Source organism: Burkholderia sp. ZZQ-2, from assembly GCF_050768715.1.
Taxonomy (GTDB): Bacteria; Pseudomonadota; Gammaproteobacteria; order Burkholderiales; family Burkholderiaceae; genus Burkholderia; species Burkholderia cepacia.
This window is the reverse complement of sequence record NZ_LDVA01000156.1, coordinates 1-48,138: the sequence shown is the minus strand read 5'-3', so window position 1 is coordinate 48,138 and position 48,138 is coordinate 1. Positions and strand designations below refer to the sequence as shown.

Genomic DNA, 48,138 nt, shown 5'->3' with positions numbered 1-48,138 from the left:
CCGGGCGGCGGCCCGGGCAAGGTGTGGGTCAACGACAGCACGAAGGTCTATCACTGCTCGACCGACAAGTATTACGGCAAGACGAAGCACGGCAGCTACATGTCGGAAGCCGATGCGAAGGCGAAGGGCTACCACGCGTCGCACGGCAAGGCCTGTTCGTAACGCAGGCCGACGCGCGAGCCTGATTCCTCGCGCGTCGTCCGCACGCTGCGGCCACTCACGCCCCGCCAACCTCGGCGGGGCGATTCGTTTTTAGCGCCGTCCGGTTTCAGCGGGCGTGATCCGACGCCGCGGCGGTCGTATCGGTCGCGCCGTCGTGCGCCGCTGCGCGCGCGTCGAGCAGCGCGCGCAGCGTCACGTAGTGCGTGCCGTCCGCGTCGCCTTCCGCGCCCGCGGTGCGATCGTACGGCTCGTTGTCATGGATCGTCGCGCGCACGATCGGATAGATCTGCGTTTCCCAGCGGCTGCCGTTGAACACGCCGTAGTGGCCCGCCCCGGTCTGCACGTGGTGCGTCTTCAGGTACGACGGCAATCCCGAACACAGCTCCTGCGCGGCGACCGTCTGGCCGACCGCGCAGATATCGTCCTTCTCGCCTTCGATCGTCAACAGCGCGGTGCGATGAATCGCCGCCGGCTCGACGAGCCGGTCGCCGACCGTCAGCTCGCCGCGCGCGAGTGCGTATTGCTGGAACACCTTCTCGACCGTTTCCAGATAGAACTCCGCGGTGAGGTCGGCGGTGGCGAAGTATTCGTCGTAGAAGTGCCGCAGGGTGTCGGCTTTCGCCGGGTCGCCTTTCGCGCGCTCGTAATACAGGTCGGCAAACGACGCCGCGTGGCGATCGGGATTCATCGACATGAACGCGCCGACCTGCACGAAACCCGGATACACGCATCGCTGCGCGCCGACGAAGCCCGCCGGCACGACGCTGATCAGGTTCCGCGCGAACCATTCGATCGGCTGGCTCGTCGCGAGCGCGTTGACCTTGGTCGGATTCACGCGGCAGTCGATCGGCCCCGCCATCAGCGTCAGGCTCGCGGGCTGCGCCGGATCGCCGCCGGCGGCCATCAGCGCGACCGCCGCGAGCGCGGCGACAGTCGGCTGGCAGACCGCGAGCACGTGCGCATCCGGGCCGATCTGGCGGATGAAGTCGATCACGTGCATGACGTATTCGTCGAAGCCGAACCGCCCGGCCGTCAGCGGGATGTCGCGCGGGTTGTGCCAGTCGGTGATGTACACGTCGTGGTCGGCCAGCATCGTATGCACGGTGCCGCGCAACAGCGTCGCGAAATGCCCGGACATCGGCGCGACGATCAGCACGCGCGGCTGGGGCGCGACCGGCAGCGCCTTGCGGAAATGCAGCAGCGTGCCGAACGGGCTGGCTGCGGCGGCTTCCTCGACGATCGGCACCGTTTTGCCGTCGACGACGATCGACGCGATGCCGAACGGCGGACGCCGGTGCGAGAACGCGCAGCATTCGAGCAGTTCGCACAGCGCGTCGAGCATGCGGCCGGTCGGCGTCGCGGTGGAGGGCGGCCACAGCGACATCGTCGCGCGGGCAGCCGCGGCCCATGCGCGCGCCGGGCGCACGCATTCGGCAGACCATTGATAGAACGGATAGGCAAGCAGATTCATGGCCTTTGCTCGTTGTGCCGCGTTGCATCGAACGAGGCAAGCCATGTGCCAGCCCGTGGCTGGCACGCGCGTTGCACGCGGTTCGGAAGCGCGGCGCCGCAGGCGGCACGCGAGAATCGGCAGGCGCGTGCGATGCGTTGCGGCGCCGGTCTGGCGCCGCGACAGCGTGCGTTGCCGCGCCGGTTCGGCGAATCCGCGGCACCGGCATGGTGCGGGTGAGCCGCGTGGCGTCCGTTTTCGGTGCAGGGGCACGAACGGTTTTGGACAGGGGAGCGACATGGAAGTCACCGGACAGACGACGCTGACCATCAGCAGCCGCAATTACTCGTCGTGGTCGATGCGCGGCTGGCTGCTCGCGAAGCTGAGCGGGCTCGTGTTCGAGACGGTCAGCGTGCCGATCGATGCCGCGTCGCGCGCGGAGTTGCTGCTGCTGTCGCCGTCGATTCTCGTGCCGTGCCTGACGCACGACGGCAACACGGTGTGGGACACGCTCGCGATCGCCGAATACCTGAACGAGATTCGGCCGCAGGCGCGGCTGCTGCCCGAAGACCGGCGAGCGCGCGCGCATTGCCGGTCGATCTGCGGCGAGATGCATTCCGGTTTCAGCGCGTTGCGGTCCGCGTTGCCGATGAACCTGCGCGCGCATTTCCCCGGCTTCCGGATCTGGTCGCGCGCGCAGCACGACATCGAGCGGATCGTGACGATCTGGCGCGAGTGCCTGGCCGCGTACGGCGGCCCCTGGCTGTTCGGCGCGGAGATCGGGATCGCCGACGCGATGTATGCGCCGGTCGTCACGCGCTTCCTGACCTACGACGTGAAGCTGGAGCCCGATATCGCCGAGTACTGCATGCAGGTGCTCGCGCATCCGTTCGTGACGGAGTGGATCGATGCGGCGAAGGCGGAGCACGAAGACATCGACGAACTCGACATGGAGTTCTGACGCGCGGGATCGCACGTCGCTTTCAATTGCACTACACGCACCGGCATCGAAACGGACGTTTCGATCCGGCGGCGTAACGCGCAAACGTTTTACCTTGATTTCGGTTCGACGCGAGGACGAATGCCCTAAAGGATGTTGAGCGCGATGACGTAAACGAGTCACGGGGACGACTCGCGATCGCATGCTTCCGACGTGCGACGCGCAGTCCGCAACAATCAGCGCAGCAGGGGAATCGACTTGAATCGTCAGCAATCGTGGACGCGTACGGCGGCGCCCGGGGAAATCATTTATTCCGAGGGTTTTGCGGGCGAGCCCGTCATCTTTCTGATCACCGACGGCAAGGTCGAACTGTCCACGCGATGCGACGACAAGCGTGTCGTCGTCGCGACGCTCGGTCGGGGCGAGTTCTTCGGTGAATCGGCGTTGCTCGCGGCCGAGCCGCGTGCCCATACCGCGAAGGCGCTTTCATTCTGTCAGCTGACGGTCGTGCCGGCCGGCATGCTCGACGAGGAAATCGAGCGTGTGTCGGCGCTGCTGCGTCATATCGTGCGCACGATGATCCGCCGCGTGAAGCGCAAGGACGACCAGCTCGCGACCTATACGCATGCCGACTTCATGCCGGGCGTGCTGTCGTATGCGCATGTGCTGGCGCTGATGGCGGGCGCCGATGCGCGCGAAACCGGCGACGCGTGGACGCGCCGGCCGATGCAGGCGCATGCGGCCGAAACGTCGGTGCCGCTCGCCGAAGTGATCCGCAAATGCCGTGCGATCGCCGGCCACTCGCGGCCGCACGTGCTCGCGATGCTGCGACGCATGGAGAAGCTCAATCTCGTCACGATCGAAGCAGCGCAGGCGGACCACGCCGGCGGGGCGGCCGATTACGCGGCGTCGTCGGATGCGCGCCAGGTCGTCACGTTCGACGCCGCGCGCGTGATCGATCGCGCGCAACAGGTGGCCGATCACGATCTCGACCTGTCGATCAACAGCGAACTCGAGCTCATCGAGCTCGCCGATCTCGAATCGCTGATCGGCGTCGAGAAGACGATGCTGCTCAACAAGCTGTCGAACGGCGAGATTGCCGACGAAGTGTTCGCGTTCCGCAAATCGAAGGTGCTCAGTTACGTCGAGCAGAAGGGCGTCGCGTACTTCTCGCGGCGCAACGCGCGTCGCGGCGGCGACGTGCGCGCGCTGGAGGATCTCGTGTGGATCGACCAGCGCACGCTGTTCGACGTCATCAGCGCGTTCGACACCTACGATCTCGCGAAGCTGATCGCGAATCTCGACGATCGCGCGGTGGCCGACAAGCTGTTCTCCGTGATGACCGAGGCGCGGCGCAACGAGGTGTCGTGGGTGATGCGTCGCGAGCTCAAGCTCGATCCGGTCGAGATCGAGGACATCGAGCGGCGCGTGCTGGATGCCGTGCGCGCGGCGAAGGCGCCGGCGGCGGGCACCACGCCCGTCGCATCGGCATCGGATGCATGACCAAGGGGGCGCGCATGGATCTGTTGACCCTGGCGGGTGTGGTGCTGGGCGGCGCGGCGATCGTGTTCGGCTTCGCGCTCGAAGGCGGGCATTTCCCGATGCTGTTCCAGTTCGAGGCGCTCGTCATCGTGCTCGGCGGCACGCTCGGCGCGGTGATGATCCAGAACACCTGGGCACGCTTCTTCGACGCGGTGAAACAGTTGCGGCTCGCGTTCGTGCGGGCGCGCGAGGTCGATCGCAAGAATCTGTCCGACCTGCTCGAATGGGGCGACCGCGCGAAGCTCGACGGGCTGCTCGCGTTCGAATCGATGGACGTGAGCGGCATCCATCCGTTCGCGCGCCGCGGGCTCGAACTGCTGGCGAACGGCGTGTCGACCGCCGTGCTCGAGGACGCGTTGCAGCGCGAACTCGATGCGTACGAACGCAGCCGCCTGGCGGCCGCGCGCGTGTGGCAGCAGGCGGGCGGATATGCGCCGACGTTCGGCATTCTCGGGTCGGTGCTCGGGCTCGTGCAGGTGACGAGCCACATGCTCGAACCGGCGCAGCTCGGGCCGGGCATCGCGGTCGCGTTCATCGCGACGCTGTACGGGCTGGCGTTCGCGAACCTCGTGTTCCTGCCGCTTTACGGCAAGCTGCGTGCGCAGATCGACAGCGAGCTGCGGTTTCGCAAGCTGTATCTCGACGGTTTCCTGGCGATATCGCGCAAGGAATCGCCGCATACGATCGAAACGCGCCTGACCGGCGACGTGCGCGGGCGCGCGGCGGAATCGCTTGCGTGACGAGCGTGTGTCGGACGACCAACCGGGATTTCCAATCGCATGACTGCTCGAACTGACGGTGCCTCCGCCGCCGATCGCGACGACCACGAAGTCGAAGGCGCGCAGTCCGGCCGCTGGCTGATTTCGTACGCGGATCTCATCACGACGCTGATGGTGCTGTTCCTCGCGTTGTACGTGCTCCAGCTCGCGAAATACAACGCGCTCGACGCGCGGTACCAGACGCTTGCGCGGCAGGCTGGTGGTGCCGCGAGTGCGGCCGATGCGGCTACGCCCGACCATGCGCCGCCGTGGCTCGCGTTGTTCGATTCGTTGAAGTCGAACGGCCGGATTTCGCTGGTGAAGGCGCCGCATGGTGTCGAGATCGGCATCGACGCGAAGATCCTGTTCAATGTCGGCGACGCGCGCTTGCTGCCTGATTCGTCGCCGGTGCTGAACCAGATTGCGCAGGCGCTGAGCGAGCACGCGACCGGAGACATCCTCGTCGAAGGGCATACCGACAGCCTGCCGATCGCAAACGCGAAATACGAATCGAACTGGGAGCTGTCGTCGGCGCGTGCGGGGAGCGTCGTGCGCTACCTGACCGAGCGCGGCGTGGCGCCGCATCGCCTGGCGGCGATCGGGCGGGCCGATACGCAGCCGCTCGTGGCCGGCGACGATGCGGCTTCGCGGGCGCGAAACCGGCGCGTCACGATCTTCGTCGCATACTGATTTGCGCTGATCGCGAGTCGACAGGCGGCCGGCCATGCCCGCCTGATAACAACATAACGAATCTCGCATGATGAACATCTGAAATCCGCGATGCGGTTCCGCGCGTGCGTGCCGATAACCCAAACTGGCTCAGACCGAGCGGTTACCGAGGGTTCCCCATGCACTTCTGGCGCAAGCTTTCCATTCAGAACAAGCTGATTCTCAGCATGACGAGTTGCCTGCTCGTGTTCGTCGCGATCTCGAGCGGACTCAGCATCCGTCTGATCGGCAACGCGGTGCGCGATCGCGTCGTCCGCGAGGAGCTGCCGACGGCCGTGAACGGCATCCGCGCCGACGTGCAGCGGCAGATGGCCGGGCCGATCGCCGCGTCGCGGATTCTCGCGCGCGACGCGTTCCTGCTGCAATGGGAAGCCGACGGCGAACCCGACGCCGGCACGCGCAACTGGATCCAGCTCGCGAAGAACGTGAAGGACGAGCAGAAGGCCGCGTCGGTGCAGTGGGTGTCCGTGAAGAGCGGCAACTACTACAACGAATCCGGCCTGCAACGGAAGGTGACCGACAAGGATCAGTGGCTGACCGGCTTCCTGTCGTCCGGCAAGGCGTTCGACGTGAACATGGACCGCGAGGTGACGGTCGGCGGCTACATGATGTTCATCAACAGCCGCGTCGAGCTCGACGGCGTGCCGATCGGCGCGGCCAGCATGAGCCTGTCCGTCGATGCGCTCGCGAAGGGGATCGCCGCCTACCGGATCGGCGAGACCGGGTTCGCGTATCTCGTGCGTCCCGACGGCGCGATCATGATGCATCGCGATTCGTCGCTGATCGACGGCAAGCATTTCATGAAGGACCAGCAGGGGTTGCCCGGCGATGCGTCGTCGACGCTGCTGGCCGGCAAGCCGTATGCGTACCTGAGCTACGACGGCGACGGCGGCGCGCGCTTCATCGCGACGTCGTTCATTCCGGAGCTGAACGCGTATGTCGTCGTCGAGGTGCCGCAGGCCGAACTGCTCGGGCCGGTGACGCGCGCGATCCGCAGCGCGGCGCTGGTCGCGGCGGTGGTGGGCCTCGCGGTCGCGCTGCTCGTGATCTGGCTGGTGGGCCGCGCGATTGCCGCGCCGATCCGCCGCGCGGCGACGCTGCTGTCGGAGATCGCCAGCGGCCAGGGCGACCTCACGCGCCGGATGACGGTCGAGAGCCAGGACGAAATCGGGCAGTTGTCGGACGCGTTCAACCGGTTCGTGTCGTCGCTGTCGACGCTGGTGCACAGCATTCGCGCGGCGTCCGCGTCGATTGCCACGGGTTCGGCGCAGATTGCGTCGGGGAATGCTGACCTGAGCGAACGTACCGAAGGGCAGTCGAGCAACCTGGAGCGGACGGCTTCGTCGATGGAAGAGATCACGGCCGTGGTGCGCAACAACACCGAGACGGCCACGACGGCCGCGAAGATGATCAACGGCGCGTCGGATACGGCGGCGCGCGGCGGCCAGGTGGTGGGTGAGGTCGTGACGACGATGGAGCAGATCAGCAACGCGTCGCAGCGGATCTCCGAGATCATCGTGATGATCGACAGCATTTCGTTCCAGACGAACATTCTCGCGCTGAATGCGGCCGTCGAGGCGGCGCGGGCCGGGGAGCAGGGGCGCGGGTTTGCTGTTGTCGCTTCGGAAGTGCGGAATCTGGCGCAGCGCAGCGCGCAGGCGGCCAAGGAGATCAAGGCGCTGATCGAGCATAGCGCGGGCACGGTGAATACCGGATCGCGGCTGGTCAGCGAGGCGGGGAAGGTGATGAGCGATGTCGTGTCGCAGGTGCAGGGCGTGAGCGCGATGATGAGCGAGATCGCCGAAGCCAGCCTGGAGCAGAGCGCCGGGATCGATCAGATCGGCGATGCGGTGCAGTCTTTGGATCAGATGACGCAGCAGAATGCGGCTTTGGTCGAGGAAAGCGCAGCGGCGGCGGAGAGTTTGAAGCAGCAGGCGGCGGAATTGACGAGGCTCGTGTCGGCTTTCAAGGTGGATGAATAAAGGCTGATTCGCGATTTAGAATGGAGCGTTTCTGAGGGACGGCTGCCGTGGGTTCACGGCAGCCGTTTTGCATGTCGGTGCGGGATTCGGTGACGTCCATAAAAAATGAAGCGTTTTTCCAGGTGGAAGATCGGGGTGGGGGCAGTGGTGCTCGTCGCGGTGATCGCCGGGGTGGGGGTGAAGGTGATTGCGTCGCCGACCGATTCCTACCTCGCGTATCGGAAGCAGGCTGTCGACGCGATCGGGGCGGCGAAACCGGACGACAAGGCGGAACTGGACAGGAAGTACACGCCGGAGGTGAATGCACGGCTGGCCAGGCTTGTCGGGAAGGTCAGGGCGAGAGGCTTTTCCGCGACGGCGGGGAGCACCGTCGACGGCCTCTCCATCGACGACGGGACGACGCCCGGGCCGGATGGACTGCTCCTGAAGTCGGGTGACGGCAAGGTGAACCTCGTCGTGACGACGGTTCCGCTTTTGACGGCCTGGGCCAGGACGGCGGATGCGGGGATCAGGTCGACGGATGATGTCGCGTCGATTTTCGATAACGCGACGTTTTACACCGATGTGTTCGGTCACGACGCCGCGGCATTCCGGTTTGCCGAATTGCCGGTGAAGCGGAAGCCGGCCGATGCGGCGGTGAAGGCGTTGCTGCTGGGTGAAAGCCAGGACGGGATGCCGGACGGGCCGAATACGCTGGCCGTGTCGATCAGGCAGGGCGCGCGGATTTATATCCTGTGGCGGGACGCGACATTGCCGAAGATCGTCGCCTGCAGTGCGGAGCGCGTGCCCGAGGAACAGCGGCCAGCCTGCTTCGCGCAGCAATTGCCCAAACAGCGGCGCTATTCGCGTTTTCTGTCCGAAGCACAGGCGATGGTCGATGCGGTTATTCAATAGGACGGAATGCGATTGCCTCGGAATCTCGAGGCGATCGGATTCGCCCGCTTTTTGACACGTTCGACAGCACCGGAAGCATCGCCGACAATCAGCGATTGAAGATCAGGCAGCCATCGATGTCGAATACAGCTTCGTCGCCGGGTACTTCAATTTCCCTTTTCTGCCCAGCTTCGTCAGCCATGACCATCGCCTTCGAGTCTCCCGATCAACCTGACGTGATCGCCCTCATCGCCGATCTCGATGCGTACCAGGACACCCTGTACCCGCCCGAGAGCCGGCACGCTCTGGATATCGCGTCGCTGAATCAATCCAATGTGCTGTTTGCCGTCGCGCGGGATAGCGACGGCAAAGCGATCGGTTGCGGCGCGGTTGTCCTCACTCCTGAATACGGCGAACTGAAGCGGATGTATGTCAGCCCGCAAGGTCGCGGGCAGGGTGTCGCGAGGAAACTCATGGCGCTGCTCGAGTCCCGGGCGATCGATCTCGGTTGCACGTTGCTCACGCTTGAAACCGGACCCTATCAACACGAGGCGCTGGCCTTATATGCATCCGCGGGGTATCAGCGCCGCGGGCCGTTCGGCGGTTACGCGAATGACCCGTTGAGCATATTCATGCAAAAACCCATCGCGGCTTGAGGGGCTGGTGTCAGTTGCGGATTCAACCGGTCAATGCCGTCTTGTGGTATGGCCATATTGAAGTGGTAAACGTATTTTGAAGTAGTCCGGGAGAAGATAGTGGTGGAGAAAAGTCGCAAAAGGCTTACTGAAATACACATAGAGCGGGCGCGATCGCATGCTCTGCGTTTAGTCGCATTCGCGGGATCGGTGTTCCCCGGAGAGTGGAGCGACTCCTGGAGCGAAGTAGTTGTTTCTGATCTGCTTGAATTCGGGTTTCATGCAAGGAAGGTGAATGAATTCTGTGGAATTATGGAAAATAATTTCCCTTCTATAAATATTGGTGTTGTGAAAATAATTGACGACGATTTCGAGGATTGGGAGAACAGCTATCGCCATGCGCTGAATGCGCTAATGCACATGAAATCTTTTGTGTTGGGGTATGCGCATGCAGATCACCGCAAGATATTTCTCCAGGCTGAATCCAACTTGATGGCAACTTACGTAAAAGTTGAGACGGACAGGTTCTCGGAGGTCACTATTAGCATTTTCGGACTTGCAGAATGCTTTCTGAATCACGTTATACCGACGATTCGAGAAAAAGAGCTGGGCTTGACGTTCTAACCCAAGATTGACCGCGACGCGCACCCAATGTGTCGCGCTGGACTCTCGCTCCATCTCCCTTCGCCCCACCAAATCCCCGCGGGCCGCTTCGAAGGCATGGCGGTGTTCGTCGAGATCGTCAGTACCGGCAGCCTGACTATGGAAGCCGAGCATGGTCGGCAAGCATTTGAATGCGTGTCCGCGGGCAAGAAGGTGGCGCTGGCGGCAGGTAAGGCCGGAAGCACAATCCGTCGATCTGTTGTCCAACCTTTGCGCCCTGTCAGGCAGGGCGCACAGCAAGATAGGGTCGTATCGCTTTGTCCGAAAAAATGGGTCACCGGGAGAAACAGTTACAAGTTAGCAGTTGACGCGCGCCAGCCCGGCGGTTAGTGTACGCATCGAAGTCCAAGAAGTCCGATTGCTGTTCATCAATTGCTCGCTTTCCACAGCGGTATTCGTTGTCCTCTCCCTCCTTGACGCTTCACGCGCTCTTCAACGGCGCAAATCTCTCTATTTTTTTCTCAAGGAATCTTCATGGATACCGGTATCGTCAAGTGGTTCAACGACAGCAAGGGTTTTGGCTTCATCACGCCGGATAACGGCGGTGACGACCTGTTCGCCCACTTCTCCGAAATTCGTGCCGACGGCTTCAAGACGCTGGCTGAAAACCAGAAAGTGAGCTTCGAAACGAAGCAGGGCCCGAAGGGTCTGCAAGCGGCCAACATCACGCCGCTGTAAAGTTTGAAGGGCCCGGCCTCCCACGACGGACGCCGGGTCGCAGCGACACCCCCACGGAGCTTCGTCTCCTGAAGTTGGCGCGATTGCTCTTAGCTGCATCTGTTCATTCAGCAGCTCGCCAAGCGCCACACGCCTCGTTGCACTTCATTCCCCCCTCCGGCAGCAACGCCTCACTTTCGCTTTCCGAAAGCTTCAGATTCAGCTTGCAATAGCTTTGAATCGACGCGTCCGTGCATATTGCGCACGGCATGCGCGCACTCGAACATGATTAAAATTAAAAATGCAAAACAAACGAATTCAACAATACAACGGCTATGCCGTCCAACCCTCGGCGCATCGTTTGCCCGACGGTAGTTTTTCATCCAACCTGGTGCTCGAACGTACCGACAGCACACCCGCGGAAGGCCGCTACCAGTTCTATTCGCTCGATTACTTCGCGAGCGAAGCGCAGGCACTGCGGCACTCGGCTCGCTGGGCACGTCGCTGGATCGACACACGCGGTTAAAGGTAACGCCGCGGTACCCGACACCCAACGCAGGTGAGTCACCCGGGCGCGCACGACAAGGCGCGTCCAACCCTCGCGCGCGATCGATTCGTTACGCTTCGATTCGATCGGCGCACCACGCTCTCCCGGTTCCGAAGCTGGCCTGTCGCCGAGCATGGTCGTCAGGCACTTGAACGCGCTCGTACAACGCGAGGCCACGCGTACAGGTGCTCGTCGCCTCGCATCATTCGTGCGAAGATTGACCGCACATCACACTCGCCCGAGAACGACGTGACCGCATTCAACCCCGAGAGCAAACCGGACACCGCCCACCCGCCCTGGATGCCCGTCGCGATGGCGGAACTCGGCATCCGCCGCCATCCGCCCGGCAGCATCAATCCGCGCATCGTCGAATACAACAACCAGACGAACCTGGTCGGCTACGACGACAAGATTTCCTGGTGCTCGTCGTTCGTCAACTGGTGCATGACGCACGCCGGCATTCGCGGGACGGGCTCCGCGCTCGCGCGTTCGTGGCTCGAATGGGGCCGGCCGCTGGAGCGCCCTGTGTACGGCTGCATCGCGATCCTGACGCGCGACGATCCCGCGAGCTGGAAAGGGCATGTCGGTTTCTACCTGCGTCACGACGACGAGCACGTACATCTGTTTGGCGGCAATCAACTGGAAGAGGTGCGCGAACTCGCGTACCCGTTGAACGAAGTGATCGGCTACCGCTGGCCCGACGCCGTCTGACTAACCGCCGCAGCGCAGACAAAACTTCGAACATCGCCTTTCAAGCGGCGGCTAATTTGTCGCACACACCGTATCGATCCACGCGGAGCCTGCCGACGCGCCCGCCCCTGTAATACGCGGTTGCAAGGCCCGCGGCGGCGGCACGAGGGAAAGTATGTGGCTGCCGGCGCGCCGCGTTTCAGATCGTCCCGCATGCAACCAGAATCGGCGTGCTAGAGTAAGCCGGCATTCCTCCTCACCTGAATCCTCACGAACCGCCATGAGCTATCTTCCCCAACTCGCCGCAGTCGGCGGCGTGATGTTGCTGGCGTGCGTCAGCCCCGGCCCCGACCTGATCGCTGTTTCGTCCCATGCGCTCGGCAATCGCCGTGCGGGTTTGCTGGCCGCGTCGGGCATTGCGTCGTCGCATGCCGTGTGGGCGGCGATGGCGATTTTCGGGCTCGGGCTGATCGTCGCGAAGCTCGCGTGGCTGTACGAGGCGATCCGCATCGCCGGTGCGGCTTACCTGATTTACCTGGGCATCAGAACGCTGTCGGGCCTGCGCCAGTCGGCACGGCAGGCTGAAGCGGCAAGCCAGCCGATCGTTCGCGGCGGCGTGCATGCATACCGGAAAGGGCTGCTGGTCGGCCTGACCAACCCGAAGGCCGCCGCGTTCTTCGGCAGCCTGTTCGTCACGCTGCTGCCCGCGCATGCGCCGGCATGGGTGCATGGCGCGACGCTGGCCGTGGTCGTCGCCGTATCGCTGACATGGTTCTGCACGGTGGCCGTGCTGTTCTCGACGAACCGCGTGCAGACGGGTTACGCGAAACTGCGTAAGCCGATCGATGCGGTGATGGGGACGATTCTGTTGGGGCTCGGCGCGAAGCTGGCGCTGGATCGGTAACGCTGCGATGAACGTGCTCGGCCCGATCCTCATCGGGCTCCTGCTGGCGGCGGGAGTGTTCGCTGCGATCCGGTTCTGGCACAAGCTCATCACGCGTATCGTCACCGTCATCGCGGGGCTGGGCATTGCGTGGCTGGCGGTTTACCTGATCGCGTTGTCGTCGGTCAGATGTCTGGGGTCGTGCGGTTGACGAGCGGGACGCCGGCAAGTGTTGAAGCCGGCGTCGTATCGTGATCACGTTCAGTTCTTCGCCACCGCCTCCACCGTCGGCCCTCCCGCCGCGTCGTTCCTGCTCCACCCGCCCCCAAGCGACCGATAAAGCGCGACCGCCGCCAGCGCATGCTCGCGCCTGACCTGGTTGAGCGAATCCGAATCCCGCAGATACACCTCCTGCGCCGACAGCACATCCAGAAAATCCGTCGCGCCACCCTTGTAGAGCTGATTCGCCAGCCCGAGCGCCTTGTCCGACGCAGCGAGCGCACTATCGAGCCGCCGCGTCGCCTCATCGGTGCTGACGAGATTCGCGCGTGCATCCTCGACTTCCCGCAACGCCTGCAGCATCGTCTGCCGCAACCCGAGTTCCGACTCGCGCATCCGGCTTTCGCTCTGCGAGATATCGGCCGTAATCCGACCTGCATTGAAGATCGGGCTCGTCGCGCTCAACGCCGCGCTGAACAGGTTGTCGGTCAACGTCGGCAACCCGAGATAGGAAGCCGCGAGAATCCCGTCCGTCAGGTTCAACGAAAACTTCGGATACCGCTCGGCCTTCGCCACGCCGACTTGCGCCGCCCGCCGCTCGACCTGCGCATACGCAGTCAGCACATCGGGCCGCCGCAGCAACGCCTGCGAAGGCAGCGTACCAGGCGCGCCAGCCGGCGGTGCGGGAATGTCGCCGGCCTGCGCGAGCACGAGCCGATCGACCGATTCCGGCGTGCGCCCCGAATACACGGCAATGAGATTGAGCTGATGCGAGATCTGCGCCTGCGTCGGCGGAATCCGCGCTTCGAGCGCGTCGAGCTGGTTCTGCGCACGCGTGACGTCGAGTTCCGTCGACAGCCCGAACGCCTGTCGCTTGCGCGTGAGTTCGAGCGCATGCTGGCGGATCTTCGCGTTGTCCTGAAGGATCTTCAGTTCCTGCTGTGCCCAACGCAGATCGACATACGCGGACGCCGCATCCGCTGCGAGCGCGAGCCGCATCGCATCTTCCGCATGCTTCTGGCCGACGAGTTCCGCCTGCGCGGCGAGCAGGTCGAGCCGCTCGCCGCCGAACACGTCGGGCGACCAGCTCAGCGCGAGCCCCGCGCCGGCCTGCCGCACATAACCGAGCGGCGGTGGCGTGTTCTGGCGTGCGTCGGCCGCATGCGCGGTCGCGTCGAGTTCGGGCAGCAGCACCGCGCGCTTCTGCACGGTCAGCGCCTGCGCCTGCTTCACGCGTTCGGCGGCGGCCTGCAGATCGAGGTTGCCGTCGAGCACGACCGCGATCAGCCGGTCGAGCACGGGATCGTGGAATTGCGCCCACCAGGCGGCCGCGTCGATATCCGTGCGCGGCACGTCGGTATCCCATGCGGCGGGTGCGAGCGTCTGGACGGATTCGGACAGCACCGGATGCTGCGCGGGCTGCACCGCGCACCCGGCGGCGAATGCGCTGACAGCCAGCGCGACGAGTAGCTTTTTCATGATGATGACCCTGGCCTCAGTGCGCGTCCGGCGGCGGCGCGTTCAACGTAATGGGTTTGGAAAACACGACGGCAAACAGCGCGACGACGAAACACAGCGACAGCACGTAATACGCATCCGCATAAGTGAGCGTCAGCGCCTCTCGATAGATCAGCCGATGCAGGTTCGCCAGCCCGGCCTGCGCGGTATTCAGCGTATTGCCTGCGACGGAGCCCCAGTACGCGGCCTGTCGATCGAGCAGCGACGCGATCTGCGGCTCGCCGGCGCTCACGTGCTCGTTCAGCCGCAGGTAGTGAAAATTCAGCCGGTCGTTGAGCATCGTCGCGCTCACCGCGATGCCGATCGCCCCGCCGAGATTGCGCATCAGGTTGAACAGGCCGCTCGCCGATTTCAGCCGCGACTGCGGCAGCGAGCCGAGCGCCATCGTGACGATCGGCGGCACGCTGAACTGCTGGCCGATGCCGCGCAGCGCCTGCGGCAGCAGCAATTCGCGCCAGCCCCAGTCGTGCGTGATCGGCGTGTACAGGTAGCAGCCGAGGCCGAAACAGATCAGCCCGAACACGAGCAGCGCACGCAGGCTGAAGAAGCGCGCGGCGAACGCATACGCGCAGAGCGCGACCAACTGGAACGCACCGACCGACAGCAGCGCGATGCCGATCTGCAGCGAGCTGAATGCGCGCACCTGCGCGAGAAACAGCGGCGTCAGGAACACGGTCACGAAGATCCCGATGCCGGTCACGAACGACAGCAGGCTGCCGATCCCGAAGTTGCGCACGGCGAGCGCGCGCAGGTCGACGATCGGATCTTTCGCGGTCAGCGCATGCACGAGGAACAGGAAGCCGCAGATGCCCGAGATCCACGCGCAGATCACGATCGCATCGTCGCCGAACCAGTTCTTGCGCGGGCCTTCCTCCAGCACGTATTCGAGGCAGCCGAGGAAACCCGACATCAGCACGATGCCGAGGTAGTCGCCGCGCTTGATGAGGCTCAGGTCGGGTTCGTCGATATGCACGTAGCGCGGCACGAGTGCGGCCACCGCGATGCCCGGTACGAGGTTCAGGTAGAACAGCCAGTGCCACGACCATTGATCGGTGATCCAGCCGCCGATCACGGGGCCGATCGCCGGCGCGAGCGACGCAAGCGCGCCGATGGTCGTCGACGCGATCAGCCGCTGCCGGCCCGGGAACAGCACGAACGCGGTGGTGAACACGGTCGGGATCATCGCGGCGCCGAGCGCGCCCTGCAGCCCGCGAAACAGGATCATCGAGTTGATGTCCCACGCGAGCCCGCACAGCATGCTCGTGATCGTGAAGCCGACGGCCGACGCGACGAACAGCCAGCGCGTCGACATCACCTTCGACAGCCAGCCCGACATCGGGATCACGATGATCTCGGCGATCAGGTAGGCCGTCTGCACCCACGACAGTTCGTCCTGGCTGGCGGACAGGCCGCCGCCGATGTCGCGCAGCGACGACGCGACGATCTGGATGTCGAGCGTCGCCATGAAGAAGCCGACGCACATCAGCGCGAAGGCGAAGACGCGCTGCTTCGTCGGTTGCGACGCCGGGTCGCCGGAAAACGCGGTGGTCATCGTCGTCTCCCGTTCAGTTCGCGCGGCCGGTATGCACGGTCACGACCGCGGACAGGCCGGGGCGCAGCACGTGCTCGAGGCCCGGCTGCGGATCGAGATGCACGCGCACGGGCACGCGCTGGACGATTTTCGTGAAGTTGCCGGTCGCGTTCTCGGGCGGCAGCACGCTGAAGGTCGCGCCGGTCGCGGGCGCGAGGCTGTCGACGCGGCCGTGCAGGCGCGTGCTCGACGCATCGAGCGACACGTCGACGCGATCGCCCGCGTGCATCTTGCGAAGCTGGTCTTCCTTGAAGTTCGCGTCGATCCACAGTCCGGAAGCCGGCACGATCGTCAGCAGCGGCACGCCGACGTTCGCGAGCATCCCGACGCGGCCCGTGCGATTGCCGACGTAACCGTCGACCGGCGAGCGGATCGTCGTGTATTCGACGTTGAGCGCGGCGACGCGCTGCGCGGCAACCGCGGTGTTCACGCGCGCCCGCGCGTCGGCGAGCTGCGCGCCGAGCACGTCGAGCTGCCGCTTCGACGCGAGCAGCGCGGCGTCGCTGCGTTCGACGGCGGCGCCGGCCTTCGAGTAATCGGCGTCCGCGCGTTCGACGATCTGGTTCGACACCGCGTCGGATTTCACGAGCTCGCGATAGCGCACACGATCCGATGCGGCGCGCGTCAGCTCGGCCGACGAAGCATTCTTGTCCGCTGCGTGCTGTCCGATCACCGCATATTGCAGTTGCTGCTTCGCCTCGAGTTCGGTCACGGCGGAGCGCGCGCTGTCGACTTCGGCGCTGGCCTGTGCGAGCTTCGCGTCGTAGTCGCGTGCATCGAGCTGCACGAGCACGTCGCCGGCCTTCACGCGCTGGTTGTCGGTCACGAGGATCTTGTCGACGAAGCCGTTGACCTTCGGCGCGAGCACCGTCACGTCGCCGCCGACATAGGCATCGTCGGTGCTTTCCTGGAAGCGCAGCACGAACAGCCAGTCGAGCGCGGCGGCGGCCACGACGACGATGACGGCACCCACCGCGATGCGCATCCACGGCACGCGGCGCTGTTGCTTCGCGGGTTGGTCGGTTGTGGCTGCTTCGCGTGACGCGGCAGCGGCTTGGGTCGTTTCCATCGATTCACCTATGTATATGCACGTATAAAAACGAAAGACGGCGTGCCGTCCGTCGGGGAAGTCGTCAATCAGCGTTCCGGCAGGTTGTGCGTGATCCGGAACAATTCGTCTCTGAGGCGGGCCGCCTGCGCCGACCCGAAACACCGCTCGAATGCTTCCTGCGCGGCGAGCCAGTGCACGTGCGCATCGGCGACCTTGGTTTCGCCGTGCTCGGTGAGTGCGAACGTCTGGCCGCGGCACGGCGGCTCGATCCGGCCCGCCACCAGCGCCGCGCCGACGAGCGGCTTGAGCGCGCGCAGCAGCGCGGTGCGTTCGATCACCAGCACGCTCGACAAGGTCGCCATCGTCAGGCCGGGCTGGTCGCGCAGCAGCGCGAGAATGCTGTATTGCGACGGCGTGACGCCCGCCCGCGACAGATAGCGCTCGTAGAACTGCGAGATCCGGCGGGCGGCTTGCCGGACCGCAAAGCAATCATCGTCGGTGAGCGTGGTCTTGTGCATGTGCACATGTTAGGTGGCAATACGGCGTGAAGCGAGCGGAGGCGCAGGATCAGATTGTTGTCACGGCTGTATCAATCGGCGTCAGGCCGCAGCCGGAACGATCCAGCCTTCGCGGTCGCAGTAGGCGGCCGTGTAGTCGATGAACGCCTTGACCTTCGCGGGCAGCAGCGCGCGGTTCGCGTACGCGAGCTTGATCTCGACGAAGGCATCGACGAGATCGGCGTCCGGCAGCAGCTGCACGAGCGCGCCCGACGCGAGTTCGTCCCCGACGAGCGTTTTCGGCACGACGCCGATGCCGAAGTCGTGCATCACCATTTCGCGGTTGAAGACGGGGCTGTTCGACGAGATGTCGAAGCGGAACGGCACGGTCAGCGTGTCGCCGTCGATGCGGAACGACAAGGCGGGCCGCCGCAGCGACGGCGACATCGGCACGAACGGATGGTCGGCCAGATCGGCCGGCGTTTGGGGATGCGAATGCGCGCGCAGGTACGCGGGTGTCGCGACGATCACGACCGGAATGCGTTCGACCAGCCGCACGACGGTCGTTTCGCTCGTCAGCATGTACGGCACGACGATGCCGATGTCGTAGCCTTCGCCGACGAGATCGACCGGGCGCTCGGTCAGCGTCACGTCGAGGCGCACCTTCGGGTGCGCGGCCTTGAAGCCGGCGATCAGCGGCACCAGCCGGTTCAGCGCGGCCGTCGTGTGCGCGACGAGCCGCAACAGGCCTTCGGGCTCGCGCGTCGGCGACTGCGCTTCCGCTTCGAGCGAGTCGAGCTCGTCCAGCACGGCCGCGCAGCGCTCGTAGATGCGCTCGGCGGTTTCGGTCAGCGACACCTGGCGCGTGGTCCGGTGCAGCAGCCGGCTGCCGAAGCGCGCTTCGAGATCCGCGACCGCGCGCGACACGACAGGCCGGGCGAGGCCGAGCATGTCGGCTGCGCGCGTGAAGCTGCGCAGCTCCACCACCGACCGGAAGATCCGCAGCTTGTCGATGTAGTCCATGTCCGTCTCCTTGACGCGAGGGCCGGCCGCCGGCCTGGTTACGGCGGAGTGTACATTGACTTTATGCATATGCACATATAAATTGCGAGGCATGAACGACACCTCGATTGCCCAGGCGTGCAACTGTCTCGCGCTGCGTCAGGCGGCGCGCTTCGTCACGCAACTGTACGAACGCCATCTGGCCCCGGTTGGCGTCACGCCCGCCCAGTTCTCGATCATGTCGAACCTGACGCGCAGGCCCGGCCTGCTGATGAGCGAACTCGCCGATAGCCTCGTGATGGATCGCACGACGCTGCTGCGTGCGCTGAAGCCGCTGCAGCGCGACGGCTTCGTCGCGACGGCCGCGTCTGAGCACGATGCGCGTGCGCACGCGTTGAGCCTCACGAAGCCGGGCGAGCGCACGTTCGCGCGGGCGCTGGTTGCGTGGCAGGCTGCGCAGGACGAATTCGAGACGCAGTTCGGACGCGACCGCGCGAAGGCGCTGCGCGACGAGCTGTTCAGCGTGACCGCGGAACGCTAGACGAACCGGCGGCAAACTGGAGCGGAATTCGAGCCATTGCCCACTTCGGTGACGCTATATGGCTGAAATTGGTTTTTAAACTGTCCGGATCGGCGCGGATCTGGACAGTTTTTATTTCCAGTTGTAGAGTCCCCTGACGGATTTCACGGGCCGGCGCCGCCGGCACGCGTCAGAGGAGCAACCGATGCTGCAGTTGAGTGACCGCGACAGCGCCATGCTGCGCGGGGATTACGGCGATGGCGTCGCGCGCGCGATGCGGATCGTCGCACGCACGGCGCAGGTGATGTCCGCGCCGCACCTGATCGACATCACGTCCGCGCATATCGACGGCTGCCTGTACCACGGCCAGACGAGCCTCGACTTCGTCGAATATTTCGTCGACACCGGCGCGAAGGTCGCGGTGCCGACCACGCTGAACGTCGGGTCGCTCGACCTGATCCATCCCGAGCTGTACCACGGCGACCGCACGATCCAGCGCGACGCGCAGCGCCTGATGGACGCGCATCTGCAACTCGGCTGCGAATCGAGCTTCACGTGCGCGCCGTATCAACTGAAGAATCGTCCCGCGAAAGGCGAGCAGATCGCGTGGGCCGAATCGAACGCGATCGTGTTCGCGAACTCGGTGCTCGGTGCGCGCACCAGCCGGTATGGCGATTTTCTCGACCTGGCTGCCGCGATCACCGGGCGCGCGCCGTATGCGGGGCTGCATGTCGAAGCGAACCGCGCCGCGCGGATCGTGTTCAACGCGCCGGACTTCAGCCGCCTGCTGTCGCGCGACATTTATTTCGCCGCGCTCGGTCTGCTGATCGGCAGGATCGCGGGCGCGGTCGTGCCGGCGATCGTCGGGCTGCCGGCGGATACCACCGAAGACGAACTCAAGGCGCTGGGCGCGGCGGCCGCCTCGAGCGGCGCCGTCGCGCTGTTCCATGCGGTGGGCATCACACCCGAGGCGCCGACGCTCGACGCCGCGTTGCGCGGGCAGGCGGCGCAACGCACGGTCGACGTCGCGATGGCCGACCTCGACGAGATTCGCCGCACGCTGAACCACGGCGCGGCCGGCGACGCACTCGTCGCGGTGGCGCTCGGCACGCCGCATTTCTCGCTGGCCGAATTCCGCACGCTCGGCACCTTGCTCGACGCGTTCGACGGCAAGCCGGCCTGCGATTTCTACGTGAACACGAGCCGCTTCATCTTGTGGGAGCTGGAGGAAGCCGGCCTCGCGGAAAAATTCGCCGCGCGCGGCATTCAGATCGTCGTCGACACCTGCACATACATCACGCCGGTGATGAAGCAACTGTCAGGGCTGGTGATGACCAATTCGGGGAAATGGGCGTCGTATGCGCCCGCGAACATCGGCGTGACGGTCGCGTACGGCAGCATGCGCGAATGCGTGCGGTCGGCGTTCGAAGGAAAGGTGCGATTCGATGACTGAAACGACGGGCAAGGGCTTGACGGGCGACACGCTCGTGCCGGGCAGCGCATGCGCACGCGCGTTCGTGCTCGACAAGCCGCTCAGTTTCTGGGGCGGCTACGATTCGGGCGCGGGAAAGATCGTCGATCGCGGGCATCCGCAGGCCGGTGCGAGCCTCGCCGGCAAGGTGATGGTGATGCCGCACGCGAAGGGCTCGAGTTCGAGCAGCAGCGTGCTCGCGGAAGCCGTGCGCAACGGCACGGGGCCGGTCGGGATCGTGCTGAAGGAGCGCGACCTGATCATCTCGATCGGCGCGATCGTGGCGGCCGAGCTGTATGCGATCGCGGTGCCGGTGGTGTGCGTGACCGATGACGTGTACGACGCGATCGTCGCCGCGACGGGCGAGGTGCGGATCGAGGCGGGCGAGGGGGACGGTGGGGCGCGGATCGTCGTCGGCTGCTGACGCGGCGCGTGCGTATCGCGTCAGAGAAAACGGATGTTCGGCGTATCGTCGTTCGCGAGCGACAGCGCCTGCCTTGCGGCGTTCATCTCGCGCTTGCCGCCGGGCTGCCTGAGCCGCCGGATCTCGGGCCACACGATCACGCCGAACACGGTGCGCAGGATCGTGCTCAGCAGGAAGAACCCGATCGCGCCCCCGGCGAACCACGCGAACGTGTCGAGCATCCCGTCGAGGCTGCGCGACACCGCGGACATGATGCCGAGAATGAAGACGAAGGCGACCAGCAGGAATAGCGTCGCGAACACATCGATGCGGGCCGCGGCGACTTTCGCGGGTCGAACCAGATACACCGAGGCGTCGGTCGCGTTGTGGATGCCGTAGATGGCCGTGCGATCCGGGCCTTCGGCGTACGCCACCTCCAGCCGATCGCCCGCGACGAGGAACAGGCTGCGCGTGGCGCTGGTCACGAGCGTGAGCGGCGCGTCGAACGTGTCGAGCTGCAGCGCGATCTCCTCGATGCCTTGCGTCGTCCAGCCGAGATTGTTGCTCCAGACCTGCGTAGTGATCGTCTTCTGGCTGACGGACGTCACGCGGCCGGATGCGATTTGCATGGCGCGACCGGTCATCCGTTGCTCCGTTCCATCGTGAACCCGGCGGGTTCGTACCGCCACTTTTCCTGCGCCTCGCGACGCTGAGGCCGGAACACCAGATCGGACAGCCCCGCGATCGCGAGCAGGATGCCCAGCAGGCTGATGATGCTCGCGAGCAAGGCCAGGGCGCCGACGAACGCCCAGCCCGATCTGAACACGGCGGCACCGATCAGCAGGCTCAGCACGAAGACGATCGATGCCCATGTGAGCAGCGTCAGGTTGCGGCTCTTTTGTCCGAGCGCATCGTAAGGCGCGATCGCCAGGTCGCTGCTTCTGAGCCACGCGATCCGGTGACGGCCGCGATCGTTGAAGATGCACGCGCGCACGGCCATCCCGGGCTTCAATCGATCGATCTGCTTGAACGCCTCTGCGTCGAAATCGTCGGCGGCGATGAAGTAGCAGGCGTTCTGCATCGTCAGGCGATAAAGCGGCGCCTTCCTGATGTCGGCCGCGATCCGGACGAGGTTCGTATCGATACGGTCGATCGTCGACTCGATCAGCGTGGTGTGATTGGGCATGGGGCGGGAGAGTGCGCCGGTCGGCGCCGCTTGGGCGTGGGATTGATCATACCGATGAAATCGCGGGCCGGCACCTCGTGCCGGTCGCGGCCCTGCATCAGTCGCGTGCCGTGCCCGCAGCCGCCTCCCGATAGGCGCTCGGCGTCTGCCCGGCCCAGCGCCGGAACGCGCGCGTGAAATTCGCCGGGTCGGTGAATTGCAGCCGCTCGGCGATCGTCTTCAGGTCGAGATCCGACGCGGCGAGCAACTGCTTCGCGTCGCGAAACCGCGCTTCGTCGAGCAACTGCCGATAGCTCGACCCGGCTTCCTCGAGCCGGCGCCGCAGCGTGCGTGTCGACACGAGCAGCGCATCGGCGAGCGTCTCCGGCCCCGGGTAATCGCCGGCCCCGCGTGCCAGCTCCGCACGCACGCGTTCGACCAGATCGCCTTCCTCCTGGCGCACCTGCGCATACTCACGCTCCACCTGCACGAGCGCCTGCCGGTGCGCGACTTCGTCGGCGAGCGGCAGCGGCCAGTCGAGCACGTCGCGCGCGATCCACAGCGCGTTGGCCGCGCAGCCGAATTCGACCGGCGGCAACTGGTCGCGATAGCGTGCGAAATAGGGCGGCTCCGGCCACGTGAATTGCAGCGCGATCGGCGGCGACGCGCGCCCGGCCCATTGCGAGATGTTCTGCGCGAGCCCGGTCAGCACGAATTCGAACATCACGTGATGCTGCAGCACGGGGCTCGCCTGCACGCCGTGCAGTTCGAGCGTCGCGCCGCGTTCGTCTTCTTCATAGGTCAGGCGATATTGGCGGTTGCGCATCCGGAAGTAGCGCTGCGTGACGGATAGCGCCTCGCGGATGTCCCGCGCGGTCAGGGTCGCGTAGCCGAGAAAGCCGTGCACGGTCGGCTTCAGCAGCAGCCCGAACGCGAGCCCGATGCCCGGATCGCCGCCGATCTCGATCGCATTGAGCACGAGCCGCCCCCATTGCGACGGCGCGACGCGCGCGTCCGGTTCGGCCAGCACTGCATCGCGCAGGCCCGTGCCGGCGCGCACGGCGGCCAGGTCGACACCGCGCGCGGCCAGCGCCTGCAGGAGCAGGCGCGTGTAGGCGACCGGAATCGTCGGCCGGCGCAGCCCGAGGCGATCCTTGGCGAGAGGGGAAGTCATGTCGTTTTGGCCGGAAATGACAAGCATTATGGCTGTTTGCCCCCTCACGTTCAAGGCGGCGCGCGCCTACGATGTCACGCATCGCTTACTGGCACGATCATCATGACGACACCCTTTCCCTACCTGCTCGCGCCGCTCGATCTCGGCTTCACGACGCTGAAGAACCGCGTCTTGATGGGCTCGATGCACACGGGCCTCGAGGACAGCCGCAAGACGCTGCCGCGGCTCGCCGAATATTTCGCCGAACGCGCGCGCGGCGGCGTGGGCCTGATCGTGACGGGCGGCTTCGCGCCGAACGTGGCCGGCTGGACCAAGCCGTTCGGCGGCACGCTGATGACGTCGGCCGCCGCGCGACGCCATCGCGAGATCACCGGCGCCGTGCACGCAGAGGACGGCAAGATCGCGCTTCAGATCCTCCATACGGGCCGCTACGGTTATCACCCGTTCGCGGTCGCGCCGTCGAAGATCAAGTCGCCGATTTCGCCGTTCGCGCCGCACGAACTGAGCGCGCGCGGGGTCGAGCGGCAGATCCGCGCGTTCGTCCGTTGCGCGAAGCTCGCGCGTGAAGCCGGTTACGACGGCGTCGAGATCATGGGCTCCGAAGGCTACCTGATCAACCAGTTCATCTCGATGCATACGAACAAGCGCACCGACCAGTGGGGCGGGTCGTACGAGAACCGCATCCGGCTGCCGATCGAGATCATCGAACGCACACGCGAAGCGGTCGGCCGCGATTTCATCCTGATCTACCGGCTGTCGATGCTCGACCTGATTCCGGACGGCAGCGACTGGAGCGAAACCGTGCAGCTCGCGAAGGCCGTCGAGCGCGCGGGCGCGACGATCATCAACACGGGGATCGGCTGGCACGAGGCGCGCGTGCCGACGATCGCGACGTCGGTACCGCGCGGCGCGTTCGCGTGGGTGACGAAGAAGATGAAGGGCGAGGTCGGCATTCCGCTCGTGACCACCAACCGGATCAATCGCCCCGAAGTGGCCGAGCAGATCCTCGCGGACGGCTGCGCGGACATGGTGTCGATGGCGCGCCCGCTGCTCGCGGATGCCGAGTTCGTGATCAAGGCCGCACAGGGCCGCGCCGACGAGATCAACACCTGTATCGGCTGCAACCAGGCGTGTCTCGATCACGCGTTCAAGAACAAGATCGCGTCGTGCCTGCTGAATCCGCGTGCATGCCACGAGACGGAACTGAAATACACGCTCGCGCCGCAGCCGAAGCGCATCGCTGTGGTGGGCGCGGGGCCGGCCGGGCTCGCGTGCTCGACCGTGCTCGCGCAGCGCGGCCATCGGGTCGACCTGTTCGACGGCGCGGCCGAGATCGGCGGCCAGTTCAACATGGCCAAGCGGATTCCGGGCAAGGAGGAGTTTCACGAAGCGCTGAGCTACTTCGGCCGCCAGGTCGAGCTGACCGGCGTGAACCTGCACCTGAACCGCCGCGTCGACGCAAGCGACCTGATCGCGGGCGGCTACGACGAAATCGTGCTCGCAACGGGCGTCGCGCCCCGCGACCCGAAGATTCCGGGGCAGGACGGGCCGAACGTGCTCAGCTACATCGACGTGCTCGCGGGCAGGCAGCCGGTTGGACGGCGTGTCGCGGTGGTCGGGGCGGGCGGGATCGGCTTCGATGTCGCCGAGTATCTGGTGCAGGACGGCGAATCGCCGGCGCTCGATCTGGAAGAATGGAAGGCCGAGTGGGGCGTGACCGACCCGGCCGCGACGCGCGGCGGCGTGACGCGGGCGCAGGTCACGGCGCCCGCGCGTGAAGTGACGCTGCTGCAGCGCAAGGCCGCGCCGCTCGGCAAGGGGCTCGGCAAGACGACCGGCTGGATTCACCGCGCGACGCTGAAGATGAAGCAGGTGAAGATGATCGGCGGCGTGAACTACGAATTGATCGATGCGCGCGGGCTGCACGTGTCGTACGGCGAGCAGCGCACCGATCACGAGCTGATCGAAGCCGACACGATCGTGCTCTGCACGGGGCAGGAGCCGCAGCGCGCGTTGCTCGCGCCGTTGCAGGCGGCCGGGCGTTCCGTGCACCTGATCGGCGGCGCGGAACTGGCCGCCGAACTCGACGCGAAGCGCGCGATCGATCAGGGGGCGCGCCTCGCGGCGCGGCTGTAACGGTGCGGCCGCGCGTCGCCGCCGTCACTCCATCTCGGCGTGTTGCGTCTCGCGCTCTTCCGCTTCCAGCATCGCCTTGACGATCAGGTAAACGGCGGGCAAATCGTCGTCGTCGCGCTTCCAGTCGACGGCTTCCTCGACGTCCGCGGCGACCATCCGGCTGTCGCGCAGCCGGATGAAGGCGTCGACGACCGTCGGATCGTTGCGGTTCAGGAAGCCGGAGTTCGAGAACGCCAGCTCCTCGACATTCAGCAGCGCCTGCCAGCTCATCGTGCGGACGGCGGCCGGATGGCTGCGGCGCCGCAAGCCGAGCGCCCGCTGCGCGGGGCCGCCGACGACACGCTGAAGATCGACGACCGCCTGCCGCGCGGCGCGCTCGAAGTGGACGGGATTGAAGCCGGGTTGCTCGGGATCGAATGCGGATGACTGAAACATGGTCGCCTCACTAAAGACCGTCTCGGGGGACGGAATTCGGGTCAAATGACGCAGAAACACTGTAAATATATACAGTGATCGGCGCACTTTCAAGCCCCCGATGACAGCAGATGGCAGCCGTCCGGCAACCGGGCCGTGTCAGACCGCCGCCGCGATGGTCTCCCGCAGCCACCGGTGTGCCGGATCGCGATGCACGCGCTCGTGCCACAGCATCGACATTTCATAGCCGGGCACCTCGACCGGTGCGTCCACCACACGCAGCGCAGGCACATCGCGCACCAGTCGCTCGGGCAGCATCGCGACGAGATCGGTGCTCGCGACCGCCGACATCACGAACAGGAAGTGCGGTACGGACAGCACGACGCGCCGCACGGCCCCGACCTTCGCGAGCGCTTCGTCCGTCACGCCGAAGAAGCCGCCGCCATCGGGCGACACGATCACGTGTTCGAGCGTGCCGAACTGCGCGAGCGTCGGGCGCCGCTTCAGCTTCGGATGCCCGGCGCGGCCGATGAGCACGTAACGCTCGACGAACAGCGGCAGGCGCCGCATGCCGGCCGGCGACCCTTCCGTCGTATGAAAGGCGAGGTCGATGCCGTTTCGTTCGGCATCCTGCTCGATGCGCGGCGGCGCGAGTTCGACGACGGCGAGCCGCGTACCGGGCGCGGCCGAGCGCAGCGTGTGCAGCGCGGGCAGCACGATCGTCGATTCGCCGTAGTCGGTCGCGGCCACGCGCCACGTGTTCGTCGCGGTCGCCGGATCGAACGGTGTGGCCGGAACCACCGCGCGCTCGACGGCTTCGAGCGCATCGCGCAACGGCTCGCGCAGCGTTTCCGCGCGCGCGGTCGGCCGCATCCCGCGCGGCCCCGGCAACAGCAGCGGATCGCCGAACAGGTCGCGCAGTTTTTGCAACTGCACGCTCACCGACGGCTGCGACATGTTCAGTTTCTCGGCCGCGCGCGTGACGTTGTGCTCGGCGAGCAGCACGTCCAGCGTGACGAGCAGGTTCAGGTCGAGTCGTCTGAGATTATTCATGGCTATACCTGGAATATCAGGAATTCATTTCAAATATACCTTCGACGGCGGCATCCTGTAGTCATTCAATCAAAGGAGTGACGAACATGAATGTGCTGATCGTTTATGCCCATCCCGAACCGCGCTCGCTGAACGGCGCGCTGCGCGACTTTGCCGTCGAGCATCTCGAAGCGGCCGGCCACGCGGTGCAGGTGACGGATCTGTATGCGATGAACTGGAAGGCGGCGTTCGACGCGAACGACGTGACCGGTCGCGCACCCGACGCGCGGTTCGATCCGTCGCTCGACTCGAAGCACGCATTCGCGGCCGGCACGCAAAGCGAAGATATCGCGCGCGAGCAGGAGAAGCTGAAGTGGGCCGACGCGGTGATCCTGCAGTTTCCGCTGTGGTGGTTCTCGATGCCGGCGATCATGAAGGGCTGGGTCGAGCGTGTGTATGCGTACGGTTTTGCGTATGGCGTCGGCGAGCATTCGGAGACGCGCTGGGGCAACCGCTACGGCGAAGGGGCGCTGGCCGGCAAGCGGGCGATGCTGATCGTCACGGCAGGCGGGTGGGAATCGCACTACAGCCCGCGCGGCATCAACGGGCCGATCGACGACGTGCTGTTTCCGATCCAGCACGGGATCTTGTATTACCCGGGGTTCGACGTGCTGCCGCCGTTCGTGATCTACCGGACGGGCAAGATGAACGACGCGCGCTTCGACGAAACGCGTGCGGCGCTCGGCAAGCGCCTCGATGCGTTGTGGACCACGCAGCCGATTCCGTTCCGGCGACAGAACGCGGGCGATTACGAGATTCCGGCGTTGACGCTGAAGGAGGAGATCGTGCCGGGGACGGTGGGGTTTGCCGCGCATCTGGCGCACGCGTATTGATGACGCATGGCGGGCCCGCTCGGGAAAGCGGCGCGCGGGCATATCGACACCTGCGCACGAATCGAGCCGTTTCCGGAGATCGGCGCGACGGATGCGCGGAAGCCGGCCGCGCGGCAACCCGATCCACCCCGGCGGATGACGAAACGAAACGGGCGGCCCGCGATGCAATCGCGGGCCGCCCGTCTTGCCGGAACTCGATCGCCTGCTTACCGATCGTCTTCCCGCACCGAAGACGGATGCCGGCACAGCGCGCGCACTTCCATCTCCATATACGGGAACAGCGGCAACTGGCTCAGCAGGTCATGCAGTTGCTGCACGCTCTCGACGTCGAAGATGCTGACGTTCGCATACTGCCCGGCGATCCGCCACAGATGACGCCAGACACCTTCGTTCATCAGCCGCTGGCACATCGCCTTTTCTTCCGCCTTCAGCGTGGCCGCCTTGACCGGATCCATGTCCGTCGGCAGACGGACGGTCATTTCCACATGAAACAGCATCCTGCACTCCTTGCGTTGTCGATTCGTCGAACGGGAAGGCCGCTCACGCCTGCGCGCGGGCTCGCTCGACTTCGCTTGCCGGCACGTCCTGCTTTTCCTTGAGCAGCGAGAAATCGAAGTCGATCAGCGCGAACTGCCCGTCGACGCCGTACGGCTTGCCTTCCGCGCCTTCGGCCTGCTTCACGGCCGGGATCAGCCCGTCGCGCGTTGCGAATGCGAAGTCGTCCCACAGGTGCGGATCGCCTTCGATGTTGATCTGCGTCGTCAGCTTACGATAACCGTCCGCCGAAACGAAGAAGTGAATGTGCGCCGGACGATGGCCGTGGCGGCCGAGCTGGTCGAGCAGTTGCTCGGTCTTGCCGCCCGGCGGCACGCTGTAGCCGACCGGCACCACGCTGCGGAAGCTGTAGCGGCCTTCCGCGTCGGTGCGGATCGAACGGCGCAGGTTGAACGCGGGCTGCGACTGGTCGAAGTACGAGTAGTTGCCGAGATGGTTCGCATGCCACACCTCGACGAGCGCGTTCGCGATCGGCGCGCCGTCTTGGCCGAGCACCTTGCCGCGCATCACGAGCGTCTGGCCCGGATCGGTGCCGTCGTCGAGGCGCGCATGGCCGACCGATTCCGGCGCGCCGGCAACGTACAGCGGCCCTTCGATCGTGCGCGGCGTGCCGCCCTCGATGCCGGCCTTCGCTTCGGCTTCGTCCATCCGCACGTCGAGGAAGCGCTCGAGGCCGAGGCCCGCGGCGATCAGGCCGAGCTCCTTGCCCGCTTCGTTCAGGTAGTTGAGCGCGGTCCAGAATTCGCTCGGCTGCACGTCGAAATCCTCGATCGTGTAGCACAGGTCCTTCATGATCCGGTTGACGATCGCGCGCACGCGCGGGTTGCCGGGCTTCTCCGCGGCGTCGTCGAACGTCTTCAGCAGGGCGTCGATGGCTTGCTTGTCCATGTGTGTCTCCGGTTTCGGTTGTCGTGTGGGGATCAGCGGGCGTCGCGCTTCATGCGTTCGATGCGGGCCCAGTCGAAGGTGATGCCGAGGCCGGGCGTTGCCGGCAGGTGCAGCTTGAAATCCTCGTAGCGCAGCGGCTCGACGAGGATTTCCTCGGTGAGCAGCAGTGGGCCGAACAGCTCGGTGCCCCATTTCAGCGAGTCGAACGTGCTGAACAGTTGCGCGGACGCCATCGTGCCGGCCGCGCCCTCGAGCATCGTGCCGCCGTACAACTCGATGCCGGCCGCCGCCGCGATCGACGCGACGCTCGCCGCGCCCTGCAGGCCGCCCGATTGCGCGATCTTCACCGCGAACACGTCGGCCGCGCGATCCTGCGCGAGCGCGAACGCATCGACGGGGCCGTGCAGCGCCTCGTCGGCCATGATCGGCACCTGCGCGAGCTGCGTGAGGCGTTTCAGCCCCGCGCGGTTGGTCGCGGCGATCGGCTGCTCGACGAGGCTCACGCCCGCTTCCGCGAGCCGTGCGCCGGCCCAGATCGCGTCGGTTTCGCTCCATGCCTGGTTCACGTCGACACGCACGTCGCCGCGCTCGCCGAGCGCGCGCTTGATCGCGACGACGTGTGCGACGTCGCTGGCGACCGCGTTCGAGCCGATCTTCAGCTTGAACGCGCGGTGGCGGCGCGCTTCGAGCATCGCTTCGGCTTCCGCGATGTCGCGCTGCGTGTCGCCGCTCGCGAGCGTCCATGCGACGTCCACCGCGTCGGCCCGGCGGCCGCCGAACAGTTCCGACAGCGGCACGCCGAGGCGGCGCGCCTGCGCGTCGAACAACGCGGTCTCGATCGCGCACTTCGCGAAGCGGTTGCCCTGGAACAGCTTGCGGGCGCGCGCCATCGCGGCGCCCGGGCGGGTCGCGTCCATGCCCTGCAGCAACGGCGCGAAGTAGGTGTCGATGTTGACCTTGATGCTTTCGGGGCTCTCCTCGCCGTAGGCGAGGCCGCCGATGGTCGTCGCCTCGCCGACGCCTTCGATACCGTCCGTGCATCGAACGCGAACCAGTACGAGGGTCTGGCAATTCATCGTGGCGACCGACAATTTGTGGGGCCTGATCGTCGGCACGTCGACCAGCAAAGTCTCGATGCGTTCGATGGTGGCGGCAGTTGCTATCATGCGATTCCTCCTGTTGGTGCACATGGTAGGAATTCCCGCCCCGCGTCGTCCAACACTCTTTCCGACTACTTCCATACCTTTGAGGCATGAAATGGAATTGCGCCAGCTCCGCTACTTCATCGCCGTCGCCGAGGAAATGAACATCACGCGGGCGGCCGAGCGGTTGCACATGACGCAGCCGCCGCTGAGCCGCCAGCTCCAGGCGATCGAGGATGAGATCGGGCTGCCGCTGTTCGAGCGCGGCGCGCGGCCGCTGAAGCTGACGGATGCGGGGCGCGTGTTCTACGCGCAGGCGAAGCGCCTCGTCGACCAGGCCGACGAGCTCGGCCCGCTGACGCGGCGGCTCGCGCAGCTGTCGGAGCGGATCGTGATCGGCTTCGTGCCGTCGACGCTGTACGGTGCGCTGCCGGACGTGATCCGCGCGTTTCGCGAGGCGCAGCCGGACGTCGAACTGTCGCTGATCGAAATGTTCACGCTCGAACAGCTCGGCGCGCTGAAGGGCGGGCGGATCGACGTCGGGTTCGGCCGCCTGCGGTTCGACGACGACCAGCTGGTGCGCGAGGCGCTGATCGAGGAAAAGCTGATCGCCGCGCTGCCGGTCGGGCATCCGCTCGCCGATCCCGATCGGCCGCTCGCGCTCGCGGATATCGCGAACGAGACGCTGATCGTCTATCCGAGCACGCCGCGGCCGAGCTTCGCCGATCAGCAGCTGTCGGCGCTGCGCGACGGCGCGCTGGTGCCGGCGGCCGTGCACGAGGTGCGCGAGCTGCAGACGGCGCTCGGGCTCGTGGCCGCGCAGGTCGGCGTGTCGCTGGTGCCGGAGAGCGTGGAGGGCGTGCGCGTGAAGGGCGTGGTCTACCGGCGGTTGCCGGAGCCGGCCGCGACGTCGCCGATCATCATGAGCCGCCGGCTGCACGGCGAAAGCGCCGCCACGGCCGCGTTCTGCGCGATTGCGCGGGAGATGATCGGGGCATCGGCCTGACGGGCATCGCCGCGTTCAAGTATTGCAACTAACGGTCTGTTTTGGCGTGCGCCGGTGGATGCGGAGGGGGTGTCGCAATGTCACGCGCGTCGATGCAAGTGCCGCGCTGGTTTTGCGGGTCGCAGGCCACAAGCCGCATGCCACCGGCCGCGCCAGCGTGCGCATCGCTATCGCTTCACGTCGAGCGTTTCCGACGGAGACTCGCCGAATTTTTCCCGATAGGCGATCGCGAACCGGCCAAGGTGCGTAAACCCGCAATCGAGCGCGACATCGGCGATCCGCCGGTCGGACGCCGCGCCGCGCAGCAGCTCGCGCGCATGGTCGAGCCGCGTCGCGCGCAGGTATTGCATCGGGCTCATGCCCCGGAACTGCAGGAACGCGTCGCGCAGCGTCCGTTCCGGCACGTTGGCGGCCTGGACGATATCGGCGAGTTGCAGCGGCTGCGCGTAGTGCGCGTCCACGAATTCCTGCGCGCGCCGCAGGAAGCCCGGCGCGGGGTCGCGGTGCGAGGCGTGCAGCACGGACGGCGGGTGGCCTTCGATCAGCAGATCGATCAGCAGGTGCTCGAGCTGCGACGCGACGCGCGGGTTCGCGTTTGCGCGCTCGAGCAGCTCGGGCGAGCGGGCGACGAGCATCAGTTGCTGGCGCCACGCGGTGAGCGCGGCGTCGCTGACATGCAGCACCGGGTCGAGCGTCGCGCGCGGGTCGCCCGTCAGCGAGCCGACCGTGGCCGCGTCGATGCGCAGCACGAACTGCTCGCAATCGGCCGACAGCACCGCGTCGAAGCGCTCGCCGGGCGCGCACAGCACGCCGGTCTGGCCGTCGACGCCGAGCTGCCGCCCCATCGCGCGCACCTCGGCCTGGCCGGACAGGCAGAACATCAGCAGGTAGTAGCCGTCGACCGCGTCGACCTGCACGCGCATCGCGTCGCCGAATGCGATCGTGCCGATCCCGAGCCCGCCGAGCCGGACGAAATCCATGTGCGACGCGCCATGCGTGCGGCCGTTCGGCAGCAGCGCATGCGGCTGCATCACGCGCGAGATCCGCTCGCGCGTCTCGTCGAGATCGCGGGATTCGAACAGCCGGTGCGCGCGCAGCGCGAGCGGCTCGAACGACGTTGGGGACATGGGCCTCAGCCTTTGTATGAGCGACGCGCGCTTCGATCCGATGAATGGGTCGCGATCGTGCGCAGGGTCGTGTGTGCCGTCATGCTAGCTCAGAAATCCGCCGAAAGTGGATATTGCGCCGCCGCAATCGCACTTTCCGGATAGACGGGGAATATTAGCCTTTCAAAAATGGACTCCATCTTGTTAATGAAACGGAACCACAAGGAGTCCGACATGGAGCAGACAGAATCGCCCGTCGTGTTCGCCTCGCGCGACGACGCGTCCGACGTGAGCTTTCCGCACGACGACGGCTCGCGCGTGCCGTACAAGGTGTTCAGCTCGCAGGCCGTCTACGAACGCGAGCAGGAACGCATCTTTCGCGGCCCGACGTGGAACTTCGTCGCGCTGGAAGCGGAAATCCCGAACGCCGGCGATTTCAAGAGCACGTTCGTCGGCGATACGCCGGTGGTCGTCACGCGCACGGAGGACGGCGCGCTTTCCGCGTGGGTGAACCGCTGCGCGCACCGCGGCGCGCAGGTGTGCCGCAAGTCGCGCGGCAACGCGAGCTCGCATACGTGCGTGTATCACCAGTGGAGCTTCGACAACGCGGGCAACCTGCTGGGTGTGCCGTTCCGGCGCGGCCAGAAGGGGATGTCCGGGATGCCGGCCGACTTCGACCCGAAGCAGCACGGGCTGCGCAAGCTGCGTGTCGACAGCTATCGCGGGCTCGTGTTCGCCACCTTCAGCGACAACGTGATGCCGCTGCCCGACTATCTCGGCGAGCAGATGCGCCCGTGGATCGACCGGATCTTCCACAAGCCGATCGAGTATCTCGGCTGCACGCGCCAGTATTCGAAGTCGAACTGGAAGCTGTACATGGAGAACGTGAAGGACCCGTATCACGCGAGCATGCTGCACCTGTTCCATACGACCTTCAACATCTTCCGCGTCGGGATGAAGGCGCGCTCGATTCCGGATGCGAACCACGGGCTGCACAGCATCATCACGGTGACGAAGACGGGCGACGATACGTCGGCCGCGTACAAGCAGCAGAACATTCGCTCGTTCGACGAAGGTTTCCATCTGGAAGACGAATCGATTCTCGATCTCGTGTCGGAATACGACGAGGACTGCACGAACCATATCCAGCCGATCTTCCCGCAGCTCGTGATCCAGCAGATCCACAACACGCTGGTCGCCCGCCAGATCCTGCCGAAGGGCCCCGACAACTTCGAGCTGATCTTCCACTTCTTCGGCTACGCGGACGATACGCCCGAGCTGCGCGCGCTGCGTATCAAGCAGGCGAACCTCGTCGGGCCGGCCGGCTATATCTCGATGGAGGACACGGAGGCGACCGAGCTCGTGCAGCGCGGCACGGTGCGCGACGGCGACGCGACGTCGGTGATCGAGATGTCGCGCGGCAATCCGGACCAGCAGGACACGGTGATCACCGAAAGCCTGATCCGCAAGTTCTGGGTCGGCTACCAGAAGCTGATGGGCTATTGAAGCGGGAGCGCGGAACGATGGAAAACCTGACGGAAGACATGAAGACGTGGTTCGAGATTTACATGCTCCAGAACCGCTATATCGGGCACCTCGACAACAACCGGCTCGAGGAATGGCCGACGATGTTCACCGAGGACTGCACGTACGAAATCGTGCCGAAGGAGAACGCCGACCTCGGGCTGCCGGTCGGGATCGTCCACTGCACGAACCAGCGGATGCTGCGCGACCGCGTGGTGTCGCTGCGGCACGCGAACATCTACGAAGAGCATACGTACCGGCACATGACGTCGGGCCTGACGATCGTCGCGGAACGTGACGGCGAGATCGACACCGAGAGCAACTACGTCGTCGTGCAGACGCGCAGCAACGGCGAATCGAACGTGTACCAGGCCGGCAAGTACTACGACACGGTCGTGCGCACGCCGGACGGGCTGCGCTACAAGACCAAGCGGGTGATCTACGACACGTCGCGCGTGCAGACGCTGCTCGCGACCCCGATCTGATACGGAAGCAAGGAACAGTCATGACTGAAGCAACGCTCGCCGAGTGGCATCCGCTCGGCGCTTTCGACGAATTCTCCGAAGACGAACCGGCGGCGCGCGTCGCCGGCCAGAAGCCGATCGCCGTGTTCCGGATCGGCGACGAACTGTTCGCGATGCACGATCTCTGCACGCACGGCCATGCGCGGCTGTCCGAGGGGTATGTGGAGGACGGCTGCGTCGAATGCCCGCTGCACCAGGGGCTGATCGACATTCGCACCGGCGCGCCGAAATGCGCGCCGATCACGGAGCCGGTGCGTACCTATCCGATCCGGATCGTCGACGGGCAGGTGGAAGTCAATGTCGGCTGATCCGTTCGTGATCGTCGGCGCCGGCCACGCGGCGCGGCGCACGGCCGAAGCGGTGCGCGAGCGCGACGCCGCGGCGCGCATCGTGATGATCGGCGCGGAACGCGAGCTGCCGTACGACCGGCCCGCGCTGTCGAAGGATGCGCTGCTGAGCGACGGCGGCGAGCAGCGCGCGTTCGTGCGCGATGCCGCGTGGTACGACGCGCAGCGCATCGAGCTGCGGCTCGGCACGCGCGTCGAGGCGATCGAGCGCGATGCATCGCGCGTGCGGCTCGACGACGGCACGACGCTGCCTTATGCGCGGCTCGTGCTGGCGACGGGCTCGCGGGTGCGTACGTTCGGCGGTGAGATCGACGAAGGCGTCACGCCGCATTACGTCCGCACGGTCGACGATGCGCGTGCGTTGCGCGCGCAGCTCGCGCCGGGGCGCCGCGTGGCGGTGCTCGGGGGCGGTTTCATCGGCCTCGAGGTCGCGGCGGCGGCGCGCCAGCTCGGTTGCGACGTGACGGTGATCGATCCGGCGCCGCGCCTGCTGCAGCGCGCGTTGCCGGAAGTCGTTGGCGCGTATGCGCATCGGCTGCACGACGCACGCGGCGTGGTCTTCCGGATGGCGACGCTGCCGCGCGCGATCCGTCGCGCGCCGGGTGGCGGCGCGATCGTCGAGACCGATCGTGGCGACGTGCCGGCCGATCTCGTCGTGGTCGGCATCGGGGTGGTGCCGAATGTCGAGCTCGCGCACGCAGCGGGGCTCGATGTCGACAACGGGATACGTGTCGACGCGGGCTGCCGTACGGTCGATCCCGCGATCTTCGCGGCGGGCGAGGTGACGATGCACTTCAATCCGTTGCTCGGGCGTCACGTGCGGATCGAATCGTGGCAGGTGGCCGAAAACCAGCCGGCTGTCGCGGCGGCGAACCTGCTCGGTGCCGACGAAACCTATGCCGAGCTGCCGTGGTTGTGGTCCGATCAGTACGACTGCAACCTGCAGATGCTCGGGTTGTTCGGCAGCGAACGCACGATCGTCGTGCGCGGCGATCCGGCGAACGGGCCGTTCACGGTGTTCGGGCTGGGGGACGACGGCAGGATCGTCGCGGCGGCCGCGGCGAACCAGGGGCGCGACATCGGCGCATCGCGCCGGCTGATCGCGGCGGGGGCGGTGCCCGATCCGGTGAAGCTCGCCGATCCGACGGTGAATCTGAAGACGTTCCTGTAACGGCGGCAGGCGCGGCGAGTATGGCAGGCGCGGTGGACGGATGGCGTCGGAGACGACGTCACCGGCCGCGCGCTTGCCGGACGATTGCGCGACGCGGCGGGTGACGTCATGCTCGGCGGCGATCGCGCGGGGCCGTCGCGTTTCATGCCGCGCGTTTGTCGGCCGGTGCGAAATCGGGGATATTAGCGGCATCGCCGATTCGCCTGCCGCCATGACGCCAGACAAAGCCCTCGAACTGAAACGCAGCAAGCGCCGCGCGCTGTGGCTGCTGCTGGCCGCCGTCGCGGTGTTCGTCACGACGATCCTGTTGCCGCGTGGCCCGTGGGTCGACGGCTTCAAGGCCGTGGCCGAAGCCGCGATGGTCGGCGCGCTCGCCGACTGGTTCGCGGTCGTCGCGCTGTTCCGCCGTGTACCGATCCCGTTCGTGTCGCGTCATACCGAGATCATTCCGAAGAGCAAGGACAAGATCGCCGACAACCTCGCGGTGTTCGTGCGCGAGAAGTTCCTCGGCCCCGACGCGCTCGTCGCGCAGATCCGCCAGCACGATCCCGCGCAGAAACTCGGCGCGTGGCTCGGCGAGCCGGCAAACACTGACGCGCTCGGCGGCTATGTGACGAAGCTGATGAGTTTCGCGCTCGACATGACCGACGACGCGCGGATCCAGTCGTTCGTCCACGATGCGTTTCGCGCGGTGATCGACCGGGTCGACCTGTCGCAATCGGCCGGCGCGATCCTCGACACGCTGACGAAGGACGGCCGCCACCAGGTGCTGCTCGACGACGCGATCGAACAGGTGGTCGACGTGCTCGACAAGGAAGAAAACCGCGAGGTGATCGCGGGTTTCATCGTCGAATGGCTGAAGACGCAGTACCCGAAGGTCGAGAAGATCATGCCGACGCAGTGGTTCGGCGAGAACGGCGCGCGGATGCTCGCGAGCGCGGTGAGCCGCGTGCTGGAAGGCGTGGCGGCGGACCCCGAGCACGAGCTGCGGCAGCGCTTCGACCGGACGGTCGTGCGGCTGACCGAGCGGTTGAAGCACGATCCCGCGTTCATCGCGAAGGGCGAGGAGATCAAGCGTTACGTTCGCGACGGCGCCGCGTTCAACGAGTATGTCCGCGACTTGTGGGATCAGTTGCGCGCGTGGCTGAAGGCCGATCTCGCGCGCCCCGATTCGGCGCTGCACCGGCAGGCGGCGACGCTCGGCGGCTGGCTCGGTGCGCGGCTGGCGGAGAGTCCGGCATTGCGTGCATCGCTGAACGAGCATGTCGAGAAGGCCGTGCACGAGATGGCGCCGGATTTCGCGGATTTCCTGATGCGCCATATCCGCGACACGGTGCGCAACTGGGATGCACGCGAGATGTCGCGGCAGATCGAGCTGAACATCGGCAAGGACCTGCAATACATCCGCATCAACGGCACGCTGGTCGGCGGGCTGATCGGGCTCGGGTTGTATCTGGTGTCGCTGGTGCCGCGCTGGGCGGCCGGCTGGCTGCACTGACGCGGCCACGGGTATCGCGAGAGAGCGCGGAGGGTGCGACGGGCCGCGCCCGCGCGTCATGCATGCGCTTTCGCGCCGTGCAGTTGCAGGCCGAGCGCCTTGATGACCTTCAGGATGGTGCCGAAGCTCGGGTTGCCGTCGTGCGACAGCGCCTTGTACAGCCCTTCGCGCGACAGGCCCGCGTCGCGCGCGACCTGCGACATGCCGCGTGCGCGTGCGATCACGCCGAGCGCGTGCGCGATGAAGGCCGGATCGTCGCCGGCTTCCTGCAGGCACGCTTCGAAGTAGTCAGCCATGTCGTCTTCGGTCTTCAGATGGTCGGCCGAATCCCACGGCCGGGTGCTGATCTTGTCCATCGATTACTCCATGTCGAGGTGCGCGAGCATCGCGTGCGCGGCGCGTATGTCGGCCTGTTGCGTCGATTTATCGCCGCCGCCGAGCAGGATGACCCAGATCGTTCCGCGCCGGACGTAGTAGACGCGATAGCCGGGGCCGTGGTCGATCCGCATTTCGACGACCGGCGAGCCCGCGGATTTCCAGTCGCCCGGATTGCCCATCGACAGGCGGTCGATGCGTGCCTGGATGCGGCGCTTCGCGACGCGATCGCGCAGGCCGGCAAACCATGCGTCGAAGGCGTCGGTGGTCCGGATGCTGAACGTAGGCGCACAGTAGGGCATTGATTGCGGTATGTCAACCATGGTTCACATGTGGGTCGGGCTGGGTTGGGTTATTCGGTAGCCGCTACATTAGGGCTGCCCGCTTCGTTTGCGTGCCAAATGGCCGTTCGGCCGAAGTCGGAGTTCTGCGAATCCGTCTACAATCAATCACGTCTTTGCCGCCCGTGCGCGCTTGCCGCGCGCGGGCGGATCCGTTTGTCCTCCGCTATCCGGAGGCGCCGCCGCGCATCGCTCGTTGCGCGGCGGGCAGTGCCGTGGTTTGTGTCCAGTAGGTAAAGCGTCCGCGTGCCGTAGGCCGGCGCGCGTTCTGAACGCTGCGTGTCCGTAGGCCGGGCAGGCGGCATCAACCGAGAGTCCCCCATGAAAGCATCGGATCTGTTCGTGAAGGCGCTGGAAGCCGAAGGCGTCGAGTACGTGTTCGGCATTCCCGGCGAAGAAAACCTCGATCTGCTCGAATCGCTGCGGCGATCGAAGATCAAGCTCGTGCTGACCCGGCACGAGCAGGCGGCCGGGTTCATGGCCGCCACCTACGGCCGCCTGACGGGCCGTACCGGCGTGTGTATCGCCACGCTCGGGCCCGGCGCGACGAACTTCGTGACGGCCGCCGCGTATGCGCAGCTCGGCGGGATGCCGATGCTGATGATCACCGGGCAGAAGCCGATCAAGTCCAGCAAGCAGGGCCACTTCCAGATCGTCGACGTGGTCGACATGATGCAGCCGCTCACGAAGTTCACGCGGCAGATCGTGTCGATCGGCAACATCCCGTCGGCCGTGCGCGAGGCGTTCCGCCGCGCGGAGGAGGAGCGTCCGGGCGCCGCGCACCTCGAGCTGCCGGAAGACATCGCGCACGAGGAGGGCGACGGCAAGCCGATCCCGCGCAGCTACAGCCGGCGGCCGGTGGCGGAGGAAAAGGCGATCGCGCATGCGGTCGACGCGATCCAGGCCGCGCGCCATCCGCTGCTGATGATCGGTGCGGGCGGCAACCGCAAGACCACCTGCAAGATGCTGCTCGAATTCGTCGACAAGACGGGCATCCCGTTCTTCACGACGCAGATGGGCAAGGGCGTGATCGACGAGACGCACCCGCTGTGGCTCGGCAACGCGACGCTGTCCGACGGCGACTTCGTCCACCGCGCGATCGAGCATGCGGACTGCATCATCAACGTCGGCCACGACGTGATCGAGAAGCCGCCGTTCTTCATGCGTACCGACGACAAGACCGTGATCCACGTGAACTTCCTCGGCGCGCAGGTCGATCCCGTCTACTTCCCGCAGATCGAGGTGGTCGGCGACATCGCGAACGCGGTGTGGCAGATGAAGGAGGCGCTCGCGCCGCAGCCGCACTGGGATTTCTCGCGCTTCACGATGATCAAGGCGCATTTCGACGCCCATCTGGAGAAGGGCCAGCACGATCCGCGCTTCCCGATGTACCCGGTGCGGATCGTCAACGATCTTTACAACGCGCTGCCGGTCGACGGCATCGTCTGTCTCGACAACGGGATGTACAAGATCTGGTTCGCGCGCTACTGGCGCGCGCACGAGCCGAATTCCCTGCTGCTCGACAACGCACTCGCGTCGATGGGCGCCGGCCTGCCGTCGGCGATCGCGACGAAGATCGTGCACCCGCAGCGCAAGGTGATCGCCGTGTGCGGCGACGGCGGCTTCATGATGAATTCGCAGGAGCTCGAAACGGCGGTGCGGCTGAAGCTCGACCTCGTCGTGATGATCCTGCGCGACGACGCCTTCGGGATGATCCGCTGGAAGCAGGAGAACATGAATTTCCCCGATTTCGCGATGACGCTGCAGAACCCCGATTTCGTGTCGTATGCGCAAAGCTACGGCGCGCACGGGCACCGCGTCGAATCGGCCGACGATCTCGAGCCGCTGCTGCGCGAGTGTTTCTCGACGCCGGGCGTGCACGTGATCGACGTGCCGATCGACTATTCGGACAACGAGCGCGTGCTGAACCGCGAGATCAAGCGCCTGTCGGCGCAACTCTGAATGTCCCGTCCACAGGAAGGAGTCGTTCCATGTTGAAGGAAACCTATCCGTACTACCTCGCCAACGAAGCCGTCTACGCGAACACCGATCTGGACGTGACGGACAAGTTCAGCGGCAAGGTCGCGACGCGCGTCGCGCTGGCCGACGCGAAGGCCATCGATGCGGCGATCGGCGCGGCGGTCGACGCCGCGAAGCCGATGCGCGAGCTGCCGGCCTACAAGCGGCAGGCCGTGCTCGACCATTGCGTCGCGCGTTTTCGCGAGCGCTTCGACGAGCTGGCCGAGGCGCTGTGCATCGAGGCCGGCAAGCCGATCAACGATTCGAAGGGCGAAGTGACGCGGCTGATCGACACGTTCCGCGTGGCGTCCGAGGAGTCGGTGCGCATCGACGGCGAGATCATCAACCTCGAGATCTCCGCGCGCGCGCAGGGCTATACGGGCTACACGAAGCGCGTGCCGGTCGGCCCGTGCTCGTTCATCTCGCCGTTCAACTTCCCGCTGAACCTCGCCGCGCACAAGGTCGCGCCCGCGCTCGCGGCCGGCTGTCCGTTCGTGCTGAAGCCCGCGAGCCGCACGCCGATCGGCGCGCTGATCATCGGCGAGGTACTCGCCGAAACCGACTTGCCGAAGGGCGCATTCTCGGTGCTGCCCGCGCATCGCGACGGCGCCGACCTGTTCACGACCGACGAGCGTTTCAAGCTGCTGTCGTTCACGGGGTCGCCGGCCGTCGGCTGGGCGCTGAAGGAAAAGGCCGGCAAGAAGAAAGTCGTGCTGGAGCTCGGCGGCAACGCGGCCGCGATCGTCGATGCGGATCAACGCGACCGGCTCGACTACGTGGTCGAGCGCCTCGCGTTCGGCGCGTACTACCAGTCGGGCCAGAGCTGCATCGGCGTGCAGCGGATTCTCGTCCATGCCGATCTGTACGACGCGCTGCGCGAGAAGCTGATCGCGAAGACGCGTTCGCTGAAGATGGGCGATCCGAAGGATCCGTCGACGTTCGTCGGGCCGATGATTTCCGAATCGGAATCGCGCCGGCTGTCGGGATGGATGGACGCGGCCGTCGCGGCGGGCGCGAAGATCGTCGCGGGCGGCAAGGTCGACGGCGCGATGTTCGAAGCGACGCTGCTGGAAAACGTCGGGCACGAGCAGGACCTGTACCGGAAGGAGGCGTTCGGCCCCGTCGCGATCCTCGAGAAGTTCGACCGGTTCGACGATGCGCTTGCCCGCGTGAACGACAGCGACTTCGGGCTGCAGGCCGGCGTGTTCACCGATTCGCTCACGCATGCGCAGCGCGCGTGGGACGAGCTGGAGGTCGGCGGCGTCGTGATCAACGACGTGCCGTCGTTCCGCGTCGACAACATGCCGTACGGGGGCGTGAAGGATTCGGGCCTCGGCCGCGAAGGGATCCGCTACGCGATCGAGGACATGACCGAGCCGCGGCTGATGGTCGTGCGGCGCCGGTAACGCGGGGCGGGATGCGCGGTGCCGCGACGGCACGCGGGCGGGCGCAAGGCCGGCCCGCGTGCCGTTTTTCATGGCGTCGCGCGCAGCGGGCCGGCGCCGGGCCCCGCCGGGCCCGTATCGCGCCCGCGTGGCGGGCTGCCGGAACGCGCTCGACTACGGGACTCGCCTCGTGATGTAATCGCGCGAAACTGCCGACCGGGGTACGACGCCGGAAAGCGCGAATTCATTCTTCATGAGGTCGATTCATGTCTCCCGTCTCGGCATTCAAGCTGGTTTTGTTGTCATTTCTCGCGATCGTCGCGCTCGAATGCGTCGCCAAGCGGCTGCGGCTGCCGCCCGCAGCCGCGCTGCTGATCGGCGGCATCGGCATCGCGTTCATCCCCGGCCTGCCGCCGATCGATCTCGATCCCGAACTGGTGCTGCTGGTGTTCCTGCCGCCGCTGCTGATGGACGGCGCGTACTTCTCGGTGTGGGAGGAGTTCAAGCGCAACGTCGGCGGCATCCTGCTGCTGGCGATCGGCGCGGTCGTGTTCACGACGTTCGCGGTCGGCTTCGCCGTGCACTGGGTGGCGCCGTCGCTGCCGTGGGCCGCGTGCTTCGCGCTCGGCGCGATCGTGTCGCCGCCCGACGCCGTTGCGGCGAAGGCCGTGCTCGAACGCGTCGCGCTGCCGCGCCGGCTGATGGTGCTGCTCGAAGGCGAGAGCCTGCTGAACGATGCGGCCGGCCTCGTGCTGTTCCGCTTCGCGGTCGCGGCAGCGCTCACCGGCGCGTTCAGCCTCGAGCACGCGGTCGTGCGCTTCGCGGAGCTCGGGCTCGGCGGCGTGGCAATCGGCTTCGTGGTCGGCAAGCTCGTCGTGTGGTTCCTGAAGCAGCTCGACGACGACTATCTCGTGATCACCGTCGCGGTGATCACCGGCTGGATCGCCTATATCGCGGGTGAAATGGTCGAGGTATCCGGCGTGATCGCCACCGTCACGGCCGGCATGATCGTCGGCTGGCATCAGCACGAAGTGTTCTCGGCGGCCGTGCGCACGCGCGGCACCGCGTTCTGGCAGGTCATCGTGTTCCTGCTCGAAGCGATGGTGTTCGTGTTGATCGGGCTGTCGCTGCGCGGCGCGATCCACCGGCTCGGCGGCTTCGAGCAGGTGCTCGCCACGATGGTGCCGCCGATGTTCGCGGTGCTGGCGGCGGTGATCGTGTCGCGCTTCGTGTGGATCTACGCGGTCGAGGCGCTGAAATGGCCGGTGCGCGGGATCGCGCGGCGCGGCGAGGCGCCGGACTGGAAGGCCGCGACGATCATGAGCTGGGCCGGGATGCGCGGCGTCGTCACGCTGGCGATCGCGCTGTCGCTGCCCGAGGCGATGCCCGGTCGCGACGTGATCCTGGTCGCGTCGTTCGCGGTGATCCTCGTCACCGTGCTGCTGCAGGGCACGACGATCGGGCCGCTGATCCGGCTGCTGCGCCTGCCGCAGCGCGAAGAGCGCGCGGCGCACCACCTGACCGAGCCGCAGACGTGGGCATACGTCGAGGCCGCGCAACTCGCGGCGATCCAGCCGCTCGTGCGCGACGAGAACGGGGTCGTGATCCATCCGCGCCTGCTCGAGCAGTACACGTATCGCGCGGAATTGACCGAACGGGCGAAGGACGAACCGGCGTACCCGGCGGAAGTGCGCACCGCGCACTACGACGTCGTGCTGGCCGCGATCAGGGCCGGGCGCGCCGAATTGTTGCGCCTGCACCGTTCGGGCCGCATCCACGACGAAATGCTGCACGCGCTCGAACGCGACCTCGACCTGCAGGAAGTGTCCGCGCAGCACGCGCGCGGATAAGGCTGCACGGCACCGTCATGCCGTCATCCAGCGGCCGGTGCCGGCCGACCGGGAGCGCGCATGGGCAGATCGTTGCCCGGCGCGCTTTTTTCTTCCTCGCGCCCGCCGATTCGGCGCATTTCCATCCGGCCCCAAATGAGGCGGACAACCAGCCTTGCAGCGCATGCAAACCTTATGGCGCCGGTCTCGCAAACGTTATCGTCTTTCGAATCCGGAAATGATCTGATTTAACTGATTCCGTCTCTTTCTGCATATTTGGCAAAACTAAACCGGAAGGAGATAGATGCTGTGTTCTAATTTCATTTAGAATCAGCCGGTTATGTTTATTGAGAGAAAGGATGCGGAGGTAATGCGGCCGCCAACGGGGAGAAATCGGCGTCCGGAGCCCTGCAAGGCCAATGCCGACAGGCCAAATCGGCGGAATCGGGCGGTTTTTTCAACCGCCGAATTAAGATAGCGTCCCAAGTCTGATAAACAACTCCTATGAAAGAATCGATTGGAGAATCGGCGTTTGAAACTGTATTTATGAAAGAATCGAGCGTTGATAATGCCTCGGATTGTCTTGAATCGGGGTTATCGGTCCTTCTCGTCGACGATCAACCGTTCGTCGGCGAGGTGATCCGCCGCGCGCTGCGCAGCGAACACGACATCGACCTGCACGTGTGCACCGACGCGCACCGGGCGATGGCGGTCGCGCGCGACGTGAAGCCGACGGTCATCCTGCAGGATCTCGTGATGCCGGAGATCGACGGCCTCGATCTCGTCCGTGCGTGGCGCGCGGACGCCGGCACGGCTCGCGTGCCGATCATCGTGCTGTCCGCGAAGGAGGAGCCGATCGTCAAGCGCGAGGCGTTCATCGCCGGCGCGAACGACTATCTGGTGAAGCTCCCCGACGCGATGGAGCTGGCCGCACGGATCCGCTATCACTCGAATTCGTACCTGATGTCCCGGCAGCGCGACGAGGCGCTCGACTTCCTGTCGCACGACATGCGTTCGCCGCAGACGTCGATCCTCGCGCTGCTCGACGTCTACCGCGCCGAGCACGGCGAGATGCCGGCGATCATGGAACGCATTGCCGGCCATGCGCGGCGCGCGCTCGCGCTTGCCGACGGCTTCATCCACCTGACCCGCGCTCGGTCCGAGCGCCGCGCGCACGAGGTCGTGAGCCTCAACGAGATCGTGCTCGACGCCGTCGACCAGCTGTGGGAGAAGGCGGCCGGGCTCGGCAGCCGGGTCACCGCGCACGTGCCCGATACCGAGTGCGTGACGATGGGCGACCGCATGATGCTGACGCGCGCGGTCGCGAACCTGATCGACAACGGGCTGAAGTACGGCCCGGCCGGTACGGACGTGCACTGCACGCTGAGCGGCGAGGACGGTGCATGGCTGATCGGCGTCGAGGATACCGGCGCGGGAATCGCGCCGGAGCAGCGCACGGCCGCGACCGAGTCGTTCGTGCAGCTCGAGACCGCGCATGGCGCGGCGCGCGGCGGCTTCGGCCTCGGGCTCGCGTTCGTCCGCGCGACGGCGGCGCGGCATCGCGGCCAGATCCTGATGCGCAATACGGCGCGCGGCTTCATGGTCGCGCTTCGGCTGCCGGCGCAAGCGGAGCGGTGATTTCGCGGCGCGGCCTGCCGGCGCCGCGCCGCCTGCAAGCCCTGATGCGCTCGTGGCGCGCCGTCCGGCGCGCAGGCGGGCGCGGATTTTTTCAACGCTGATATTAGAAAGCCCATAACGAACATGGCCACCGTGACGCCCCGCGCGACCAATGAAAGCCTGCATCCGACGATCGGCGCTGCCCGGCTGACGCTCGGCAATCGCATCCTGCTCAGCTTCGGCGTGCTGTTCGTGCTGATGCTGGTGACAGCCGGCGTGTCCTACGAGCGATTGCGTGCGATCAACAGCGAAGCCGTCAGCATCGAGCGCGATTCGCTGCCCGGCGTCTACCTCGCGTCGTCGCTGCGCGGCGCAGTGAATGAATCGTTCATGCTGCTGCAGCAGGCGACGTTCGTCGAGACCGATCCCGAAAGCGTCCAGCGCGATCTCGCGAAGATCGCCGAAGCGGCGAAGGACATCGATTCGTTGTCGGTCGAGTACCAGAACTCGATATTTCGCGACGACGACCGGCAGCGCTTCGCGACCTTCCGGGGCACCTACGACCACTACCTGCCGCTGCTGAACGAAGCGGTGCAGCGGCACCGTCAATCGCACGACGACGCGGTCGCCGGGTATGTGAAGGTGCAGCCCGCATGGGCCGAGGTCGTGCGCAATGCGAATATTCTCGTGCAGGAAAACCGCAAGTTCGCCGATCAGTCGGCGAAGCTGATCCGTGAATCCGTGCAGGACACCGAGGTGGTGCTCGCGACCGCACTGGCGATCATGCTGCTGTCGGCGCTCGGGTTCGGCTACATGCTGTACCGTTCGGTCACCGTCCCGATGGCGCGGCTCGTCGAGGTGCACGACGTGATGCGTACCGGCAACCTGACGCGCCGCCTCGACCTGCGCCGCCGCGACGAATTCGGCACGCTCGAGACGGGCTTCAACCGGATGGCCGACGAACTGACCGAGCTCGTCGCGCGTGCGCAGCAGTCGTCGCTGCAGGTGACGACGTCGGTCGCCGAGATCGCGGCGACGTCGCGCGAGCAGCAGGCGACCGCGAACGAAACCGCGGCGACGACGACCGAGATCGGCGCGACCTCGCGCGAAATCTTCGCGACGTCGCGCGACCTGGTGCGCACGATGAACGAAGTGGCCGGCGTGGCGGAGCAGTCGGCCACACTCGCGGGCGTGAGCCAGAGCGGGCTCACGCGGATGGGCGAGACGATGCGCAGCGTGATGGACGCGGCCGGCTCGGTGAACGCGAAGCTCGCGATCCTCAACGAGAAGGCGCTGAACATCAACCAGGTGGTCGCGACCATCACCAAGGTGGCCGACCAGACCAACCTGCTGTCGCTGAACGCCGCGATCGAGGCCGAGAAGGCCGGCGAATACGGCCGCGGCTTCGCGGTCGTCGCGACCGAGATCCGCCGCCTCGCCGACCAGACGGCGGTCGCGACCTACGATATCGAGCAGACGGTGAAGGAGATCCAGTCGGCGGTATCGGCGGGCGTGATGGGAATGGACAAGTTCTCCGAGGAAGTGCGCAGGGGGATGCTCGACGTGCAGCAGGTCGGCGGGCAGCTGTCGCAGATCATCGCCGAGGTGCAGACGCTCTCGCCGCGCTTCCAGATGGTCAACGAAGGGATGCAGACGCAGGCGAACGGCGCGGAGCAGATCACGCAGGCGCTGTCGCAGCTGTCGGAGGCCGCGCAGCAGACGGCCGAGTCGCTGCGCCAGTCGTCGCAGGCGATCGACGACCTGACGCTCGTCGCGAACCAGTTGCGCACCAGCGTGTCGCGCTTCAAGGTCGACGCGTGATGCGCGCGGACACGCAGAACGGCGCGCATGCGCTGTTCCTGATGTTCGAGCTCGACGGCGAACGCTATGCGCTCGACGCGGCCGGCATCGACGAGGTGCTGCCGCTCGCGGTCACGAAGGCCGTGCCCGGCGCACCCGAATGGATTGCCGGGCTGCTGATGCGCGGCGGCCAGCCGGTGCCGGTGATCGACGTGCCGATGCTGGCGCTCGGGCGCCGCGCCCATGCGCTGCGCTCGACGCGGCTCGTGATGGTCCGCTACCGGGCGCACGAGGCGAGCGGCGAGCGCACGATCGGGCTGATCGTCGAGCGTGCGACGCAGACGATGCGGATCGACCGCGCGGCGTTTCGCGCGAGCGGCATCTCGACCGCGCGCACGCGCTGGCTCGGGCCCGTCGCGAATACGCCCGACGGCGTCGTGCAGCAGGTATCGGTTGCCGACCTGATCGACGACGTTGCACGCCTGTATCTGTTCGACGACGGCCTGCCGGGCCACGGGGGAGAGTCCGCATGAAAGAGTCCGAATCGCGATTTCGCGGCTGGCTGCTGCGCGAGACCGGCATCGACCCCGATTCGCTCGGCAACGATTTCCTGACCCGCGCGCTGACGGAGCGCGTGCACGCGCTGCAGGCGGACGGCGAGCGCCTGTCGTCGGCGGCGCGGCCGCCCGTGACGCAGGACGCGCTCGACGCCTACTGGCAGCAGCTCAACGCATCGGCCGACGAACGGCGTGCGCTGATCGAGCTGTTCGTCGTGCCCGAGACCTGGTTCTTCCGCGACCGCGAGGCCTTCGCGACGCTCGCGCGGCTCGCGGCCGACCGGCTCGCGGCGCTGCCCGGTCGCGTGATCCGCGTGCTGAGCGCGCCGTGCTCGACGGGCGAGGAACCGTTTTCGGCGGCGATGGCGCTGCTCGACGCGGGGCTCGACCCGGCCAGTTTCACGATCGACGCGATCGACCTCAGCACGCGCGCGATCGAGCAGGCGCGGCTCGGCTGTTACGGGCGCAACGCGTTCCGCGGCACCGCGACGGAGTTTCGCGCGCGGCACTTCACGCCGACCCGCGAGGGCTGGCTGCTCGACGAGCGCGTGCGCGCCTGTGTGCAGTTCAGTCAGGCGAACCTCGTCGAACCGGCGGCGGACACGGGCCTTCGCTACGATTTCGTGTTCTGCCGCAACGTGCTGATCTACTTCGATCGCGACGCGCAGGATCGCGTGATCCGCGCGCTCGGCGAGCGTCTTGCCGACGACGGCGTGCTGTTCGTCGGGCCGGCCGAGACGGGGGTCGCGATGCGGCACGGGATGCGCTCGGCGCGCGTGCCGCTGGCATTCGCGTTTCATCGCGAGCCCGCCGGCGCGGCGCCCGATGCCTATGCGGCCCGGCCGGCGGCGCCGTTG

General features: G+C 66.2%; 48 protein-coding genes and 1 pseudogene. 32 read left to right on the top strand and 17 right to left on the bottom strand.

Annotated features, from left to right (window positions below):
* A pseudogene (locus ABY44_RS09485) lies at positions 1-162 on the top strand (DUF3761 domain-containing protein); the annotation flags it as partial.
* Positions 163-268: 106 nt separating this feature from the next.
* Here ABY44_RS09485 and ABY44_RS09480 read toward each other — a convergent pair.
* Complete coding sequence (locus ABY44_RS09480) at positions 269-1,633, bottom strand: polyhydroxyalkanoate depolymerase (RefSeq protein ID WP_060173078.1); 1,365 nt, start codon at positions 1,631-1,633, stop codon at positions 269-271.
* Positions 1,634-1,910: 277 nt separating this feature from the next.
* Here ABY44_RS09480 and ABY44_RS09475 point away from each other — a divergent pair, with 277 nt between their 5' ends.
* The 13 genes from ABY44_RS09475 (at position 1,911) to ABY44_RS09415 (ending at position 12,722) form a co-directional block, all read left to right on the top strand.
* Positions 1,911-2,573 (top strand): glutathione S-transferase family protein, encoded by a 663-nt coding sequence (locus ABY44_RS09475; protein WP_059693869.1) that lies wholly within the window; start codon positions 1,911-1,913, stop codon positions 2,571-2,573.
* A gap of 237 nt (positions 2,574-2,810) precedes the next feature.
* Positions 2,811-4,055 carry a Crp/Fnr family transcriptional regulator gene (locus ABY44_RS09470; RefSeq protein WP_060173079.1) on the top strand — a complete coding sequence of 415 codons (1,245 nt, stop codon included), beginning with the start codon at positions 2,811-2,813 and terminating at the stop codon, positions 4,053-4,055.
* Positions 4,056-4,069: 14 nt separating this feature from the next.
* Entirely contained in the window at positions 4,070-4,834 is a 765-nt protein-coding gene (locus ABY44_RS09465) for a flagellar motor protein (protein ID WP_059684574.1), read from the top strand.
* 39 nt (positions 4,835-4,873) lie between these two features.
* Entirely contained in the window at positions 4,874-5,542 is a 669-nt protein-coding gene (locus ABY44_RS09460) for an OmpA/MotB family protein (RefSeq protein WP_060173080.1), read from the top strand.
* 158 nt (positions 5,543-5,700) lie between these two features.
* Complete coding sequence (locus ABY44_RS09455) at positions 5,701-7,563, top strand: methyl-accepting chemotaxis protein (protein ID WP_060173081.1); 1,863 nt, start codon at positions 5,701-5,703, stop codon at positions 7,561-7,563.
* 105 nt (positions 7,564-7,668) lie between these two features.
* Entirely contained in the window at positions 7,669-8,457 is a 789-nt protein-coding gene (locus ABY44_RS09450) for a hypothetical protein (protein WP_431641139.1), read from the top strand.
* 179 nt (positions 8,458-8,636) lie between these two features.
* On the top strand, positions 8,637-9,092 hold the full coding sequence (locus ABY44_RS09445) for a GNAT family N-acetyltransferase (protein WP_060173083.1): 456 nt from the start codon (positions 8,637-8,639) through the stop codon (positions 9,090-9,092).
* A 102-nt stretch (positions 9,093-9,194) separates the two neighbouring features.
* Positions 9,195-9,695 (top strand): hypothetical protein, encoded by a 501-nt coding sequence (locus ABY44_RS09440; RefSeq protein ID WP_196487977.1) that lies wholly within the window; start codon positions 9,195-9,197, stop codon positions 9,693-9,695.
* Positions 9,696-10,208: 513 nt separating this feature from the next.
* On the top strand, positions 10,209-10,412 hold the full coding sequence (locus tag ABY44_RS09435; protein WP_027790965.1) for a cold-shock protein: 204 nt from the start codon (positions 10,209-10,211) through the stop codon (positions 10,410-10,412).
* 280 nt (positions 10,413-10,692) lie between these two features.
* The gene (locus tag ABY44_RS09430) at positions 10,693-10,917 is read left to right on the top strand and encodes a hypothetical protein (RefSeq protein ID WP_021157316.1); all 225 of its coding nucleotides are present in this window, start codon (positions 10,693-10,695) and stop codon (positions 10,915-10,917) included.
* A gap of 321 nt (positions 10,918-11,238) precedes the next feature.
* Positions 11,239-11,649: a TIGR02594 family protein gene (locus ABY44_RS09425; protein WP_027790966.1), complete on the top strand. Its 411-nt coding sequence runs from the start codon at positions 11,239-11,241 to the stop codon at positions 11,647-11,649.
* A 259-nt stretch (positions 11,650-11,908) separates the two neighbouring features.
* Positions 11,909-12,532, top strand: coding sequence for a LysE family transporter (locus ABY44_RS09420; RefSeq protein ID WP_059693876.1), 624 nt, complete (start codon positions 11,909-11,911; stop codon positions 12,530-12,532).
* Between the two features lie 7 nt (positions 12,533-12,539).
* A complete protein-coding gene (locus ABY44_RS09415) occupies positions 12,540-12,722 on the top strand; it encodes a hypothetical protein (protein ID WP_060173085.1) in 183 nt (60 codons plus the stop codon).
* A gap of 50 nt (positions 12,723-12,772) precedes the next feature.
* Here ABY44_RS09415 and ABY44_RS09410 read toward each other — a convergent pair whose 3' ends face one another.
* The 5 genes from ABY44_RS09410 to ABY44_RS09390 all read right to left on the bottom strand — a co-directional run bounded on the left by ABY44_RS09410 (position 12,773) and on the right by ABY44_RS09390 (position 18,410).
* The gene (locus ABY44_RS09410; protein ID WP_060173086.1) at positions 12,773-14,209 is read right to left on the bottom strand and encodes an efflux transporter outer membrane subunit; all 1,437 of its coding nucleotides are present in this window, start codon (positions 14,207-14,209) and stop codon (positions 12,773-12,775) included.
* Positions 14,210-14,225: 16 nt separating this feature from the next.
* Complete coding sequence (locus tag ABY44_RS09405; protein ID WP_027790970.1) at positions 14,226-15,800, bottom strand: DHA2 family efflux MFS transporter permease subunit; 1,575 nt, start codon at positions 15,798-15,800, stop codon at positions 14,226-14,228.
* Positions 15,801-15,813: 13 nt separating this feature from the next.
* Positions 15,814-16,908, bottom strand: coding sequence for an HlyD family secretion protein (locus ABY44_RS09400; protein WP_060173087.1), 1,095 nt, complete (start codon positions 16,906-16,908; stop codon positions 15,814-15,816).
* 68 nt (positions 16,909-16,976) lie between these two features.
* Positions 16,977-17,408: a MarR family winged helix-turn-helix transcriptional regulator gene (locus ABY44_RS09395; RefSeq protein WP_060083373.1), complete on the bottom strand. Its 432-nt coding sequence runs from the start codon at positions 17,406-17,408 to the stop codon at positions 16,977-16,979.
* An 81-nt stretch (positions 17,409-17,489) separates the two neighbouring features.
* On the bottom strand, positions 17,490-18,410 hold the full coding sequence (locus ABY44_RS09390; RefSeq protein WP_060173088.1) for a LysR family transcriptional regulator: 921 nt from the start codon (positions 18,408-18,410) through the stop codon (positions 17,490-17,492).
* 91 nt (positions 18,411-18,501) lie between these two features.
* Here ABY44_RS09390 and ABY44_RS09385 point away from each other — a divergent pair, with 91 nt between their 5' ends.
* The 3 genes from ABY44_RS09385 (at position 18,502) to ABY44_RS09375 (ending at position 20,804) form a co-directional block, all read left to right on the top strand.
* Entirely contained in the window at positions 18,502-18,930 is a 429-nt protein-coding gene (locus ABY44_RS09385; RefSeq protein WP_027790974.1) for a MarR family winged helix-turn-helix transcriptional regulator, read from the top strand.
* A 184-nt stretch (positions 18,931-19,114) separates the two neighbouring features.
* The gene (locus ABY44_RS09380; protein ID WP_431641138.1) at positions 19,115-20,362 is read left to right on the top strand and encodes an aconitase X; all 1,248 of its coding nucleotides are present in this window, start codon (positions 19,115-19,117) and stop codon (positions 20,360-20,362) included.
* The gene (locus ABY44_RS09375) at positions 20,355-20,804 is read left to right on the top strand and encodes an aconitase X swivel domain-containing protein (RefSeq protein WP_027790976.1); all 450 of its coding nucleotides are present in this window, start codon (positions 20,355-20,357) and stop codon (positions 20,802-20,804) included. The genes ABY44_RS09380 and ABY44_RS09375 overlap by 8 nt, the downstream gene beginning before the upstream one ends.
* Positions 20,805-20,824: 20 nt before the next feature.
* Here the strand turns inward: ABY44_RS09375 and ABY44_RS09370 are convergent, their stop codons facing one another.
* The 3 genes from ABY44_RS09370 to ABY44_RS09360 all read right to left on the bottom strand — a co-directional run bounded on the left by ABY44_RS09370 (position 20,825) and on the right by ABY44_RS09360 (position 23,149).
* The gene (locus ABY44_RS09370; protein ID WP_230948806.1) at positions 20,825-21,412 is read right to left on the bottom strand and encodes a hypothetical protein; all 588 of its coding nucleotides are present in this window, start codon (positions 21,410-21,412) and stop codon (positions 20,825-20,827) included.
* A gap of 11 nt (positions 21,413-21,423) precedes the next feature.
* Positions 21,424-21,969, bottom strand: coding sequence for a hypothetical protein (locus ABY44_RS09365; protein WP_060173090.1), 546 nt, complete (start codon positions 21,967-21,969; stop codon positions 21,424-21,426).
* A 97-nt stretch (positions 21,970-22,066) separates the two neighbouring features.
* Positions 22,067-23,149, bottom strand: a complete 1,083-nt coding sequence (locus tag ABY44_RS09360; RefSeq protein ID WP_060173091.1) for an AraC family transcriptional regulator — start codon at positions 23,147-23,149, stop codon at positions 22,067-22,069.
* 75 nt (positions 23,150-23,224) lie between these two features.
* Between ABY44_RS09360 and ABY44_RS09355 the strand changes: the two genes are divergently transcribed.
* Positions 23,225-25,258 (top strand): FAD-dependent oxidoreductase, encoded by a 2,034-nt coding sequence (locus tag ABY44_RS09355; protein WP_431641137.1) that lies wholly within the window; start codon positions 23,225-23,227, stop codon positions 25,256-25,258.
* A 24-nt stretch (positions 25,259-25,282) separates the two neighbouring features.
* Here ABY44_RS09355 and ABY44_RS09350 read toward each other — a convergent pair whose 3' ends face one another.
* Positions 25,283-25,693 carry a DUF2471 family protein gene (locus ABY44_RS09350; RefSeq protein WP_027790981.1) on the bottom strand — a complete coding sequence of 137 codons (411 nt, stop codon included), beginning with the start codon at positions 25,691-25,693 and terminating at the stop codon, positions 25,283-25,285.
* A 138-nt stretch (positions 25,694-25,831) separates the two neighbouring features.
* Complete coding sequence (locus ABY44_RS09345; RefSeq protein ID WP_021157299.1) at positions 25,832-26,725, bottom strand: LysR family transcriptional regulator; 894 nt, start codon at positions 26,723-26,725, stop codon at positions 25,832-25,834.
* Between the two features lie 86 nt (positions 26,726-26,811).
* Here ABY44_RS09345 and ABY44_RS09340 point away from each other — a divergent pair, with 86 nt between their 5' ends.
* On the top strand, positions 26,812-27,597 hold the full coding sequence (locus tag ABY44_RS09340; protein WP_060173093.1) for an NAD(P)H-dependent oxidoreductase: 786 nt from the start codon (positions 26,812-26,814) through the stop codon (positions 27,595-27,597).
* Positions 27,598-27,803: 206 nt separating this feature from the next.
* Here the strand turns inward: ABY44_RS09340 and catC are convergent, their stop codons facing one another.
* Genes catC through ABY44_RS09325 form a run of 3 tightly spaced genes read right to left on the bottom strand, consistent with a single transcriptional unit; the run spans position 27,804 to position 30,206 of the window.
* Positions 27,804-28,094: a muconolactone Delta-isomerase gene (catC, locus tag ABY44_RS09335; protein ID WP_027790983.1), complete on the bottom strand. Its 291-nt coding sequence runs from the start codon at positions 28,092-28,094 to the stop codon at positions 27,804-27,806.
* Between the two features lie 43 nt (positions 28,095-28,137).
* A complete protein-coding gene (gene catA / locus ABY44_RS09330) occupies positions 28,138-29,040 on the bottom strand; it encodes a catechol 1,2-dioxygenase (RefSeq protein ID WP_027790984.1) in 903 nt (300 codons plus the stop codon).
* 32 nt (positions 29,041-29,072) lie between these two features.
* Positions 29,073-30,206, bottom strand: a complete 1,134-nt coding sequence (locus ABY44_RS09325) for a muconate/chloromuconate family cycloisomerase (RefSeq protein ID WP_060173094.1) — start codon at positions 30,204-30,206, stop codon at positions 29,073-29,075.
* Between the two features lie 91 nt (positions 30,207-30,297).
* Between ABY44_RS09325 and ABY44_RS09320 the strand changes: the two genes are divergently transcribed.
* On the top strand, positions 30,298-31,188 hold the full coding sequence (locus ABY44_RS09320; RefSeq protein ID WP_021157296.1) for a LysR family transcriptional regulator: 891 nt from the start codon (positions 30,298-30,300) through the stop codon (positions 31,186-31,188).
* A gap of 167 nt (positions 31,189-31,355) precedes the next feature.
* On the opposite strand, the gene andR is transcribed toward ABY44_RS09320, so the two are convergent.
* Complete coding sequence (gene andR / locus ABY44_RS09315; RefSeq protein ID WP_027790986.1) at positions 31,356-32,315, bottom strand: anthranilate 1,2-dioxygenase regulatory protein AndR; 960 nt, start codon at positions 32,313-32,315, stop codon at positions 31,356-31,358.
* A gap of 213 nt (positions 32,316-32,528) precedes the next feature.
* Between andR and andAc the strand changes: the two genes are divergently transcribed.
* From andAc to ABY44_RS09290, 5 genes are all read left to right on the top strand, one after another.
* A complete protein-coding gene (gene andAc / locus ABY44_RS09310) occupies positions 32,529-33,800 on the top strand; it encodes an anthranilate 1,2-dioxygenase large subunit AndAc (RefSeq protein WP_060173095.1) in 1,272 nt (423 codons plus the stop codon).
* A 17-nt stretch (positions 33,801-33,817) separates the two neighbouring features.
* On the top strand, positions 33,818-34,303 hold the full coding sequence (andAd, locus tag ABY44_RS09305; protein WP_034196026.1) for an anthranilate 1,2-dioxygenase small subunit AndAd: 486 nt from the start codon (positions 33,818-33,820) through the stop codon (positions 34,301-34,303).
* A gap of 20 nt (positions 34,304-34,323) precedes the next feature.
* Positions 34,324-34,650 (top strand): anthranilate 1,2-dioxygenase ferredoxin subunit AndAb, encoded by a 327-nt coding sequence (andAb, locus tag ABY44_RS09300; RefSeq protein WP_006479527.1) that lies wholly within the window; start codon positions 34,324-34,326, stop codon positions 34,648-34,650.
* Positions 34,640-35,860 carry an anthranilate 1,2-dioxygenase system ferredoxin--NAD(+) reductase gene (gene andAa, locus ABY44_RS09295; protein WP_060173096.1) on the top strand — a complete coding sequence of 407 codons (1,221 nt, stop codon included), beginning with the start codon at positions 34,640-34,642 and terminating at the stop codon, positions 35,858-35,860. The genes andAb and andAa overlap by 11 nt, the downstream gene beginning before the upstream one ends.
* A 211-nt stretch (positions 35,861-36,071) precedes the next feature.
* The gene (locus ABY44_RS09290) at positions 36,072-37,358 is read left to right on the top strand and encodes a DUF445 domain-containing protein (protein WP_060173226.1); all 1,287 of its coding nucleotides are present in this window, start codon (positions 36,072-36,074) and stop codon (positions 37,356-37,358) included.
* Between the two features lie 56 nt (positions 37,359-37,414).
* Here the strand turns inward: ABY44_RS09290 and ABY44_RS09285 are convergent, their stop codons facing one another.
* Together ABY44_RS09285 and ABY44_RS09280 are read right to left on the bottom strand one after the other, a co-directional pair.
* The gene (locus ABY44_RS09285; RefSeq protein WP_021157290.1) at positions 37,415-37,714 is read right to left on the bottom strand and encodes an addiction module antidote protein; all 300 of its coding nucleotides are present in this window, start codon (positions 37,712-37,714) and stop codon (positions 37,415-37,417) included.
* 3 nt (positions 37,715-37,717) lie between these two features.
* The gene (locus ABY44_RS09280; protein WP_230948808.1) at positions 37,718-38,035 is read right to left on the bottom strand and encodes a type II toxin-antitoxin system RelE/ParE family toxin; all 318 of its coding nucleotides are present in this window, start codon (positions 38,033-38,035) and stop codon (positions 37,718-37,720) included.
* A 360-nt stretch (positions 38,036-38,395) separates the two neighbouring features.
* Here ABY44_RS09280 and ABY44_RS09275 point away from each other — a divergent pair, with 360 nt between their 5' ends.
* From ABY44_RS09275 to ABY44_RS09245, 7 genes are all read left to right on the top strand, one after another.
* Positions 38,396-40,036 (top strand): acetolactate synthase large subunit, encoded by a 1,641-nt coding sequence (locus tag ABY44_RS09275; protein ID WP_027790992.1) that lies wholly within the window; start codon positions 38,396-38,398, stop codon positions 40,034-40,036.
* 29 nt (positions 40,037-40,065) lie between these two features.
* Positions 40,066-41,499 (top strand): aldehyde dehydrogenase family protein, encoded by a 1,434-nt coding sequence (locus ABY44_RS09270; protein ID WP_027790993.1) that lies wholly within the window; start codon positions 40,066-40,068, stop codon positions 41,497-41,499.
* A 245-nt stretch (positions 41,500-41,744) separates the two neighbouring features.
* A complete protein-coding gene (locus tag ABY44_RS09265) occupies positions 41,745-43,328 on the top strand; it encodes a Na+/H+ antiporter (RefSeq protein WP_027790994.1) in 1,584 nt (527 codons plus the stop codon).
* A 483-nt stretch (positions 43,329-43,811) separates the two neighbouring features.
* Positions 43,812-44,945, top strand: a complete 1,134-nt coding sequence (locus ABY44_RS09260; RefSeq protein WP_027790995.1) for a hybrid sensor histidine kinase/response regulator — start codon at positions 43,812-43,814, stop codon at positions 44,943-44,945.
* 123 nt (positions 44,946-45,068) lie between these two features.
* The gene (locus ABY44_RS09255) at positions 45,069-46,745 is read left to right on the top strand and encodes a methyl-accepting chemotaxis protein (protein ID WP_027790996.1); all 1,677 of its coding nucleotides are present in this window, start codon (positions 45,069-45,071) and stop codon (positions 46,743-46,745) included.
* Positions 46,745-47,257: a chemotaxis protein CheW gene (locus ABY44_RS09250; protein WP_264162321.1), complete on the top strand. Its 513-nt coding sequence runs from the start codon at positions 46,745-46,747 to the stop codon at positions 47,255-47,257. Before ABY44_RS09255 ends, ABY44_RS09250 begins: the two co-directional genes overlap by 1 nt.
* A partial coding sequence (locus ABY44_RS09245) for a CheR family methyltransferase (RefSeq protein WP_431641133.1) occupies positions 47,254-48,138 on the top strand: 885 nt, incomplete at its 3' end. The genes ABY44_RS09250 and ABY44_RS09245, both read left to right, overlap by 4 nt.

Coding starts and splice junctions, on each gene's coding strand:
- ABY44_RS09480 (WP_060173078.1), bottom strand. CDS start 1,633: ATGAATCTGCTTGCCTATCCGTTCTATCAATGGTCTGCCGAATGCGTG.
- ABY44_RS09475 (WP_059693869.1), top strand. CDS start 1,911: ATGGAAGTCACCGGACAGACGACGCTGACCATCAGCAGCCGCAATTAC.
- ABY44_RS09465 (WP_059684574.1), top strand. CDS start 4,070: ATGGATCTGTTGACCCTGGCGGGTGTGGTGCTGGGCGGCGCGGCGATC.
- ABY44_RS09460 (WP_060173080.1), top strand. CDS start 4,874: ATGACTGCTCGAACTGACGGTGCCTCCGCCGCCGATCGCGACGACCAC.
- ABY44_RS09455 (WP_060173081.1), top strand. CDS start 5,701: ATGCACTTCTGGCGCAAGCTTTCCATTCAGAACAAGCTGATTCTCAGC.
- ABY44_RS09450 (WP_431641139.1), top strand. CDS start 7,669: ATGAAGCGTTTTTCCAGGTGGAAGATCGGGGTGGGGGCAGTGGTGCTC.
- ABY44_RS09445 (WP_060173083.1), top strand. CDS start 8,637: ATGACCATCGCCTTCGAGTCTCCCGATCAACCTGACGTGATCGCCCTC.
- ABY44_RS09435 (WP_027790965.1), top strand. CDS start 10,209: ATGGATACCGGTATCGTCAAGTGGTTCAACGACAGCAAGGGTTTTGGC.
- ABY44_RS09430 (WP_021157316.1), top strand. CDS start 10,693: ATGCAAAACAAACGAATTCAACAATACAACGGCTATGCCGTCCAACCC.
- ABY44_RS09425 (WP_027790966.1), top strand. CDS start 11,239: ATGCCCGTCGCGATGGCGGAACTCGGCATCCGCCGCCATCCGCCCGGC.
- ABY44_RS09420 (WP_059693876.1), top strand. CDS start 11,909: ATGAGCTATCTTCCCCAACTCGCCGCAGTCGGCGGCGTGATGTTGCTG.
- ABY44_RS09415 (WP_060173085.1), top strand. CDS start 12,540: ATGAACGTGCTCGGCCCGATCCTCATCGGGCTCCTGCTGGCGGCGGGA.
- ABY44_RS09410 (WP_060173086.1), bottom strand. CDS start 14,209: ATGAAAAAGCTACTCGTCGCGCTGGCTGTCAGCGCATTCGCCGCCGGG.
- ABY44_RS09405 (WP_027790970.1), bottom strand. CDS start 15,800: ATGACCACCGCGTTTTCCGGCGACCCGGCGTCGCAACCGACGAAGCAG.
- ABY44_RS09400 (WP_060173087.1), bottom strand. CDS start 16,908: ATGGAAACGACCCAAGCCGCTGCCGCGTCACGCGAAGCAGCCACAACC.
- ABY44_RS09395 (WP_060083373.1), bottom strand. CDS start 17,408: ATGCACAAGACCACGCTCACCGACGATGATTGCTTTGCGGTCCGGCAA.
- ABY44_RS09390 (WP_060173088.1), bottom strand. CDS start 18,410: ATGGACTACATCGACAAGCTGCGGATCTTCCGGTCGGTGGTGGAGCTG.
- ABY44_RS09385 (WP_027790974.1), top strand. CDS start 18,502: ATGAACGACACCTCGATTGCCCAGGCGTGCAACTGTCTCGCGCTGCGT.
- ABY44_RS09380 (WP_431641138.1), top strand. CDS start 19,115: ATGCTGCAGTTGAGTGACCGCGACAGCGCCATGCTGCGCGGGGATTAC.
- ABY44_RS09375 (WP_027790976.1), top strand. CDS start 20,355: ATGACTGAAACGACGGGCAAGGGCTTGACGGGCGACACGCTCGTGCCG.
- ABY44_RS09370 (WP_230948806.1), bottom strand. CDS start 21,412: ATGCAAATCGCATCCGGCCGCGTGACGTCCGTCAGCCAGAAGACGATC.
- ABY44_RS09365 (WP_060173090.1), bottom strand. CDS start 21,969: ATGCCCAATCACACCACGCTGATCGAGTCGACGATCGACCGTATCGAT.
- ABY44_RS09360 (WP_060173091.1), bottom strand. CDS start 23,149: ATGCTTGTCATTTCCGGCCAAAACGACATGACTTCCCCTCTCGCCAAG.
- ABY44_RS09355 (WP_431641137.1), top strand. CDS start 23,225: ATGACGACACCCTTTCCCTACCTGCTCGCGCCGCTCGATCTCGGCTTC.
- ABY44_RS09350 (WP_027790981.1), bottom strand. CDS start 25,693: ATGTTTCAGTCATCCGCATTCGATCCCGAGCAACCCGGCTTCAATCCC.
- ABY44_RS09345 (WP_021157299.1), bottom strand. CDS start 26,725: ATGAATAATCTCAGACGACTCGACCTGAACCTGCTCGTCACGCTGGAC.
- ABY44_RS09340 (WP_060173093.1), top strand. CDS start 26,812: ATGAATGTGCTGATCGTTTATGCCCATCCCGAACCGCGCTCGCTGAAC.
- catC (WP_027790983.1), bottom strand. CDS start 28,094: ATGCTGTTTCATGTGGAAATGACCGTCCGTCTGCCGACGGACATGGAT.
- catA (WP_027790984.1), bottom strand. CDS start 29,040: ATGGACAAGCAAGCCATCGACGCCCTGCTGAAGACGTTCGACGACGCC.
- ABY44_RS09325 (WP_060173094.1), bottom strand. CDS start 30,206: ATGATAGCAACTGCCGCCACCATCGAACGCATCGAGACTTTGCTGGTC.
- ABY44_RS09320 (WP_021157296.1), top strand. CDS start 30,298: ATGGAATTGCGCCAGCTCCGCTACTTCATCGCCGTCGCCGAGGAAATG.
- andR (WP_027790986.1), bottom strand. CDS start 32,315: ATGTCCCCAACGTCGTTCGAGCCGCTCGCGCTGCGCGCGCACCGGCTG.
- andAc (WP_060173095.1), top strand. CDS start 32,529: ATGGAGCAGACAGAATCGCCCGTCGTGTTCGCCTCGCGCGACGACGCG.
- andAd (WP_034196026.1), top strand. CDS start 33,818: ATGGAAAACCTGACGGAAGACATGAAGACGTGGTTCGAGATTTACATG.
- andAb (WP_006479527.1), top strand. CDS start 34,324: ATGACTGAAGCAACGCTCGCCGAGTGGCATCCGCTCGGCGCTTTCGAC.
- andAa (WP_060173096.1), top strand. CDS start 34,640: ATGTCGGCTGATCCGTTCGTGATCGTCGGCGCCGGCCACGCGGCGCGG.
- ABY44_RS09290 (WP_060173226.1), top strand. CDS start 36,072: ATGACGCCAGACAAAGCCCTCGAACTGAAACGCAGCAAGCGCCGCGCG.
- ABY44_RS09285 (WP_021157290.1), bottom strand. CDS start 37,714: ATGGACAAGATCAGCACCCGGCCGTGGGATTCGGCCGACCATCTGAAG.
- ABY44_RS09280 (WP_230948808.1), bottom strand. CDS start 38,035: ATGCCCTACTGTGCGCCTACGTTCAGCATCCGGACCACCGACGCCTTC.
- ABY44_RS09275 (WP_027790992.1), top strand. CDS start 38,396: ATGAAAGCATCGGATCTGTTCGTGAAGGCGCTGGAAGCCGAAGGCGTC.
- ABY44_RS09270 (WP_027790993.1), top strand. CDS start 40,066: ATGTTGAAGGAAACCTATCCGTACTACCTCGCCAACGAAGCCGTCTAC.
- ABY44_RS09265 (WP_027790994.1), top strand. CDS start 41,745: ATGTCTCCCGTCTCGGCATTCAAGCTGGTTTTGTTGTCATTTCTCGCG.
- ABY44_RS09260 (WP_027790995.1), top strand. CDS start 43,812: ATGAAAGAATCGATTGGAGAATCGGCGTTTGAAACTGTATTTATGAAA.
- ABY44_RS09255 (WP_027790996.1), top strand. CDS start 45,069: ATGGCCACCGTGACGCCCCGCGCGACCAATGAAAGCCTGCATCCGACG.
- ABY44_RS09250 (WP_264162321.1), top strand. CDS start 46,745: ATGCGCGCGGACACGCAGAACGGCGCGCATGCGCTGTTCCTGATGTTC.